54 protein-coding genes and 1 other annotated feature (1 of these 55 running past the window's edge) are annotated in these 57,671 nt (G+C 41.3%); of the genes, 3 read left to right on the top strand and 51 right to left on the bottom strand.

The window, feature by feature from the left end; all coding sequences use genetic code 11:
- Nucleotides 1-271: 271 nt before the first annotated feature.
- From uvsE to T546_RS0112075, 11 genes are all read right to left on the bottom strand, one after another.
- Nucleotides 272-1,525 carry a UV DNA damage repair endonuclease UvsE gene (gene uvsE, locus T546_RS0112025; RefSeq protein ID WP_026891828.1) on the bottom strand — a complete coding sequence of 418 codons (1,254 nt, stop codon included), beginning with the start codon at nucleotides 1,523-1,525 and terminating at the stop codon, nucleotides 272-274.
- A 252-nt stretch (nucleotides 1,526-1,777) separates the two neighbouring features.
- The gene (locus T546_RS0112030) at nucleotides 1,778-4,069 is read right to left on the bottom strand and encodes a hydratase (RefSeq protein WP_026891829.1); all 2,292 of its coding nucleotides are present in this window, start codon (nucleotides 4,067-4,069) and stop codon (nucleotides 1,778-1,780) included.
- Between the two features lie 71 nt (nucleotides 4,070-4,140).
- Nucleotides 4,141-5,508 carry a CitMHS family transporter gene (locus T546_RS0112035; RefSeq protein WP_026891830.1) on the bottom strand — a complete coding sequence of 456 codons (1,368 nt, stop codon included), beginning with the start codon at nucleotides 5,506-5,508 and terminating at the stop codon, nucleotides 4,141-4,143.
- A 30-nt stretch (nucleotides 5,509-5,538) separates the two neighbouring features.
- On the bottom strand, nucleotides 5,539-6,675 hold the full coding sequence (locus T546_RS0112040; RefSeq protein ID WP_207641319.1) for a 2-methylaconitate cis-trans isomerase PrpF family protein: 1,137 nt from the start codon (nucleotides 6,673-6,675) through the stop codon (nucleotides 5,539-5,541).
- An 815-nt stretch (nucleotides 6,676-7,490) separates the two neighbouring features.
- Complete coding sequence (locus T546_RS0112045; RefSeq protein WP_026891832.1) at nucleotides 7,491-8,165, bottom strand: GntR family transcriptional regulator; 675 nt, start codon at nucleotides 8,163-8,165, stop codon at nucleotides 7,491-7,493.
- Between the two features lie 297 nt (nucleotides 8,166-8,462).
- Nucleotides 8,463-9,452, bottom strand: coding sequence for a DUF4340 domain-containing protein (locus T546_RS0112050; protein ID WP_026891833.1), 990 nt, complete (start codon nucleotides 9,450-9,452; stop codon nucleotides 8,463-8,465).
- 13 nt (nucleotides 9,453-9,465) lie between these two features.
- Nucleotides 9,466-10,836 carry a GldG family protein gene (locus T546_RS0112055; protein ID WP_026891834.1) on the bottom strand — a complete coding sequence of 457 codons (1,371 nt, stop codon included), beginning with the start codon at nucleotides 10,834-10,836 and terminating at the stop codon, nucleotides 9,466-9,468.
- Between the two features lie 10 nt (nucleotides 10,837-10,846).
- Entirely contained in the window at nucleotides 10,847-11,713 is an 867-nt protein-coding gene (locus T546_RS0112060; protein ID WP_026891835.1) for an ABC transporter permease, read from the bottom strand.
- The gene (locus tag T546_RS0112065; protein ID WP_026891836.1) at nucleotides 11,710-12,804 is read right to left on the bottom strand and encodes an ABC transporter ATP-binding protein; all 1,095 of its coding nucleotides are present in this window, start codon (nucleotides 12,802-12,804) and stop codon (nucleotides 11,710-11,712) included. Before T546_RS0112065 ends, T546_RS0112060 begins: the two co-directional genes overlap by 4 nt.
- A gap of 202 nt (nucleotides 12,805-13,006) precedes the next feature.
- Nucleotides 13,007-13,447 carry a GyrI-like domain-containing protein gene (locus tag T546_RS0112070; protein ID WP_026891837.1) on the bottom strand — a complete coding sequence of 147 codons (441 nt, stop codon included), beginning with the start codon at nucleotides 13,445-13,447 and terminating at the stop codon, nucleotides 13,007-13,009.
- Between the two features lie 66 nt (nucleotides 13,448-13,513).
- Nucleotides 13,514-14,404, bottom strand: coding sequence for a helix-turn-helix transcriptional regulator (locus T546_RS0112075; protein WP_026891838.1), 891 nt, complete (start codon nucleotides 14,402-14,404; stop codon nucleotides 13,514-13,516).
- 190 nt (nucleotides 14,405-14,594) lie between these two features.
- Here T546_RS0112075 and T546_RS0112080 point away from each other — a divergent pair, with 190 nt between their 5' ends.
- On the top strand, nucleotides 14,595-15,290 hold the full coding sequence (locus tag T546_RS0112080; RefSeq protein WP_026891839.1) for an MBL fold metallo-hydrolase: 696 nt from the start codon (nucleotides 14,595-14,597) through the stop codon (nucleotides 15,288-15,290).
- A 67-nt stretch (nucleotides 15,291-15,357) separates the two neighbouring features.
- The gene (locus T546_RS0112085; protein WP_026891840.1) at nucleotides 15,358-16,005 is read left to right on the top strand and encodes a Vat family streptogramin A O-acetyltransferase; all 648 of its coding nucleotides are present in this window, start codon (nucleotides 15,358-15,360) and stop codon (nucleotides 16,003-16,005) included.
- 262 nt (nucleotides 16,006-16,267) lie between these two features.
- On the opposite strand, the gene T546_RS0112090 is transcribed toward T546_RS0112085, so the two are convergent.
- The 6 genes from T546_RS0112090 to T546_RS0112115 are packed head-to-tail and all read right to left on the bottom strand — an operon-like array spanning nucleotide 16,268 to nucleotide 21,976.
- Nucleotides 16,268-17,152, bottom strand: coding sequence for a DNA glycosylase (locus T546_RS0112090; protein ID WP_026891841.1), 885 nt, complete (start codon nucleotides 17,150-17,152; stop codon nucleotides 16,268-16,270).
- Between the two features lie 16 nt (nucleotides 17,153-17,168).
- Nucleotides 17,169-17,798 carry an HAD family hydrolase gene (locus tag T546_RS0112095; protein WP_026891842.1) on the bottom strand — a complete coding sequence of 210 codons (630 nt, stop codon included), beginning with the start codon at nucleotides 17,796-17,798 and terminating at the stop codon, nucleotides 17,169-17,171.
- Nucleotides 17,791-19,140: an MATE family efflux transporter gene (locus T546_RS0112100; protein ID WP_026891843.1), complete on the bottom strand. Its 1,350-nt coding sequence runs from the start codon at nucleotides 19,138-19,140 to the stop codon at nucleotides 17,791-17,793. The genes T546_RS0112095 and T546_RS0112100 overlap by 8 nt, the downstream gene beginning before the upstream one ends.
- 19 nt (nucleotides 19,141-19,159) lie before the next feature.
- Entirely contained in the window at nucleotides 19,160-19,663 is a 504-nt protein-coding gene (locus tag T546_RS0112105; RefSeq protein WP_026891844.1) for a GreA/GreB family elongation factor, read from the bottom strand.
- A gap of 24 nt (nucleotides 19,664-19,687) precedes the next feature.
- The gene (locus T546_RS0112110) at nucleotides 19,688-20,983 is read right to left on the bottom strand and encodes a 4Fe-4S dicluster domain-containing protein (protein WP_026891845.1); all 1,296 of its coding nucleotides are present in this window, start codon (nucleotides 20,981-20,983) and stop codon (nucleotides 19,688-19,690) included.
- A gap of 15 nt (nucleotides 20,984-20,998) precedes the next feature.
- Nucleotides 20,999-21,976 carry a hypothetical protein gene (locus T546_RS0112115; RefSeq protein ID WP_156951332.1) on the bottom strand — a complete coding sequence of 326 codons (978 nt, stop codon included), beginning with the start codon at nucleotides 21,974-21,976 and terminating at the stop codon, nucleotides 20,999-21,001.
- 185 nt (nucleotides 21,977-22,161) lie between these two features.
- Here T546_RS0112115 and T546_RS0112120 point away from each other — a divergent pair, with 185 nt between their 5' ends.
- On the top strand, nucleotides 22,162-24,078 hold the full coding sequence (locus T546_RS0112120; protein ID WP_026891847.1) for an AraC family transcriptional regulator: 1,917 nt from the start codon (nucleotides 22,162-22,164) through the stop codon (nucleotides 24,076-24,078).
- Between the two features lie 113 nt (nucleotides 24,079-24,191).
- Here T546_RS0112120 and T546_RS0112125 read toward each other — a convergent pair whose 3' ends face one another.
- The 34 genes from T546_RS0112125 to T546_RS0112295 all read right to left on the bottom strand — a co-directional run.
- Entirely contained in the window at nucleotides 24,192-25,430 is a 1,239-nt protein-coding gene (locus tag T546_RS0112125; protein ID WP_026891848.1) for a [Fe-Fe] hydrogenase large subunit C-terminal domain-containing protein, read from the bottom strand.
- A gap of 147 nt (nucleotides 25,431-25,577) precedes the next feature.
- On the bottom strand, nucleotides 25,578-26,534 hold the full coding sequence (locus tag T546_RS0112130; protein ID WP_026891849.1) for a DUF4825 domain-containing protein: 957 nt from the start codon (nucleotides 26,532-26,534) through the stop codon (nucleotides 25,578-25,580).
- Nucleotides 26,524-27,012 carry an RNA polymerase sigma factor gene (locus tag T546_RS0112135; RefSeq protein WP_026891850.1) on the bottom strand — a complete coding sequence of 163 codons (489 nt, stop codon included), beginning with the start codon at nucleotides 27,010-27,012 and terminating at the stop codon, nucleotides 26,524-26,526. Before T546_RS0112135 ends, T546_RS0112130 begins: the two co-directional genes overlap by 11 nt.
- A gap of 173 nt (nucleotides 27,013-27,185) precedes the next feature.
- The gene (locus tag T546_RS0112140; RefSeq protein WP_026891851.1) at nucleotides 27,186-27,806 is read right to left on the bottom strand and encodes a peptidase C39; all 621 of its coding nucleotides are present in this window, start codon (nucleotides 27,804-27,806) and stop codon (nucleotides 27,186-27,188) included.
- A gap of 69 nt (nucleotides 27,807-27,875) precedes the next feature.
- Nucleotides 27,876-28,460, bottom strand: a complete 585-nt coding sequence (locus T546_RS23475) for a GNAT family N-acetyltransferase (RefSeq protein ID WP_051629795.1) — start codon at nucleotides 28,458-28,460, stop codon at nucleotides 27,876-27,878.
- 252 nt (nucleotides 28,461-28,712) lie between these two features.
- On the bottom strand, nucleotides 28,713-30,191 hold the full coding sequence (locus tag T546_RS24650) for an RICIN domain-containing protein (protein ID WP_051629797.1): 1,479 nt from the start codon (nucleotides 30,189-30,191) through the stop codon (nucleotides 28,713-28,715).
- Nucleotides 30,192-30,843: 652 nt separating this feature from the next.
- A complete protein-coding gene (locus T546_RS0112155; RefSeq protein ID WP_242842232.1) occupies nucleotides 30,844-31,575 on the bottom strand; it encodes a serine/threonine-protein kinase in 732 nt (243 codons plus the stop codon).
- A 229-nt stretch (nucleotides 31,576-31,804) separates the two neighbouring features.
- A complete protein-coding gene (locus T546_RS0112160; RefSeq protein ID WP_026891853.1) occupies nucleotides 31,805-32,605 on the bottom strand; it encodes an ABC-2 family transporter protein in 801 nt (266 codons plus the stop codon).
- Complete coding sequence (locus T546_RS0112165; protein WP_034599182.1) at nucleotides 32,602-33,393, bottom strand: ABC transporter permease; 792 nt, start codon at nucleotides 33,391-33,393, stop codon at nucleotides 32,602-32,604. The genes T546_RS0112160 and T546_RS0112165 overlap by 4 nt, the downstream gene beginning before the upstream one ends.
- Complete coding sequence (locus T546_RS0112170; protein WP_026891855.1) at nucleotides 33,380-34,375, bottom strand: ABC transporter ATP-binding protein; 996 nt, start codon at nucleotides 34,373-34,375, stop codon at nucleotides 33,380-33,382. The genes T546_RS0112165 and T546_RS0112170 overlap by 14 nt, the downstream gene beginning before the upstream one ends.
- A gap of 431 nt (nucleotides 34,376-34,806) precedes the next feature.
- A complete protein-coding gene (locus T546_RS0112175) occupies nucleotides 34,807-35,748 on the bottom strand; it encodes a class I SAM-dependent methyltransferase (RefSeq protein ID WP_026891856.1) in 942 nt (313 codons plus the stop codon).
- A gap of 18 nt (nucleotides 35,749-35,766) precedes the next feature.
- The gene (locus tag T546_RS0112180) at nucleotides 35,767-36,642 is read right to left on the bottom strand and encodes a GNAT family N-acetyltransferase (RefSeq protein ID WP_026891857.1); all 876 of its coding nucleotides are present in this window, start codon (nucleotides 36,640-36,642) and stop codon (nucleotides 35,767-35,769) included.
- Nucleotides 36,643-36,932: 290 nt separating this feature from the next.
- On the bottom strand, nucleotides 36,933-38,057 hold the full coding sequence (locus T546_RS0112185; RefSeq protein ID WP_026891858.1) for a helix-turn-helix domain-containing protein: 1,125 nt from the start codon (nucleotides 38,055-38,057) through the stop codon (nucleotides 36,933-36,935).
- Nucleotides 38,058-38,180: 123 nt separating this feature from the next.
- Nucleotides 38,181-39,053: an aminoglycoside 6-adenylyltransferase gene (locus T546_RS0112190; RefSeq protein WP_026891859.1), complete on the bottom strand. Its 873-nt coding sequence runs from the start codon at nucleotides 39,051-39,053 to the stop codon at nucleotides 38,181-38,183.
- Nucleotides 39,054-39,090: 37 nt separating this feature from the next.
- On the bottom strand, nucleotides 39,091-39,552 hold the full coding sequence (locus tag T546_RS0112195; protein ID WP_026891860.1) for an NUDIX hydrolase: 462 nt from the start codon (nucleotides 39,550-39,552) through the stop codon (nucleotides 39,091-39,093).
- A gap of 133 nt (nucleotides 39,553-39,685) precedes the next feature.
- Nucleotides 39,686-40,648, bottom strand: a complete 963-nt coding sequence (locus tag T546_RS0112205) for a MerR family transcriptional regulator (protein WP_242842234.1) — start codon at nucleotides 40,646-40,648, stop codon at nucleotides 39,686-39,688.
- A 173-nt stretch (nucleotides 40,649-40,821) separates the two neighbouring features.
- Nucleotides 40,822-42,033: a tyrosine--tRNA ligase gene (gene tyrS, locus T546_RS0112210; RefSeq protein ID WP_026891862.1), complete on the bottom strand. Its 1,212-nt coding sequence runs from the start codon at nucleotides 42,031-42,033 to the stop codon at nucleotides 40,822-40,824.
- Nucleotides 42,034-42,144: 111 nt separating this feature from the next.
- Nucleotides 42,145-42,397 (bottom strand) — a binding site (T-box leader).
- A 145-nt stretch (nucleotides 42,398-42,542) separates the two neighbouring features.
- Nucleotides 42,543-43,103 (bottom strand): nitroreductase family protein, encoded by a 561-nt coding sequence (locus T546_RS0112215; protein ID WP_026891863.1) that lies wholly within the window; start codon nucleotides 43,101-43,103, stop codon nucleotides 42,543-42,545.
- Nucleotides 43,104-43,264: 161 nt separating this feature from the next.
- On the bottom strand, nucleotides 43,265-43,990 hold the full coding sequence (locus T546_RS0112220; RefSeq protein ID WP_026891864.1) for an energy-coupling factor ABC transporter ATP-binding protein: 726 nt from the start codon (nucleotides 43,988-43,990) through the stop codon (nucleotides 43,265-43,267).
- Nucleotide 43,991: 1 nt separating this feature from the next.
- Nucleotides 43,992-44,786, bottom strand: a complete 795-nt coding sequence (locus T546_RS0112225; RefSeq protein WP_026891865.1) for an energy-coupling factor transporter transmembrane component T — start codon at nucleotides 44,784-44,786, stop codon at nucleotides 43,992-43,994.
- A gap of 22 nt (nucleotides 44,787-44,808) precedes the next feature.
- Nucleotides 44,809-45,810, bottom strand: coding sequence for a cobalt transporter CbiM (cbiM, locus tag T546_RS0112230; RefSeq protein WP_026891866.1), 1,002 nt, complete (start codon nucleotides 45,808-45,810; stop codon nucleotides 44,809-44,811).
- Between the two features lie 304 nt (nucleotides 45,811-46,114).
- Nucleotides 46,115-46,702, bottom strand: coding sequence for a sugar O-acetyltransferase (locus T546_RS0112235; protein ID WP_026891867.1), 588 nt, complete (start codon nucleotides 46,700-46,702; stop codon nucleotides 46,115-46,117).
- A 279-nt stretch (nucleotides 46,703-46,981) separates the two neighbouring features.
- Nucleotides 46,982-48,010: a transglutaminase domain-containing protein gene (locus T546_RS0112240; protein ID WP_026891868.1), complete on the bottom strand. Its 1,029-nt coding sequence runs from the start codon at nucleotides 48,008-48,010 to the stop codon at nucleotides 46,982-46,984.
- A gap of 163 nt (nucleotides 48,011-48,173) precedes the next feature.
- Nucleotides 48,174-48,662, bottom strand: coding sequence for a hypothetical protein (locus T546_RS0112245; protein ID WP_026891869.1), 489 nt, complete (start codon nucleotides 48,660-48,662; stop codon nucleotides 48,174-48,176).
- Between the two features lie 240 nt (nucleotides 48,663-48,902).
- On the bottom strand, nucleotides 48,903-49,295 hold the full coding sequence (rpsI, locus tag T546_RS0112250; RefSeq protein ID WP_024834905.1) for a 30S ribosomal protein S9: 393 nt from the start codon (nucleotides 49,293-49,295) through the stop codon (nucleotides 48,903-48,905).
- A 28-nt stretch (nucleotides 49,296-49,323) separates the two neighbouring features.
- Complete coding sequence (rplM, locus tag T546_RS0112255) at nucleotides 49,324-49,758, bottom strand: 50S ribosomal protein L13 (protein ID WP_024834904.1); 435 nt, start codon at nucleotides 49,756-49,758, stop codon at nucleotides 49,324-49,326.
- A 257-nt stretch (nucleotides 49,759-50,015) separates the two neighbouring features.
- Nucleotides 50,016-51,041 (bottom strand): tRNA pseudouridine(38-40) synthase TruA, encoded by a 1,026-nt coding sequence (gene truA, locus T546_RS0112260; protein WP_026891870.1) that lies wholly within the window; start codon nucleotides 51,039-51,041, stop codon nucleotides 50,016-50,018.
- Between the two features lie 24 nt (nucleotides 51,042-51,065).
- On the bottom strand, nucleotides 51,066-51,866 hold the full coding sequence (locus T546_RS0112265) for an energy-coupling factor transporter transmembrane component T family protein (RefSeq protein ID WP_024834902.1): 801 nt from the start codon (nucleotides 51,864-51,866) through the stop codon (nucleotides 51,066-51,068).
- Nucleotides 51,867-51,879: 13 nt separating this feature from the next.
- Entirely contained in the window at nucleotides 51,880-52,728 is an 849-nt protein-coding gene (locus T546_RS0112270; RefSeq protein WP_026891871.1) for an energy-coupling factor transporter ATPase, read from the bottom strand.
- The gene (locus T546_RS0112275) at nucleotides 52,718-53,623 is read right to left on the bottom strand and encodes an energy-coupling factor transporter ATPase (RefSeq protein WP_026891872.1); all 906 of its coding nucleotides are present in this window, start codon (nucleotides 53,621-53,623) and stop codon (nucleotides 52,718-52,720) included. The genes T546_RS0112270 and T546_RS0112275 overlap by 11 nt, the downstream gene beginning before the upstream one ends.
- Nucleotides 53,624-53,817: 194 nt before the next feature.
- Nucleotides 53,818-54,840 (bottom strand): cell wall-binding protein, encoded by a 1,023-nt coding sequence (locus T546_RS0112280; protein WP_026891873.1) that lies wholly within the window; start codon nucleotides 54,838-54,840, stop codon nucleotides 53,818-53,820.
- A 21-nt stretch (nucleotides 54,841-54,861) separates the two neighbouring features.
- Nucleotides 54,862-56,106 carry an N-acetylmuramoyl-L-alanine amidase family protein gene (locus tag T546_RS0112285; RefSeq protein WP_026891874.1) on the bottom strand — a complete coding sequence of 415 codons (1,245 nt, stop codon included), beginning with the start codon at nucleotides 56,104-56,106 and terminating at the stop codon, nucleotides 54,862-54,864.
- 194 nt (nucleotides 56,107-56,300) lie between these two features.
- Nucleotides 56,301-56,837, bottom strand: coding sequence for a bL17 family ribosomal protein (locus T546_RS0112290; RefSeq protein WP_026891875.1), 537 nt, complete (start codon nucleotides 56,835-56,837; stop codon nucleotides 56,301-56,303).
- 124 nt (nucleotides 56,838-56,961) lie between these two features.
- Nucleotides 56,962-57,671, bottom strand: the 3' portion of a protein-coding gene (locus tag T546_RS0112295; protein WP_024834896.1) for a DNA-directed RNA polymerase subunit alpha. Its footprint extends 259 nt past the window's final position; the window shows 710 of its 969 coding nt (coding positions 260-969); the start codon falls outside the window, past its right edge; the stop codon is at nucleotides 56,962-56,964.

Here is a 57,671-nt window from a genome sequence, read left to right on the forward strand (position 1 = left end):
GATTTCAATCCACGGAGCCACACAGGCTTCGACAGCAAATACAAACAACCATAAAGCCATAAATCTTCGTATTTTCATGAATATCATACCATAATTACTTCAATTAAACAAATATAAAGTAAAATCATCTATCTTAAAATTGAAAAACCAGCTATAAAAAAGTGCGAATCTCGTAGGGAATTTATGTTCACTTACGGTTCGCACTAAGACTGTTATACTATATTAACTTATTACAACTAATTTATATAATTGAATAATTCGATTTATCATATCAAATATAAAAATAATAGGAATTCATTAAATACTCCAAATTCCTTTTCACTGCACAGGTAAACAGATGTCTTTTAATAGAAGAAATGGAACTATTTTTCTCTTTGTATCCTGTGATGAGTTTTTGATACCGGTTCTTTTCCGCATTTGTAGATTCCTTGCTGATATACCCCCACACATGTTCCGCCGCATTGACCTCCGCTCCCATGTCCTCTGGCAGAAGCATGGCTTTCTCCACCATGGTATAGAACTCTCTTGCGACCGGCTCCTTTTTATCCTTTAACAGCTGCCTGACTTCCGTATAGATTCTTGCAGAACGGCTAAGGACATAATATTTATACCTTGCCCATTCCTTCTCTAACTCCACCGCCTTTGCATTGATGCAAACGGTGTTAATGCATTTATTAGCAGATAGATTCTTATCCTTTACCTCCAGCATAATATCTGTTTCCGGTGGAACAAGGGGATAGAAGTCTTCAAACGGCTTTAGAAATACGGTTTCAGAATGTCCTCCTACCGGAGAATTTTTCCCTTGCTGGGAATAATGAATCTTTTGTTTTCCATCCACTTCTTTCCAGGTCTTTTTACACTCCAGCATCCACTCCTGTTCCGTGCAATTCGTTTCAGATGGTTTAATGGCATTATGAAGATTATCAAAGACCACTGGAGAACCCGTTTGATAAGCTATATTTAAAACGTCTTCCACTGTATAGCTCTTATCGTCATTTTCCAGAATCAAGCGGCTCCTTATAGAGTCGGAAAGCAACGGAAAATTCTCTACAAACCGCCTGGAAGCTTCCTTTTTGTCTCCATAGACTCCACCGATATGAAGCACCATCTTACTGGTCTGATCCATTCCCAGGGCATTTAAAAAGCGGTCGTGATACTCTAAATCCAAAATAGCATTGGCAATGGTAGACGGATCCGGGGAATTTAACACAGTATACTGTCCGGGGTGCATGGACACTCTGATGTTATTATTTTTAATTTTTTCTCCCAGAGCCATAAACATTTCCTCAAATTCCTCCCACCAGATCAGCTGATTGGCTGGATGGGAACCAAAGGGAATGATATCTGAACTGAGGCGAAAAAAATGAATGTTGTTATCTATATTATAATGAAGCATGGCATCCAAAGCGTTTAAATTATGATAGATTAAACTTCTTAAATTATCTTCACTGGCATTCTTTAAAATGCATCTTGATGTTTCCGTTCCCGGAACTCCTATTACCTGACATGCGTATCCAATCGACAATCCATTTTCCTCCTATGAGCCTGGAATCCCAATCACTTCCTTATAAATAGCCCAGGAGTCTGAATGAGGCAAAGAAAATCAAATCATGGGATACACCAGCTAGTAGATAGTTAGCAATAAAAAATACTAATACAGAAAGTATCTCCAAAAAACATGCCACTATGATACCATAAAACAATCTTTGAAACAATTAAAAATAGCCGTCATCTATGGTTTCGGATAAACCATATCGGGCTATTTTTAATGATTTACTTATGCATACACAAATTTATTGCGGTTGTAATTGATTAAAGAACCAGAGAGTACAATTTCCTTCTCATTATCGGTTAATGCTTCCCAATATAAATGAATCTCTCTGACGGTATCACCAAGAATATATCCGGTGATTTCCTGCTTGCCTTCTGCGATGGCAGCTTTCATACCAGGGATAAAGATATAATCATCCACCTCAAAATCAGGCTCTTCCTTTGTCTGGAATGGAATCATACCCCAGTTAATAACATTAGAACGGTAACGCTTGGTTGCATACTCTTTACAGATGTTTGCAAGTCCGCCTAACACTCTTTGGCAGCTGGCTGCCTGTTCGCGTGCGGAGCCGTCTCCTGGCTTTGTACAGTAGATAACACTTCCTATTTCAATGGAGGTTAAATCCTTTCCTGCTGCCGGATACACTTCGGTAATTTTATCATAAACATGGCTGATTTCAGAAGGAACTGAATTGCCTTCTACTCTGGATTTTTCCAGTACAGCCACATCTTTTGCTTTTCCTACATATTCAGGATCTCTTCTTGACAGAGTAAACTCTGCTAATCCCAATGGATTAGATCGATAAGAAGCAGTTTCTCCTGATGGGATCAGTTCGTCCGTTGTGGTAACTTCATCAAGAATCTTGGAACATACCTTTAATAAGACGTGTTCTCCTAAGGAACTCATCTCTGGCCAGTCCTTGATGTTTGGACCGTATACAAGCTCTTCCTCGTCCTTTGCTTCATCAAAGCCCTGGTAAACTCTGTTACGGTAAGCGGAGTCATCAAAATGATAATCGTATACTGGATACTCATCGACTACGTCAGTCGCTGGAGTCAGTATTCCGTTGTTGATTGTAGTTGCTGCAATGGAACGCGCGTCCATAAGTGCTACGGAGGTCATCTGACCATTGCCTGGCTTGGAACCGTCTCTGTTGATGAAGTTTCTTGTGGTATGACGAATGCTAAAGCCGTTGTTGGCAGGAGTATCTCCAGCACCAAAGCAAGGACCGCAGAACGCTGTCTTTACAATTGCACCAGCAGCCATTAAGTTAGAAACAACACCCTTTTTCGCCAATTCCATATAAACAGGAACAGAAGACGGGTAAACGGATAAGCTGTAATCCTTATCAATGGAACTTGCTTTTGAAATGATTTCAGAAGCTTCATATACGTTGTTAAAGTTACCACCGGAACAACCGGCGATGATTCCCTGCTGAACCTTTAACTGATTGTTATGAATCTTATCGGTGAGCTTGAAATCGATATTTGGATTGTTGATTAATTTTTTAGCATCTACTTCTACTTTGTGAAGAATATCACTTAAATTACTATTTAACTCTTTGATGGAATAAACATTGCTTGGGTGGAAAGGCAACGCAATCATGGATTCAATCTTGCTTAAATCCACGTAAACGGCTCCATCGTAGTAGGCCACTGATTCCGGCTGTAATTCCTTGTAATCTTCCACTCTTCCATGGATATTTAAAAATTCCTTTGTATCTTCATCTGTCTGCCAGATGGAGGTCAAGCACGCGGTCTCTGTTGTCATTACATCGATTCCGTTACGGAAATCAGTGGAAAGATTTGCAATACCAGGGCCTACGAACTCCATTACTTTATTTTTAACATAACCGGATTTGAATACCTGTCCGATAATTGCAAGTGCAATATCCTGGGGGCCAATACCGGGCTGTGGTTTTCCATCTAAATAAATCGCTATTACTTCAGGGTATTCAATATCATAAGTGTCACCGATGATCTGCTTCACCAGCTCACCGCCGCCTTCGCCGATAGCCATGGTTCCAAGGGCACCGTATCTTGTATGACTGTCAGAACCGATAATCATCTTTCCGCAGCCAGCTAACATTTCCCGCATAAACTGATGAATGACAGCTACGTGGGGTGGTACAAAGATTCCGCCGTATTTTTTTGCAGCAGAAAGTCCAAATACATGATCGTCTTCATTGATGGTTCCGCCAACTGCACAAAGGGAGTTGTGGCAATTTGTTAACACATAAGGAATTGGGAATTTCGTCATTCCAGATGCTTTTGCTGTTTGAATGATTCCGATGTAGGTTAAATCGTGAGATGTCATGGAATCAAATTTAATTTTCAGGCTCTGCATGGAGTCGGACTGGTTGTGCGCCTTTAAGATACCATAAGTAATGGTTCCTTTTTTCGCCTGTTCCTTATCCAATGGTTCCCTGCTGCGTGCTTCTAATTCAGTTATATTTTCTTCGGAAATAAGTTCATTGTTGCCGACAAGAAAAGCGCCTTTATTAAATATTTCTAACATGTTTGTCCTCCTCATGTTTCAATCAAGTGGGGGTGCTGCCAAACGAAACAACACCCCTATTCTGTTACGTATTAGTATAAAAATGGAACGGGAAGTACACCAATTAAAATTGCAATGATAAGCTGGATAAAGTAGCTTGGGATACCCCATTTTAAGTATTCCTTCTGATAATCAACAAAGCTTACTTCTGTACGGTCTACCAGTACATATAAGAAAGCAACTAATGGGCTGGCGAAACGAACAGCCTGACCTAGTAAGGATGCAACACCCATATCCACCGGAGACGCACCAAAGCTATAAGCAATCGGTGCAACAACTGGAAGAATACCGAAGTAGAACGCATCATTAGGAAGGAAGAATAATCCTGGTAAAGAGATTAATGCAAATAATAACGGAATGTATCCGCCCATGCTGGCTGGTAAAAGAGAAACAATCTGCTCTGCCATTGCTGTACTGATTCCGCTTCCGTTTAAGATACCCATGATAACACCGGCGCCAAATACTAAGCTGACAGGTCCTAATGCTTCTGCACCGTTGGCAGTCAGTCTTTTTGCCTGGAGATTAGGATCTTTAAAGTTAACAATTAAAGCAACTGCTGTACCGATTAAGAATAAAAGTCCGCCGTTAACAAGGTCAAGAATCAGTAATACCATGATAAATACAGTTAATGCAAAGTTGAAAAGTAATAATTTAGGTTTCTTTAATCCTTCCGGATCTTCACTGAGTGATTTAATGATATTTGCTAAATCTGAATCATTGATAATGCTGGAACCTGCAGTATAGCCTAAACGTGCACGCTCTTTCTTGCCGTAGGAATAAGCCATATATATTGTTAAGATAATAGCACCAATCATTCCAGGAATCATAGGCACGAAAAATTCTTTTGGTCCTATGTTTAATACCGGCATAGCTCGTGCCATCGGTCCGCTCCATGGTACAAAATTCATGATGGAGTTTGGAATTGCAATTAAAACAGCCAGATATAACTGGTTCATCTTCATCTTCTTAAACAGGGATAATACAGCTGCAGTTACGATTAAAACGGTTGTGGTTCCATCACCATCTAAGGATACTGCCATGGAAATGGCTGCAGTTGCAAAACAAAGTCTAAGGGGATCGCCTTTTGCCCATTTAATCAATACCTTGCTGAGAGGATCGAAAAGACCAACATCAAGCATGATAGAGAAGTATAAAATAGCAAACAGTAACAGTGTAATTGTAGGTGCAACACCTGCTTTTACTTTTGTACCATTAAACTGGTAATAGAGTCCCTGATAAATCCAGTCAAATACGTCCAAAAATGAAACATGCAGATAAGCTGCTACGATAAATCCAAACGCCAATGGAACCAAGATCAGACCTGCAAACGGAGAAATCATCTTTTTCAGAAGCAGGAACATAAATACGATAATCATTAAATATCCCAATAATGCTAACATACGTTTTTACTCTCCTCAAATAAGAATTTGTTAGTTAAAAAATACGGTGCCAGTTAAAATCTTACGAGCTGTACGGTAGGAAGTTACAGAATGTACCTCTACAGTACCGTCCTCTGATTTCTCATAATCAATACATCCGCTGATGGTTCCGCTGCTATGACCTAATGTATAGGTATTATTTTCAGCTGCATGCTTTTTCACCAGACGGTTTGGAATTGTTCCCGGAATCACACTGGCTGCAAGAGTACATAATGCACCTGTTAATGCAATGCTCTTATGTGCCTTTTGCATGCTCATCATTCGAATGGACAAATCATAGTCTAATTCACTGATCAGGTTTCCAGACGCATCTTCATAAACCTTTGATGGAGCCACTAATGTTAATTTCGGCACTCCAGGTGAAATTGTTGAACTGTCTTCCAGATTTTTTATGAGCCCCATTTTTAAGGCAGCCGTTCCCCTTATTCGTTCCAGCTTCTCAAGTAATGCCTGGTCGCCGTCAATTTCGCTTACCTTCTCATAGCCTGTTAAGCCAATCTCTCTGGCATCCACATATACCAATGGATTACTTGCATCGACGATGGACATCTCCACGTCGCCTACTCCCTCTACAGAAAAGACATCAGAGCTATTTCCTGTAGGAAGCAGTTTTCCGGTTAATGATCCTGCCGGATTCACAAACGTCAAATCAATTTTAAGACCTTTTCCCGGTACTCCAGCGATCTTAAAATCTTCTGAGTATATCAGTTCTCCATTAGGAGTAGGTACACTTTCCTCAATTACCTTTTTAGTGTTGGTATTATATACCTTCACGATTGTAACTGGGTCCTGGATATCCACCATCTTATTTTCAATGGCAAAGATTCCAACTGCTGAGGAAATGTTTCCGCAGTTTCCTGCATAGGACACCACCGGTTTGTCTACAGATACCTGAGCAAAGGTATAATTTACATCCCAGGGCTCGTTAAGCTCCTTAGAAATAATTGCTACCTTGCTGGTTGTAGATACCGCACCGCCGAGTCCATCAATCTGTCTGATATCTGGGCTTCCCATGACCTTAAGTAAGACCTGGTCCAGATCATCCGATAGATTTTTTAAGTCCTCCTCTAACAGGAAGACCCCTTTACTAGTTCCACCTCGGTAAATACTACACTTTAATTCTCTCAACACTCATCACTCCTTAATTACTTACTTTGTACACCCTCTTATCAATGTACAATATTTTTTGCGTAAAAAAATAAGAGAGCTCTATTTTTCTACCCACACTTCCATAGCCTTTTGTCATGTTAACAAACCGAAATTACGTTCTTTTGTATAGGCATAATCTGCTTTCCCCATAACTATCATCTTTCCCCATGTTGACTCATGATACGCCAAACCACTTAATAGTGGTAGTAATAAGAAGAGTTATCGTATGGTTTCGTACGCATTGTATACTTGTATACAATTTAAGAAATAAAAAAACAATATTATTAGATAAGACCAAATGTTTCCCCCCTCAGTCCTAACCAGAGATATGAAAAAAATCGGCGATTGTATACTTGTATACAATCTGTAATAAAAAAAATGTTTTCGCTTCTGATGTACCGTTTCATATCCTGTTTCTTAAGACTTCTCATCTGGCTTTTTCATTCATAATAATATAGTTTTATTGTATACCTGTATACAATCTGCGATGCAAATTCTACCTCTTGGAAGCTCCTGCTCTCTATGTCTGTATTATATTATGGTTCTTAAAAAAATGCAATCCTTTTTACAAATTTTTTTTACAATTTTCGACATTATTGTGCACATTGTCCATAACCTACCAGTTGACCTCGGGCAACCCCCACAAGTAAGTGTCGGATTTTCCATGTTTTGTGTAATATTTTCCTTTTTTGTTCACCTCCTACTTTTCACTAAGGCTTACCAGCCATAGTCTTTATCACATAGGAGGCATTTTGCACAATACTTATGGGATCCTTGAGAGACCAGATGTTTGTTTAAAACAAATGAATCTCTTTTGTCAGAAACTTCTTCGCATTTATGGTATGTTCTCTGCCAATCTGTTCCGCTAATATTTCATCTCTCTTTTCAAAGGCCTCAATCAATGCCTTATGCTCTTTCATCGCCACTTCTCTTCTCTTGTTCATGACCAGTGTGAAATTTCTCAGTTTTGATAAATACTCATAAATCTGTTTCATTTGATCGATCAGTCTTTTATTGTTGCTTTGATGCACGATACTATCGTGGAATTCGTCATGTGTTTTCCAGTATTCTTTGATATCCTCATTTTTAATACACTGCTCCATCATAAGAAGCTTGTTCTTTAATTCTGATATCTTAATATCAGTCATATTTGCGCACGCTAAACGGAATGCCAAGCCCTCCAGAACTTCCCTGATCTCGTAAATCTCATAAATATCTGCTTTGGAAATTCCTTTTACAATGGTTCCCCTTCTTGGAAGGTTCTCAGCCAGTCCTTCAATTTCTAATTGTCGGAACGCTTCTCTTACCGGAGTCCTGCTTACTCCCATCCCCTCGGCAATGGATGTTTCCACCAATCGGTCTCCAGGTTGAAGTGTGCCTGCCATAATAGCCTTTCTAAGCCTTTCCAGTACGATTTGTCTAATAGGCCTTAGATCCGTGCTTTCTATCTTTTCATATAATTGCTCCATAAATTCACTTCCTTGCATTTTGCATGTATTTTTATGTGTACCAGTTTGCCATAACCTTTATGGGGTTTAATGGATCTCCTATACTGGCAGGATTCCTAAAACACTCCATTAGATATTATAATCTGCCCAAGATTTTATGTCTATACTTATCTATGGAATGAACCTGGGACATTTACCTAAAAATTTACATTTTAAGAGCTTTTTTGCCAAAATATCCCACAATCCCATCAAACATAGAAACAAGCAGTGCCATTTTAAAGCGGCACTGCTTGTTATTCCTACACAAAGGAAGAATTCTTATACCTGTTTATCCACATTTAAGCACTTATCCACGGAAGCTTTATCGATTTCATTGACAAAGGATGACTTCTCCGTTCGGGTATAATAAGTGGTAGAATCCTGATTCCTGGAACCTATGGATAAATGGAAGGTCTCTTCTTTACCATTCTTCTCATAGGTATATGTGATCTCTGCCACAGGCTTATCAAGTCCGTAGCTGCCAAGGCTGCTTTCTTCTGCTTTATAATCAGCACAGCTCTTTACCTTCAGGCCGGTCAATGAATCGGCAAGAACGTTAAGAGGAGAATTATCCTTTAATTTGTTGCTTTCTGAATCAGCAGAATCTTTATACCACGCGATTTCTTCCTTCTGATCCTCTTTTCCCTCCAGCTCCTTTTTTACATAATGGCTGGTGGTACCGTTTTGAGAAATGGTGATGGTCTTAATATCCGTTCCCTGAATGGCAGGAAACTCTTCCAAGGCCATTACATCAGTAAGCCCTCCTTCTGTTTCACTAAACAGAGAGGAGCTAATGAGATAAGGGGTATTCTCTCCCTGTATCACAGCATAATAATTCCCATCCTCGGTTCCGTTTCCAAGAAGAATGACTGACTTTTTCCCGTCTCCAGCCGTTACTTCTACCTTTCGGATTGGCTTATCCAGGCCGTAGGCGCTTAGTGTATCTGCTCCCTCCAGCTTTCTCAGTGCTTCTAACTTTGATACGGTTGATGCCATGGAATCCAATTTTGTCTGCATGACCGGGAAACGGTCATCGCCATCGTATTTCCACACTCCGTCCTTTTTTGTAAAGGAAAGCTCCTGGCCATTGTTGTCATAGGACAATGCCTGGACATCAGAGAGGTCGGTCATGTAGGCTTTATCCGCCTCTTTCTTTTCATTTTCCTTCTTTTCTGAACCGTCCAGATAGAAATTTACCCCGATATAAAGGGCACAGAGAAGGATCAGGGCGCCGGCACCGTAAAAAATACCTTTTTTCTTCTTCTTCATTACAGCCCTCCTCTTACAGCCGTCTGCGTTTCAGCCAGATAACAAGGCCTGTTAACAGAGTCGCTACCGGAATTACAAAAACAAAGAGAACTCCCCATAAGCCGCCCTTTGTAACGGTGTTGTAGCTAACATCAAGGCTTTTGGCCGGAATGGATACATTGGCCACATCCGGATAATTTGCCGTTACCGCATTCATAAAGAGATTCATGTTATTTAAATTGGTAAAGCTGGTGTTTAAGCCCTCATCAATCAGGGATGGTGTGGTCAAAACCGTGAGACGCGCCGCACCGGAGTCCAATGTTTTTTTCGCCACGGCTCCAAGAAGATAGGTTCCTTTTGTCTGCTTATCAGCCGTTACCAGCATACCATTCTCACTGGTCTCCATAAATGGGGTCACTTCCACTCCTTGAGGAAGGTCTTTTAACTGAGTCATAGCACCGGACTGGAGTACTAAAGAAACGCTTTTTTCATCGGTTCCCTGTGTCAGCTCATTGCCGGCTGGAATGGTTGGGAAAATGTAATAGGGGTTATTCTGGTAAAAGTTCTTGGTGTCTGCGGCCAGACCATTTTCTATATTTAAGCCGTATTCATTGAGCAGTCCATTAAGGTTTGGACGGTCTTTCTCCGAGTATCCTGCCAGAATCATTACATTTCCGCCGCCGTTTAAGTAATCGGAAACCATCTTCTTTTCATCGGCAGCCAGGTCAGATTCAGGTGCATTCATTAGAAGAAGCTCGCAGTCCTCTGGAATACTGCCTCCTGTCAGCAGGTTTATCGGGGTTACGGTTAAATTGGATTTCTTTAACATGTCTGTAACCACAGTGCCAAACTGAGCTTCCTTATGCCCTTCTGTTACATAGACCTTCTTTTCCACGTCATTGGTCACATGGGAAATGGCGCTGGTCAGCTGTCCTTCTCCGTCAAATTCTGATTCCTTTGACTGTCCGTAATTGTAATAGGCTGACTCATCCATTTTTATGATGCTGGCAAATGGAACAGACTCTGTCTTATTGGTGGCTTCACAGCTTATGAACAGGGAATCATCCGTTGCCTTTAGCTTATTTACCTGATCCGGGTGAAGAACGGAATCCAAGGTCTCCACCTTTATATGTTTGGATAAATCCTCATATCGCTTTACGAAGCTTGTAATTCTTTTGTCCACATTGGAAGGATCCCCCACCACATATATGGTGACATCTTTATCAAGCCCTTTTACCAGATCTTTTGTGGTTGTTCCAAGGGTATAGATCTGACTGCTGCTCATATCCCACTGCCGTACCTTTTCCGGAAGGCGTCCTACGATCATATTTAATACTACGACAGCTGCAATCACGATAAGGGAAAGAATCGCTGTATAGCCGCCTTTTTTCAATTTTCTGGTCATTTCCATCCTCCTAACTCCATCTGCGTTTCTCTATGGACTGCACGGTCAAAAATATCAGCAGAAAGATTACGCTGATATAGGAAATCAGACCGCCCAGGTCAAAGATGTAATGACTGGTAAAATTCTGGAGTACCTGAGTGATGGATATTTTCTCCAGAAGGTTTACGAGTGCACGGTCAAGAAGGCTTCTTTTCAGGAAAAAGATTCCCACAATGACAAGAACGCCTACCACCTCTAAAACAATAGCAAGAAGATTATGGCTGGTCATTCGGTGAACGACGAACACGACAAAGGTCCAGAGAATGAGAAAGCCAATGGCAGACCCGGAGGCACTTGCCGGCAGAAATCCCACCAGATTCGGCCATAGCAAAAGCAAAAGAATGACACCAAAGGTTCCTACCGCTGCAATAATCTGACTTTCCGTTAAGGATGAGATAAACATTCCAATGGCAATGTAAACACACCCAAGAAGGAAGAAAGCAAGCATGGAGGCATAATCTACCTTTAAATATGCCGTACCGTTCATCTTTATAATGAGGGGACATACACTGGTCAAAAGTACAGGTACTAAAAAGACAGTGACCATGGAAAAATATTTTCCAAGGACCATCTTTGTCACCGTTACGGGAGCAGTTAGCAAAAGCTGGTCCGTCTTTGTCTTCCTGTCATCTGCAAAGCTCCTCATGGTGAGCACCGGAATTCCGATCATGATTATGGTGACCATACCGGAAAGGGTATAGGAAAAATACGGGTAACCGCTCATCATGTTATACGCCATAAAATAGATCCCAATGAACAGCACCATAAAGGCGATGAAAACATACCCTGTCATGGACTGGAAATGGGACTTTAATTCTCTTCGATAGATCGCATTCATTCTGACTGTTCCTCCTCTCCCTCTTCCATTCTCTGATTGGAAATATCTTCAATTTCCTTATCAGCTGTGTTACTCTCTCCTGTGTTACTCTCCGCTTCGTCATTCGACTTAAATTCCAAAGAATCATTTATATCATCTGATTCCGCCTCTTTAATAAGCTCTAAGAATACTTCTTCCAAAGAAGCTTTCTGGGACTGCATGGATAAAATGGGCAGTCTCTGATCCGCAAAGGCAAAGAATATGGTCTCCCGCACATCTTCTTCCGGGTCAAGCTCTCCACTTCGGAAGTTAAGAGATACGTGCTTAATTCCTTCTTCCCCGCTTTCGGACACAACAATATCTGCTGCCAGAGATAGGTCTTCTAAGGTGGTCATAATCTCTTCTTCGGAAGCCTTTATAGAAAGCTCCATGCCGGAGGCCCCTTCCATCTGGCGCTCCAGATTTTCCGGCGTATCACTGGCAATGAGTTTGCCCCGGTCTATGATCATGATGTGGTCGCATACCGCACTGACTTCGGATAAGATATGGGAGCTTAAGATAACCGTATGATTCTTTCCCAGTTCCTTAATGGTGTCCCGAATCTCTATGATCTGCTTGGGATCAAGACCTACGGTTGGCTCATCCAATACAATTACAGGGGGAAATCCAATGACAGCCTGGGCAAGCCCCACCCGCTGTCTGTAGCCTTTTGACAGGTTTCGGATCAAACGTCCCTTGACCTCCATAAGTTTGGCTAACTCCAAGACCTCCTGTACCGCCTGCTCTCTTTCCTTTTTGGGGATTTTCTTTAATTCTGCGGCAAAGTTAAGCTGTTCCATGACGGTCATATCCACATACAGAGGCGGAAGCTCCGGCAAGTAACCAATGCATTTTTTTGCTTCCTCCGGTTCCTCCAGTATGTTGTGCCCATTGATCAGCACATCTCCTTCTGTCGCACCTATGTAGCCGGTCATTATGTTCATTGTGGTGGACTTTCCAGCACCATTTGGCCCTAAGAAGCCATAGATCTGTCCATCTGAAATCGTGAAGCTTAAATGGTCCACTGCCAGATGTCCGCCGTAGTCCTTTACCAGGTTTCTGACTTCGATCAACTCTCTCTCCTCCTGTTCTTTTTCGCATGCTTGCGTTCCTATCTAGATTAATTTGGATATGTGAAAAATGTGTGATATAATTTTGTTGATTGTGTGATAAAAGTATGAAAAGTTTCGACAAAATATGCAAAAGAAAGCTCTACCGTAATTTTGTCGGCAGAGCTTTCTTTTTATGGCAGCGGTATTCATGAGATATCGTTCTTTATTTCAAAGCTATATAAATATCAATATCGCAGTTTTCAACGTCACCTGTCAGATATTCCTCAAAATCTCCGGTAAAACTCCGGTCCAAGTCCATTTTCCAGATTTCGCCCCATGCCTCATTCACCGCATGTACCATATGTCCATGGATAGAGAATTTGGCATACGTTCCGGCAGGAATCGTTTTTACTGTCAACTCCGGGTTCTCTGCTCTGGATACCTGGCTTCCCGCGGTGACACAGTAGGTATCAGCAGCATAATCAGAGTAGAGGCCAATGGCGTATTTATTTACCTTATTTTTGATTGAGTCATTTATTCCCTCATAATACAGCTTTTCCCACAAGCCGCCAATAATCTTCCCCATATTGGGATCGTTGTTTTCAGTGATTGCACTAACGCCAACCACAATTTTTTCTGCTAAAGTCACTGTCTCATAGTTCATAGAATGAACCTCCTTATTTTTGATACATTCATCATACCGAAGACCATATGACAACAGCATGTCATATTATAAATACAGCTCCAATGTTCTCTGAAGCTTTTCTTTAATTTGTATACGAACATCTTCTGGGGCCAAGATCTCGCAGTGCTCACCAAAGGAGGCAAGATAGTGATATACCCAATTACCTTTTGGCATGGTAAGCTGAGCAATAAAGCTACCGTCCAGCTGATGCTCATATTCGGAAAACTCGTCATACACTCGATAAGCCATTTCTTTTGATAGCTTTAATGTGATTGTAACCAGATTATCTTGTAATATCTGACTATCTCCCAACAGTCTGGCTGGAGCCGTTCGTTGAAAAGCCTCCTCCAGCACTGTCAGCTCCTGGATACGCCGCAGCTTAAAAAACCGGTAGTCACAGCGCACGGTACAGTAAGCATACAGATACCAGCCCTGCCCCTTAAAGCAGAGTTTTAAAGGCTCAACGGTACGTTTTATACTGCTTTTTCCGCTGTGGTAAAGAAATACTGCCTTTTTCTTTCGGAGAATGGCACCTTTTAAGGCGTCAAAGACAGCAGCTTCTTCCCTGGCGCTTGTCCAGCCGGAGAAATCCACCTCCAGCCAATCGCTGCCGTTGCCAAACATAGATGACAGCTTATCAATGGCAGTATTGGTCTGCTCTAAGCTTACCGCATCCACAGCATGCAGTGCTGAAAGAATATCAGTTTTTTCCCTGTCAGTGAGTACGGTTTTGTTCAGTACAAAATCAGGAAGCAGAGCAATGCCTCCGCCCTTTCCTTTCGTCATATAAATGGGAATACCTGCCGACGAAAGCAGCTCTACATCACGATAAATAGTACGCTGTGACACCTCAAAATGCTCAGCAAAAGCCTTTGCAGTCATACTTTCCTTGTTAAGCAAAAGATAAATCATCTCAAACAGTCTGTTAATTTGCATGTTTCCACCTCAAAACCATTATATCGTTTTAATATGACATCAGCAAGGCATATTATAAAGCAACTGGTAACCCGACCGTATTTATGGTATTCTCTATGATAGGTAATTTATTAAATCTGTTACTCATAAAATATGAGTTTATTTAGAATTCTTCATAAATTCAAAGCAGATCGGCTGCCGGAGGCGAAATATGATTGTATTTTACGAGAATGGTTACACCGTCTATCGGACAATGACACAAAGATGTGCCTGCTATATTATAAAAACGAATCAATACAGCGTGTTGATCGACACAAGTATGCGCTTTGAGCATAAAGCTGTGATACGAAGTATTGAAGCTGCAGGAATATCAAAAATAGACGCAATATTTTTAACTCACAGTCATACAGATCACGTAGCGAATGCACGGTATTTTTCAAATGAATTTCATTGCAGTGTCTATGTTTCACCTAAGGGAATGAAACATATGATAAAAGGATGCTGTACCATGCCAAAAGGGACAAATTCATTTAGCAGACTCCTTTCCAGAGTAGAACCCCAAATACCTTTTTATCAATTTACCCGTTTTGAGGCTTGCCCCCAGGTGAAACCGATAAGCAGTGAAGTGGTTAAGTGGTATCTGGGCGAATGTTCGGAGCTGCTTGAAACTCCTGGTCATACGTCTGACAGTGTATCTATTATTCTGGACAGGCATATTGCTTTCGTTGGTGATGCAATGGTCCATGTACTGGGAAATATATATCCTCCTTTTGCCGATGATGAAAAGGCTGTGATCACATCATGGAACGCATTACTGAGCACGCAATGTCAAACATTCTGTCCTGCACACGGCAAACCAGTCAGCCGGGAAAAGCTTATTCGGGCATACCAAAGATCTGCCAAATGAGGACCTTTTATTATAAAACACTTAAACTTCGCAACAACGATTATAATCATAAGCAGGAGGATTTTTTATGCAATACGGACCAAACCCCAATGTTATATATCCTAATGAAGCAATTAAAAGCGTATGTTATATCAAAAATGTCATATCACGCCCCAATATTATTGTTGGTGATTATACCTATTATGACGACATCAATGGTGCGGAAAGGTTTGAAGAACACGTCACGCACCACTATGAATTTATTGGAGACAAGCTTATTATAGGGAAATTCTGTGCCATTGCAAAGGGCATTGAATTTGTAATGAACGGCGCCAATCATAGAATGAACAGTGTTACCACCTACCCCTTTAATATTATGGGAGGCGGTTGGGAGAAGGCAACACCCGTGCTAGAAGACTTACCCTTAAAAGGTGATACTGTCATTGGCAATGATGTTTGGATCGGTCAGAACGTTACCATCATGCCCGGCGTTCATATTGGTGACGGCGCCATTATTGCCGCAAATTCTGTTGTGGCAAAGGACATTCCAGCTTATCATATTGCTGGCGGAAATCCATGTAGAATACTGAAGAAAAGATTTGATGATGACCTGATTGAACATCTTCTAACAATTAAATGGTGGGATTGGCCTGCAAAAGAAATATTTGACCATTTAGAAATTCTGTGCAGCGGAGATTTGAAAAAAATCTTAGAGATAGAGCCACTCCACGAATAAGTACCATTCCTAGATGAAACGAGATGGCAGAGACAAGTTATACTGTTATCATTACTTGCTTCTAAGTACGCAGCACCGCCTGTTACGGCAATGCTGGACTTATGGTAGCTATCAAGATACTTTGAGCTTGAATAACTCGTCAAAAAAATAATTATCTTCTTGGCAAATAGAAATGACAAAGGAGCTGCGCACTGATGATTTTTAAATCACCTGATGCATCAGCTCCTTTGTCATTGATAAATACCAGATAGTGTCCAGCTGCTTATAAAGATGGAACAGACTCTCCGGTCTTCACGTGGTTTAATTTATAATAGAACATATACTGCTGCAAAATCCCTGCATACCCCTGATACCGTTCCAGAGGAAAGCCCTGAGGATAATGGCTTTCTAAAATCTGCTTTACATGAGTATCAATAGGAAAGGCACCTACATGATGCAGGCCAAAAAGGCAGACACAGTCCGCTACTTTTTTCCCGATGCCATACTGCTTCAACAGCATTTCATGGGCCTTCTTGTAATCTGCTTCCAAAAGCTCCATAAGCCATGCTTTTCCCTCCGGCTCACTGGCAAACTCCGATGCGGAAAGAATATATTTGTCCCGGTAGCCAAGGGATAAAGGAGCAAGTCCGTTTAATCCAGCTGCTTTGATTGCCTCAGGAGTTGGAAATGCATGATAGAGACGCTCTTCTTCCCCATAGCTTCCATCAGTAAGAAGGACCAGGCCCTTCCCCTTTTTTTCTTCTCCAAAATGGGTACAAAGCTTTGACACGCTGTTTCGAATCCGGGTGATGTTGTTGTTTTGGGAAATGATAAAGGTAATGAGAATTTCCCAAAGGTCCTGCTGCAATATCCTGACTCCCCAGCCCCATTTGACTGCTTCTTTTAAGTATGTATCATCCGAAGCCACATGGCTTTTATAACTACCATAATCCGCCTCCAGGTCAAAATATCCGGCCCAAAACTGGTGAAATTCCTCTTCGGTGCAGGAAAAAAGGAAGGTATCCTCTTCTTTTGCTGCCTCTACATAATGTTCTGCCGCAGCAATGGAAAAGATGTCTCCCGGCTCATTTTTCCTCTCAAAGCGGAAGCACTGGCCGGACCGTGCGATCTGGTCCAGGTCCATATGGTTTATCTGAATCCGGTACATGATATGTATCTCCTGTCTAAGATCTGGGTCCCTGGTTATTATTTAACTGGGACAGAAATTCTCTAAGCCGTTCCACATTTCCATCTGAAAAGCAGTATCCGTCCATTCCGCAAGCCCTGGCACCCTCAATGTTCATTGGAAGGTCATCAATAAAAAAGCATTCCTCCGGCTTTAGGTTAAAACGGTCAAAGAGATGCTGGTACATTTCCTTTTGAGGCTTTAAGCATTTTACTTCTGCAGAAAAAAGGATTCCGTCAAAAAGTTTGATTCCAGGAATCATCTCATAGCAGGTAAGAAGCCTTACGGAAGCGTTGGAGCAAAGATAGATTCCATAGCCCTGATTCTTTAACTCAGCCACTACCTTTCCCATTTCCTCCTTGGGCTGCATATTGTATTCATGCCAGTGGTGAAAACAAAGGGCCGCCATTTCTTTGGCATGATCCGTGTCCAGGCGGGACTGCATTCTCTTTAAGGCTTCCTCTTCCGACAAAAGGCCCATATCAAGGAGCAGCCATTCCTGTGAATCAAATACGGAAGCAGCTACTGCTCTTCGCTCCCTCTCATCCTCAATAAAAATCTTGCAGACTTTATCCCCTTCGTAATCAACGAGAACTCTTCCCATGTCAAATACAATGTTTTTAATCATCTATTTTCTCCTGTAGTAATGTGTTCCTTTTTTTATACCAGAAATAATAAGGAACCTCAGCAAGTAACATACAGCTCCAGCCCACAAGACAGGCATATGCAACGCCTTTCAGTCCCATGGACGGAACAAAAAGCGCCACACCTACTACTCTGACAGAAATCTGAATCAGAGTGGAAATAAGAGTAATGGCCATGTCGCCCATTCCCCTGAAAAATCCCTGCAGTCCGTTGGTAAATGCAGGCATGAGATAAAAGAATGCCATTAACCCTAAGTATTCCGTTCCCAAAGGCACCATACCGGTGTCTCCCTCTGATACAAAGAGCTTCATCACAGGTTCTTTTAATAGAAGAATTACAACACAGATAATCACCCAGTAACCAAACTCGATGAGAAGTCCATACCGAAACCCCTTTTTTACCCGCTCCTTATTTCCGGCTCCCCGGTTTTGGGCAATAAAGGTCATCATGCCGCTGGCAATGCTCTGCTCCGGAGTAAATGCAAAGTCATCCACCCGGTTCACCGCATTAAAGGCTGCAATGGTGCTGACTCCCAGAGGATTGATCATGCCTTGAATGAGCAGCTTTCCAATGGGCTGGCAGGATTGCTGCAACGCAGTAATAGAGCCATGGCGAAGAGTCAGCCATAATAAGTCCCGGTCCATGTGAAAATCCTGTCTCCGAAGCCTTAAAAGGGGAACCTTGCGATACACGTGCCAGATACAAAGACCAGCAGACGCTGCCTCTGCAATCACAGTAGAAAGAGCGGCACCGAACACACTCATACCAAAAACTCCTACAAGAAGCAAATCAAGCACCCCATTTAAAACGGAAGCAAATGCCAGAAAACGGACGGGGGTCTTTGAATCTCCCACGCTCCTTAATGCCGAGGCCACAGCATTATAAAAAAAGGTGAAGGGCATTCCAAGAAATATAACTCTTAAATAAGTGACCGCATCTCCCAGTATTTCCTCCGGCACCTGCAAAAGTCGAAGAATCCCTCCAGAAAAGACAAATCCAAGCACCGCAATAGCCAGGGAAAAATAGGTGCCAAACAAGAGGATGGTGGAAACCTCCTTCTTTAATCTGTCATGTTTCCCGGCTCCGTAAAACTCGCTCATTAAGACAGAGGCTCCGATGCAGATTCCTGTAATCCCCAGTATCACGATGTTCATGACAGGATTTCCAGTTCCCACGGCTGCCAGAGCCTTCTCGCCTGCAAACTTTCCCACCACAATGGAGTCTACGGCATTGTAAGTGAGCTGAAACAAATTTCCAAGAACAAGAGGTATGGAAAATCCGATGAGCTGAGAAGGGATATTTCCTTTTGTCATATCTTTCATCATGTTGGTATCCCCTTGGCAGCTAGTAGCTTCTTAACTGGTCGCTGCCATCGTCTTTCGTATTTTCCAGTCGTTTGACCACCACATAATAGCCGGCCTTGTCGCTGATTTTCACATAGATACGGTCGCCTACCTTATGGCCCATCACTGCCCTTCCTAAGGGGGACTCCGAGCTGATCAGTCCTTTGATGGAATTTCCCCGAACTGTAGTGACTAATTTATAGGTTTCCACCTCGTCATCGTCTTCAAAATATAAGTCCACCGTATTGTATAGTCCGATTTCATCTTCCTTGGAATCATCGGTTATCACCTGAGCCGTCTTTATCATCCGCTCTAAATACCGGATTCTGCTTTCATTCTGGTTCTTGTCCTTTTTGGCAGCATGATATTCAAAGTTCTCGCTAAGGTCTCCATGGGCTCTTGCCTCTTTTACCGCCTCCAGAGCTTCCTTTCGGACCACCAGCTTCCGATGCTCGATTTCTTCCTTCATTTTGTTGATATCATTTTCCGTTAATTTATCAAACACGTTATCGCTTCCTTTTTCTTCTGATCAATCTTTGGCTGACGGATATTTGCTGTAATGGGAAATCAACCGGTCCAGATAAATGGATTTAAACTGCTTGCTCGCCAGCGCCTGCTTCATGGGAGGAAGCTTTAAAATGGCTGCAAATAAGGCTGCCATTGCCCTATGGTTTGCAAATGCCTGGTTGTCAAAAACAAGATTTTGCAGGGTGCCCTTTTCAATGGCCTGAAGCACAAAACGGTGGGTGCTGTTTACGGGAGTAATGATGTGCTTTGGCCTTTGCTTCATCTCAATGCTTTTAAAATTACAGTTTCTGGCACAGACTCCGCAGCCTAAACAAATCTCCTCGTCCAGTACGGCACGTTTTTTCCCATCTTCCTTCGCTTCCATGGATATGGCAAGCACAGGACAGACTTTGGCACATTTTCCGCAGCCTACACAGCTCTCACTTTCTATGTGAGGAATGTAGTTGGTAGTTGCAACCGGCTGCATAGGGCTGAATCTTCTGGCCGCCTGGAGTGCTTCACAGCAGCAGCCGCAGCAATTGCATATAAAGGCCGGATGCTCCCTTACATTCTCCCCGATCTGAACCAGGTTGCTTTCATAGGACCTCTGAAGGGCGTCGAGAGCCTCTTCCTTTGATATCAGCCTTGCATATTCTCCATGCTCTGATAAGGACCTTGCCACATTGTCAAAGGTCAGGCAGACGTCCCAGGGAGCGTTTATTTCACAGGGGTGTCCGGCATGGGACATCTTGTGACGGCAGTAACAGAGGCCAAGGCCGATGTGTTCTGCTTCTTCAATGATATGTGTGGCTCTTTCATAGTCCAGGATGTGGTTCGTCTTATCATTGGTCAGCACCGGCTCCTGAACATAGACCCGTCCCAGCTTTGTTTCTGTAGCAAAGAACAGGTCTTTGATAAAGTCTTCTTCTACATGCATGTATTGATAGTAAAGCTCGCTTAAGTATTTCTGGTCAATGTCCCCTCTTGTTCTCATGAGTGCGAATTCGATGAATCCGGCCATTGGCGGCGGCATTACAAACTTGCGGACTCCTTCGTGCCAGGAATCTACCAGCAATGCCTTTTCACATAAATGCTCCAAAAGCTTTTCTGCACGAAACTCTGTGGTTCCCCAGATTTTAGCGGCCTTTTTTGCCGTAAATGGACGTACTGGAAGAAGTGAGACCCATTTAGCCTCTTTTTCCGTGTACAAAACCTGAAGAATTTTATAAAGCGTCTCTGACTTAGGCGCTCCTTGTGTAAACCAGTTAATGCGGTCACTTAGATTTAAATAAGCATCCCTGGCTGTCAGATGACCCATATTTCATTCCTTCTTTCAGACTGTTTTTTTGGCAATGACTTCAATACGACCCCAGGCGGTTCCCACCCGGCGGTAGGATTTAATGGAAAGCCCGCAGGACTGGGCCAGAATCTCCATTCCCTCTTCTGTAAAACAAACCTCGGAAGCCTCTCTCTTCCAGATAGGGGTTCCCTTTTTTTCAAGACTGCTAAGGGTCTTATCAAGATCCGGGCCATCAAACCATAAAACCCCGTCCTCTGCAAGACTTTCTGCAGCCTTTATTAAAACGGACCTGATATCCCTTGTCTTTGGGATATGATCCAGAATTACCACTGAATATGTACCATTCTCTTTTTGATCCTGGTATTCTTCCAGGGAAACTGCCTGTAAGGCATATCCTGTCTTTTCTGCCTCTTTGTATAATTGACTCTTTTTGTCTCCAATAAACAGCAATGTGCCATCGGGAGAAAAGGTGTTTATATCCTTAAAAAGCCTTTCACAGCCAACCTTTGTACGGCTGTGCTCCCTATATTCCTTTACAAGACTGCTTTCGTCCTTTGAAAGATAATAATTTCCGCACTCCTGACATTTCATAAAGATGCGTACCGGCTTTGAGACAGTCTCTTCCTCGCCATCTCCTTCCATATAAAGCAGGGCGCTGTAATGGGGCTCGCCTTTTCCTGAACAAATAGGGCAGATTTCCAGTTCCTCTGCCATTAGATTTCGTATCTCTTTTAAAGTGGAGAAATACCACCGATAAAGTCTGTCCTTGAATTCACGGTCATAAGCAAACAACCAGTTCTTTATAATTTCTGCCATCCATCTGGTCTCATGGATGACTGATCCGTCCGCTTTCAACTTCTTTAAATTACCCACCAGCGTCATAAGACTTAAGACAGTATCCTCCTTCAGCCGTTCATTCCCCTGATTGGTCATTAGGTGTTCGATTCCTTCCACTACACTGCTGCATAAGTTCACCATTGTTACCAGCTGATTCATTCTGCCTGTTGTCATACCCATTCCCTTTCCTTAAATATCGGATCTCGTCCATGTATACCTTATTATATTACATTTTTACAAGGGGAAATGCAAGATAGAATAAGTGGAAGTATTCCATCTTAACGTGTTGTACATATTTCTATTCTTTGATATAATTGTTAGTGTTGACTAACTATTATATCTCATGAGGAATTGACGTAATGATGGACAGGGACAAAATACCTTTTACTAAGAATAATTTGGAACAGGCGATCCGGACATGGAGTCGTGGGTCTGTTTCCCTCCTTGAGGTTCGTCATGATCTCATCCCGCCCCATAAATCTATGAGTGACTATCGTCTGCCTGCCAATGGATTTCTTTTTGCCAGCGGCCCTAAGGCAGAGATTCTTCTCAATGAAACTGCCTATACCATAGAACGTTTTGGACTTTTTCATTGGGTAAAAGGAGCTTCACTCTCTGTTTATTCAGCCGATGACTGGCTGGAATATTACATACTGCTATATCAGGCTGAGGAGTCCTTAGAATGGAATACCAATCCGTTGCTGCACCAATATGGCTTTGCACCGCCAAACCCGCTTTTCTTTATGGAACATCTGCGCAACATGTATGAGCGTTTTAACAATCCCTCCCCTCTTAATGCAATGTATGGAAAAACTGCATTTTACCAGTTCGTATTGGAGGTCTGCCAGCTGCTCAGCGAGGATGGTGTGTTTCTATTGGAAACGGATATCATTACAACGGCAAAAAGATATTTAGACAGGCATTACAAGGAGCCGGTTTCCATTCAGGATATGTGCATCATGCTTGGAACAAGCTATAGCAGCTTTTATCGGAATTTCAAGAAAAAAACAGGAAGAACTCCACAGGAATACATAATTGCTGCCCGTTTAACGGCTGCAAAGGAGTGGCTTACAACCAGTACTGCCTCCATTCGTGAAATCAGCGAACACTGTGGATTTTCCGATGAACATAACTTTTACCGGATATTTTTGAAGAACACCAGAGTATCCCCCAAGGCTTACCGCCAGATTACGCACTCTCATTTGAAAGATAACACAATTGGATATTCCTTTCCTATCCTTTATAATGAGCAAAGTCTAGTTAGTCTGGACAAACTCAAAACAGAAGGAGTACGTTTCATGTATAAACAAATGACCGGCAAAGCGATTGCCGCGGGGGTGGTGTCTCTTATGCTTCTGCTTACTGCTTGCAGTCCCGCCCCAGCCAATATAGGAGGCGGGGAATCAAAATCCACCTCTGCCGCAGTTGAAAAACTGTCAGAATCAGAAGAAGCAAATACCAATACCAGAATCATGCATACGGTATTAGGCGATGTAGAGATTCCAGCAAATCCAAAGAAGATTGTAGGCATTCAGTGCAGTCAAATTTTAGAGAATTTATCGGCTGATGCCATTGATATGAAGGACCGTTATGAACTTACTTATTTTTCTGATCATTACAATTGGGAAGCTTTGATGGCTTTGGAACCCGACCTGATTATTGCCTCCAACTATCCCGGTGCAGAAAAAGACATTGAGCGCTGCAGAAAAATCGCCCCAACCGTAACCTTTGAAGACAACGCAACCATGACAGAAAAGCAATTGTTTGTGGGGGAAGCTTCTAACCGCCTGGAAAAAGCCAAAGAACAAATAGGTGAATATAACAATGTCCTGGAAGAAAGCATAAATGAGTTAAAGGATGCAGGAATCTATGGAAAAAAAGTCTCTGTCATTCAATACACTGCCTCTGGTGATATGTATTCTTATGGAGATAAACTTGGCAGGGGCGGAGATGTTCTTTTCAGACTGTTAGGATTCAAGGCAACCGATATCATACAGACAAAGATTATTGATGGTGACGAATACTATCTGCAATTCTCTTTAGAAACACTTCCAGATTATGTTGATGCTGACTATATCGTAATCATGCATCCAGATAATTCAACTCAGGAATTATATAACAATGGTGTATGGAAAAGTCTGAACGCCGTGAAAGAGGGACATGTTTTTGAAATAACGTCTGAAGAATACAAACGTCTCTTTGACATGCCTGGCATCATTCAGATTGAGGATCAGATCAATTTATATACGGAACGGTTTTTAGATATCTCCAAATAGACGAGAGGTTTATTTGTCATAATGTCAGGGCCGAAATCCCCTAAAAAAACAAGGTGCCGCCAAGCAGCTGTCCATCAGCGATTGGCGGCACCTTAATATCTATATTTTTATCATCAGGTAATGTTTCGGCTGAATAAATCGGTCTCTTCTAAAAGACTTTCAATGGTATCCAGGTTCAAACGGTGTAACAGTTCAATGACGTAAGGATTTTCCGCCGGGTGCTGATAGGTGGCATTCTTTCCATATTCATTGACCAGCTTAGTACCGTGTTCCACATCAAGAATGGACCTGGGTCCACCTACACAGCCTCCCACACAGCCCATTCCTTCATAGAAGTTGGCTTCAATATTGCCCTCCATGATATCCTGAATCATTTTCTTACAAGCTGGAACTCCATCCGCTCTTTTTGTGATGATCTTCGTCTTTTTCTCCGGGTCAATGGCTTTTACTGTAAGCTCTACCGCCTCGCTGACACCACCTTTTCTGGCATAGATTCTACCGGCTCTTGAGGAGTGGTCTTTCTCACTTTCTTCCATGTCAGCCGGATCAATTCCCAGGGCATCAAATATATTTTTCACTTCCTGGAAGGTAAGTACATAATCGACAGCGCCCACCAGATCCTTTTCCCTCGCCTCTGCCTTCTTGGCTAGACAAGGGCCGATAAATACGGTCATGGCATCTGGGTGAAGTGCTTTTACCACATTGGCACAAGCTACCATAGGGGATACAGAGCCTGGAACATGGGGAAGAAGCTGGTGATAGACCTTGCGGATCATTCCGATCCACATGGGGCAGCAGCAGCTGGTCAGCTGAAAGTCTCCGTCATTTACAATGTTCTTATCAAATTCAAGGGCTTCTTTTAAGGTGAGAATGTCTGCAAACAAAGCAACTTCCAGCATTCCATCAAAGCCAACTTCCTTGAGTGCATTTCTAAGCTTTCCCGGCGTTACATCGTTTGTAAACTGGCCTAAGAATGCCGGTGCAATCATGGCATAAACAAGTCCCTTGGAACCTCTGATTGCCTTTAGGGCAGGAATAATATCCGTGCTGGCCGTAAGCTTTTCTCTGGCACAGCCTTCAATACAGTTATCACACCCCAGACAAAGCTCAGGGTCTACTTCCACGCCGTCTTTTCCCATACTAAGAGCCCCAAATGGACACCGCTCCAGACAATCGCATTTTTCGTCCTTGGAACAATTACATTTACCGGTCCGGATTACAATGGGGTGCTTTTCCGGATTTAACAGACAATCCAAATGATAAGGATCATAATTGCCTGCCTCCGGTGATACCGAACCATCATCTAAAACTGATCTGACCGTACTTTCATACAACTCTTTAAATGTCTGCATAAAATACCTCCCGCATGTATGCTATTATATCTCTCCAATGTTGTACCTCGTGTGAACTCAGACATTGTTAGTACAACATCATTATAATACCTTTTTTCCATCCATGCTATACCATTCATCCACACTCTTTGATGAAAAAACAGTGTTTTATTTGATATTAAGAAGGTCTAAAAGCTCCTGAACCCGCTCCGGGCTGGCAGAGAATGATTTGACATCCTGTCCAAGCCTTTTATCCGCATCCTGCAGTGTATAGGTCTTTGTTACCATCTGACCGCCGCTTCCATAGGTCCATGTAATTTCGCCACAGTTTTCAATGAGGGAAAGTAAGGCCGCCGCATAAGATTCCATCATAGAATCAAATTTCAGCTGATTGGCAGGCAGTATCTCCTGCTCAAAATGAAGCGTCCACCCATAAGGCTCAGTGGTTGTCTGAAGCTCATTGGTAAAGCTCCCCAGATTCTGATAAATCTCCAGGATACCTGCAAGGGCTGAATTCTTTGGCATCCCACCAATGTATGGGTTTTTGTGTTTAAAAAGTTCCATGGCTTTCTTTGATATTATGGTTCCATCTGACTTAACCAGCTCTCCGTTCACAAAAATATCTCCCAGCTTTAAGTCATAATCCATGGTAAATTGCCTGTTTAAATTTAAGAAGGAAGCACGAGTTCCATAAATGATCAACGTTCCATTTTTAATCTCATACCCTTTAAACGCCTGGTTCTCATCGTTTATTTCTCCAGATATCTTAAGCCTTCCTCCTGCTGCCTCTGCTACTGTCTGGTAATTCTCTACAGGAAAACCTAAGATAAAAAATTTAAATAACACAACGGATGCCCCAAGAAACATAGTCGTAACGGCAGCTAATACGATTTTATTTCGGTTTTTCCGCCTGATTTTTTTCAAGTAATCTATCTCTTTTCTAGGTACCTCCTCTTTGATGTCTTTCGTTCCCATCTGTCCCGTCATATTTTCATATTTAATCCGGCAGCTTTCGCAACCTTCCAAATGTTCTTTTATGGTTTCATTGGTTTTTTCCTGCGTCAATTCATCTGCATACAATGGAAGCAGATCTTCTATGACTTCACACGGTATGTCATTTCTCATTTTTTCTTACCTCCTCAATGATTTTTTCTTTCCCTCTGTAAAAATTTACTCTTGCCCAGTTCTCACTTTTCTCCATGATCTCTCCGATATCCTGAAAGGAAAGATTTCCTATGAGCCTTAGATACATCACTTCTCTCATGGGGTCTTTTAAGGAATGAAGGTGCTTTAATATCTCCTTGCTGTCCCATTCCAGAAAAACAGTTTTCTCAAGCGGCTCATCCTTTAAGGCTTCCGCCGCTGTATCAAGCTCCACCGTATATTTTTGCTTTCGGCACCACATCTGATAGACATGGACTGAAATGCCGCACAGCCAGGTGGACACACTGCTTCTTCCTTCAAAGGTATGAAAGCTTTTCAGAGCCTGATAAAAGGTCTCCTGGGTCAATTCCTCCGCAAGGTCAGGATCATTTACTTTTGACAGCAGATAATAATAAATCATCTTGGAATGCTTGCGGTATATTTCATCCATTGAATCCATGTCACTCATCCTTTCCGTTAATAAGTGCCAAAATCCTTCGGTTCGTTACAAATTATTTTTAAAAATATTATTATCTTTATTATACCTTGAATTCGCCATTGTAGCAGCAATAAAAAAAGAGTCCTGCATTCCATGTGATTGGACCTGCAGAACTCTCATTATTCGTCCTTTATTTAAATAAAATACTCGATGGTATCCGCCGCCTTTTTCTGTGTCTCCCGGTTAAAGATTATGGTTGCCTCTCTTATTTCCAATGGACCAAGGGCGTAAGGATTTTTTCCTGTGCTGTTTACCATGTCCCAGGTAACACTGCGGTTTCTGCTGCATGGCATATCTGTGATCAGCTTTATATCCGGCTGATGAAATGGCTTTTTCCTAAAATAAGGGTCAAACAAATACACCTGCTTTTCATCGGCTCCTGTAATCAGAACATAATGCCAGCACCCATACATGACCCGCGCCACCACAGCCCCGCCCTGCTGCAGCGCATACATGATTTTGCTGTTCTCTCCCATATATACCTCTTTGCCGGTTAAATATTCACTGTGTATGGGAAACTTCTTCACCTTACCAAACTGGTTGAACCATTCACTTAAAAACATCATAGCCATTCGGGAGGTACCATTTTTCCCAAATTCCCCTTTTACGTTATAAGCATCAAGGCAATAAAGCATGATATGTTTCATGATATCAGGGGGCACTTCCTCTCGCTTGAACAAAAAGCTCATAGCATTAAACAATGTGGTGGGGCCGCAGTCGTACTCCGTCACCTGATAATTCAGCGGGTTCTTCATGGATCATTCCCTCTCTTCTCTGTTTGCATATCTATTTAAATTTATCTGAATTCATTTTAAATATAGATTTTAATAGTTTTTATTGACTGAGGCCATACCACTGGCATCGTACATACGTCTTGTCAGTCCCAGTATGGAAAGATCGCAGATACCAATGTTATTAAAGCCTGCCTCAATGAGCGTGCCTTCGTACCGTAAGCCTGCCTTTTTCATGACCTTACCGGAATTGGGATTCTTTGTATCGTGTCTGGCCTCGATACGGTTCACGCCCACCTCTTCAAAGAGAAAGCGGACGATTTCTCTTAAGGCTTCCGCAGTAATACCTTGAAACCAATAATCTTCTCCGATACAGTACCCGATCTCAACGGACTTTGTGTTTTCATTCCGATTCACTACTCCAATACTTCCAACGGCCTGATGATTTCCCTTATACTCGATGCACCATTCATAATATCTTACATCTTTGTAGTTCTCGATCCAGTCTGCAATGATTTTTTCGGAATCTTTGGGGGAATCATGAAGCGGCCAGCCAAGGAATTTCGTCACATTGGGATTGCTCGCCCAGTTCCGGTGCATATCTTCTGCGTCAGTCAAACAGAATGGTCGTAAGATTAGCCGATTCGTTTCTAATACAACAGTTCCTAAATCATACATAGTTATGCTCCCTTCCAAATCCATGATTCACCAAAAGATGCTGCCTTCAGGTAATTGTACACTATTATATTTCTATGCTCTTTGTTTGTCAAACAAAAATGGTTTATAAATAAAACTATAAACCTTCATTTTAAAAAGTGAAACACTGACATATAAGACTATTCCCTTACTGATTGTAAAAAAGATGAAGGCGAGATTATCACCTTCATCTTAAGGATATAAAATTATCCGGTTAACTATTCATATTTACAATCAAGGTGTCACAATCGACCACTGCTGATTATTACTTGTACTGCCTGCCCACTGGCACAAACTGGAGCCATTGGCAGCAGCCCCTAACCCATCTAAATACAATCCGGTTGCAGCATTTTTAAACTTGTAATAATTGCCTGACGCTTCCCGGATCCATTTCTGATTATTACTGCCGCTGCTGCTCCATTGACCGCAGACAGCTCCATTGGCCGTACGACCCATTCCATCTAAGTACAGTCCTGTCGCAGCGTTTCTGATGAAATAATAATTGCCGGATTGCTCAAGCACCCACTTCTGATTATCACTGTTATTGCTGGCGTACTGATTGCAGTCAGAGCCATTTGTGGTATACCCATATCCATCTACACACAACCCGGTTGCGCGGTTAGAAAGTTTGACATAAGTATCCGTAGTTGTAGGAAGGGACATATCGCCGTAAGTAACACTATTTAATCCACTCCCATTCCAGCCTGCTCCGATTACAAACAAGCGTCCGTTTTTCATTGGCACAATACATCTGGAATAACATGCTCCAACAATAGAATTAATTTGCGTCCAGGCACCAACGCCGTTGTTACTATTTGTATATAGTTTGTTATTGCCGCCGCTGCTCAAAATAATGGTTCCATTTAAGTTAACACAATAAGGACCGCTGCCAGACGGGTCAAAACAGGTTCCTGCATCAGTTGGATTCCAGCTTTCCGGGTTAGATGAAATTTTATAATATGCACCGCCAGGTTTTCCCACAATTTCATATGTCATGATGTAATTACCGTCAGGCATTTTGGCTACCACTGACATTCCTGGCCTTTGGCTGCTGTCTGATAATGCAACGTCATTTACCACACTGCTCCAATTGATACCGTCTGTTGTTGTCTGATGTACTAGCTTCTGACTGTGAGCATTATCCCGTTCGTCGGAGTAATAACAGATAAGCTTATTATTGGCAACCATTAAAAATGGCTCCCAAACCGGATCATTTCCAGGATATGCTGCCTTTCCTTCTGCAATGGTACTTACATACGTCCAGGTTCTCCCTGCATCATTGCTCTTATATAAATCTATTTCGCAGAAAGACCGGTCATAAGGAAGTACAAGTCCGGCACAAAGCAGAGTACCTGCCGGCATGGTTCCAATTGCCTGAGGCAGCTCATATAGCTGAGGCTCCCACCTTATTCCTACTCCCTTATGGGTGTCCTTTACGTCTCCAACCTTTGTCCAGGTTTGCCCGTTGTTTGTGCTTTCAAAAATTGGGAAGGAAGATACCCCTGTGGTGTATTGTTCAAAGGTCGCATACATGTTTCCATTGCTGGTTTGTGCCGCCCTCGCATACAATGCTCCCGGTGCCGGTGCCCCTGCAGGAGATGTATACATAATCGATGGTCCGTATGCCTCCACCTTCTCAGGAACAACAAAGGCAATCATTATCAGCAGCAATAACAATACCCCTTTTAAAACTCTTTTCGCAATCTCTTTCATCTCTTTACCCCTTTCTTCGTTTCGTTTTCAGTAACATATTTCTTACTGAGGCTTGATGGAAAAATGCCTCAATATAACTACCTATACGTTTTGTTAGAAAATGGAATATGTGGTAATGGTAAAATAATACTGGAGTGAAATTTTTAGGGCAGATAGGAGGATCGTACTGGAAGCAGGAGGATGCCCAATGTTCATGATCAGACTCAGGAATGAGAGCCTATCTCAGAAATAAATGATATTTACAAGTTAGATGGACTGCGCTGCACGAAAGCTTGTACCATCTTTTCAGCAAATTATAAGATTATGTAAACTGAGAGCCGCAACCAAAGAAATTGTTCTTAACCAGGTTATAAGACTCCGATGAAGATATGATAATATATGTAAAGCCATATACGATAATTAAAAAATAGTAAATATAAAAGCATGGGCAAAATTGTTTTTTTAATCATACATGCCCATACTTTCATTATAAATCTGTTCTTCTTATTGTCAAGAAAAACTACTTGCTAAAAACAATATACTTTGCATTCAACAACCGCTTAAGTTTTAATCTCCCCTGTTCTTATGCACTTCTCCCATTCTACAAAACGCCTGTTATGACAGTAAAATGAGCATTAAGCTACATTCCATATACTCTCTCTAATCTACCTACTTAAATTTCATCCGCTACAGCCTTTTTCCATTCCTCATAAAATTCACTTATAGAACCATAACGCTGCTCCGGCTCTGTTGATACTGCCTTAAGTGCCACAGAATAAGCGATAGAATTTAATTCCCATGTTTCACGGGCACAAGGCAGAAAGGTTTTATTTTCATACCGTAGCTTTATCTCCTCTTGGGTAAACGTTCCAAAGGTTTGAAAAATCAAAGCTCCCAAGGTAAATACATTGGTTCTTTCATCTATTACTGCATTTAGTACATACTCTTCTGGCGCTTTTAACCTTTTACTTCCCCAGTAATCCTCTCCTACATCATTCACCGAAGGCTTCTCCCTAAAAAAATCAATATCACAAATGGTAGTGGTGTCTGTATTAAAATCATACATAATGCTACCATCATAAAAATCAACAGCCACATAATTATGTTCCGCTGTACTTATTAAAAAAGAAAATAATACATTTACAGAATCCAGCCTTTTCTCAACAGACAATTCCTTATACCTAACCATCGGAGATTTTATATATGGATTTTCTGCATAATAATCGAAATTCCAATGATCAAAAAGGCATTCTCCCTCTGCCCATTCAAATACTGCTGCAAACATGTCTCCAACTGGAAAATACTCTAATAACCGAATCAAATTTGGATGACGTAATCGCTCATACAGTTTAACCGCCCCCTCTAAAATCCGAACTGATTCCAAAGGATCTATTTCTGCTTCCATCGTATCTGCTCCTGCTACCTTTATAAAATACCGTTTCTCACCATTATTTACTCCCATGCTAATGCAGCCGGAACCAGTCTGATCAAACACGCAAAACACTTTTCCATATGTATGAATCCACTGAAAATCATGATACTCTTTTAAACAAAACTCAATGTTATCTAACGTAATCTTTACCATATTGTCCCCTTTATCCCACATCAACCCGATATATCCCCTACTCTCTCCACTACGAACTGGCACTATTATAACACCGTACGCCCCGTTTCCATACCCCTCTTGTAATAATAGTAAAAATAATGGTAAGCAGTATCCCATACACTGCTCCCAAAACACTTAATTCCCCAATCAATGACTGAACCGGTAGGGTTGCCATAATTCCATAGGGCAGGATGCAGCAAAACAGTAATCTATATCCCCCATAAAATACGATTCCCGGAATCTTCATACACAACTCCAGACCAATCTCCTCAATCCTTGTCACATTTGCATTGGATAAGACAAAAAAGCAAATAGACCGAATGATTACTTCCATCTCATAAAACAAAATAGTCATCAATATGATCCAGAACAGATACCCGGCTATTGCAACACCTGAAATCGGCTTACCAAGCTGATGTATTCCATAAGCAATAATGAGAACACTCATACCCACGAGAGGAAGAGAACCAGGATTGATTTTTTCAAAAGTCATTCTAACCAAAGGACTCCCTGGCTTCGTAAGATACAAATCCAAATCCCCGTTTTTAATTTTCTGAGGCAACCCATTGATTCCAAAGAAATAGACAACCATATTAATAGCATTAATCATGGAAAAAGTGCCGATAAAGACTATCATTTCCCCTCTCCCCCAGGTTCCGATCCGGTCCACATTGGAATAGATCGCCTGAAATACCATTAGCTGAATGAGAAACAAACTGCCGTCTACAAAAAATGGGCCAAAGAACCCCAGCCGAAACATCATCAGATTCTGAAATCTTATCTCAATCAATGCCTTTATCACTCTAATATTTCTTTTAAACTCCATCATATTCCCACCCCGTCATACTTTCTTCGGTAACTCCCCCAGGTCACATGGATTAGAACTTGAAGCATCACACACCATATAAAAATAATGACCAATCCAGGCACAGCCTCACTTTCTAATTGTCCGATAAACAGCATAGAAGGCAAATAGGTGACGTAGTAGAATGGAAAAAGCTTCATTACAGAGACAATCCCCTCCGGCAGCAGCATGAGCGGAACTATACTCCCTGTGATAAATGCCACAAGGTTATTCTTAATCATCAGAAAAGTACCAATTTCCTGATATTTTAAAGCCAGCAATCCAAGATAATAATTCAACTGCACCATAAACAAAAGACCAAGCACCACCAACAAAAATGCGCATAGTATGATAATCGGATTATGAGAAACTACAAATTGAATACGAAAAATAATAACCCATACAAACGCAGCCATAAATTGAAAGATCCCATAATAAGCCACAACACCAACTTCCATGGCAATAAAATATTTCTGGATATCAATAGGAATCACTATATATTTGGAAAATGTTCCGCTTCGGATTCTTTGACTGATTTCACTACTGATCCCATCAGACATCTCAATCTGAGATAAAAATGAACTGATAACATAATAGGATAGCATGCTCTGAAATGAAAAGCCCGCCACCTCAGTCCGGTCATTAAATATAATCCCCCATAACAGATAGGCAAATAGTATTTTGGTAACCGTAAATAGGACCTGAAACACCACATCTGCCCGCCAAACCAACTGGGATTTGATATATATTTTAGATATTTCAAGATATTTCATCTGGTGAGCTCCCCTCCTCCCCATAGATACGTTCCACAATTGTACCGATATCTTCCTCTTCTACGGAGATATCGCTGGGATTGAACTTCATTAGAAAGCTTAACAACTCACTTGCCTTTTCTCTTGAAACCTTCATAACTTTTTTATATGGCGTCTCGGAAATCATAGAAACGCCAAAGCCAATCTCTGGTAATTCCATGGGGGCATCAAAGGTGAGGCTGATTTTTTTGTGCTTCTGATACCGTTCAAATAATTGCTCTGTATTTCCATCATAGATTTTGCTTCCATGATTAATGACCACAGAACGACTGCACAATGCTTTGATATCCTCCATATAATGAGAGGTCAAAATAATAGTAGTTCCTTTTACCTCGTTGATTTCCCGTAAAAATCCCCGGATCTGCTTTGAGGCAACACTATCCAGGCCAATGGTTGGTTCATCCAGAAATAAAACCCTTGGGTTATGTAATAGAGCAACAATCAATTCCATTTTCATACGCTCTCCCAGAGACATGGTTCTGACCTGAACATTCATCAATTCTTCTACATGAAATAACTTTATAAAGAAGTTCTTTGCGGACTGATACTTTGCTTCCGGTATTCCATAAATCTCCTTAAATAACCGCAGAGTATCCTCAACCGTTAAATCAAAAAATAACTGGCTCTTCTGTCCCATCACCACTGCATACTGCTGCTTAAAATCATTTTTCAGATCATTTGGATAATAGCCCATAACACTTACTTTTCCAGAAGTCGGCGCAATAATTCCTGTGAGCATTTTGACCAGAGTTGTCTTACCTGCACCATTTGGCCCTATAAGTCCTACAAACTCACCTTCTTTGATATTTAAATCCAGCTCACTGACAGAAGTAATTTCTTCATAATCCCGTTTTATAAGCCCCTTAACGCTTCCGGCAATTCCTGCTTGTTTTTTGTATCTGCGAAACCGTTTCGTCAGCATTTCCGTTTCAATGATATTCATCTTTTTCCCTCCATACAAATAAAAATAACCATGATACCCGCCTTACATGCATGCTTTCCATGGTCATAAATAGTTCTGGATTTGGACAAAGATTCCCTAAAGGGAATAAAAAAGAGCATAACAATACCGTTATGCTCAAAATAGTCTATCCAATACAGAGATCTATTAAGGTATGATCACCTGATATACAGGGGTCAAGCATTCAGTAAGGCTTTCATATCGGCAACATCAGCCGATAAAAGGGCAGACTTATGACGTAGTCACTTATGTCCTTCCTTTTCAACTATTTGATTAGTTGTTTTCCTTTCCAACAATGCTTAACAAACACATACCTCTCTTTTTTATATTTTAATATCATACTACGCTACTATTTTATTCCTGTCAATCCATTGTTATTACTGTTTTATTATAAACTGGTCATGTTTCGTGTCCTAAATATCCCCTTTCACCAACAGATTATCCTTCCCCATTCCACATACATAAGGATTAGAATCAAAGACATAACAAAAATTCAAAAACTCCTCCTTTTGCTTCGGATCATTCATAATCTTTACAAGCAACTCATTAGGAATTGTTCTGGCATAAGCTCCCGGTCCTGCGAGAGCGATATTCTTAACTCCACACGCCTGAAGAATTGATTTCAGCTCATCTGGAAGAAATGTATATGTGATACACCATGGACTTTCTCCACGTTCATATTCTGCAATCTCCCAATCTCCACCAGAAAGACCATTTTCATATAATCTTTTAACCTGTTCCCCATCAAAGATAAAATCTTTTATGGATTGCTCCCTGTTAGAAATACACCACTTTACCCATGCATCCTCACATTCCGGATTTAAGATAAACTGATTTTTCTGAATTGGATTTGCCAGATAGGGCAGATATCCAAGACGGCTGGAAACACTGAGCATGATACGTTTTCCTGCCATACGGACTAAATGCTTAATTACCTCATTTTGATGAGGGTAAGTGTAGGAAACAGGAGCATCAAATGACATGACTAGATCGAATGAATGATCTGGGAATCTGTCTATATCCTCAAGTGCACCTTTTACAAATTCCATGCGGTCCAGAACACCTTCGGCTTTTGCATTTTCCTTTGCTTTGTCAATCATGCTTTGAGAAATATCATAATGAGTCACCCTGCACCCATACTTAGCCAGAAGAATTGAAAATCTGCCGCTGCCTCCTCCGCCATCAAACACGGTCTTAATGCCATCCAGAGAACACAACAGCTCTCTTTCAATATGGCGTTTTTGTACAATATCATCTATAAAGGTTTCTTCTCTTTGACTCTCCAAATCTCCTTTATCTTTCTGACTCCAAAAGCGTTCAGAAATTTTCCTGCTATAATCCTCTTTACACCCCATTTTTACTACATCCTTCTATTATGTGTGTGATAAGGTAGGAATTCTCTGTTTCCACTGTACCATATCCACGAGGGAACTTCCCTTCCCGTAAAGCACCGTATCCTCATCCCTGCTTTCTTCCCATTGAAATCCGGCCTCTTCTAATGGTGTAAACCCAAGTGTCACTTTTTTGACCTCTTTTCCAAAGGAAGCAATGATTCTTTCCAGATTTACCTTTTCCGGTGAAAAAACCTGATGGAGAAATAATTCTCCCTGGTCAAGTTCTGCGATGGCATAAGCATTTTGATCTTTCATTTCAAAGACGTTTTGATTCATGAAGTTAGTGGCGTAAAACATGACCAGTTCCATGTTTTCCATCATCCAAAAGCTGCTTTGCATACAACTGTTGTTAACTGCTGCCTCCAAAAGCTTAAAATCCTCCCGTGTCTTCATAGGAACTCTTCTGGCTGTCATTTCACAATCAATATCTGTGTGTTGATAGAAACTGTGCTCCTTTACTCTCTCATATCCGAATTTAGGATAGAAATCCAGAACTGTTTCATTTGCAAAGAGAAAAAATCCATCTACTTTATTACTATAATCAGAATCCACCTCATGGATCAGACGCCGGATCAGCCCTTGATTTCGATACGCTTCATCTGTCATCACAGTTCCCAACTGAACATAGCTTCTTTCGATTCCATTGTGCACGAATTTCATCGGGCTTACAGATACATTAGCAATGACCTTATCCTTGTGAAGGAAGGAATAAGGAATATATTTTTCCGTCCAGTAACCATTTTGATACCAGTCTTCAAAATTTATATCAAACACAGTCTGAGCCAATTCATTAAAGGATTTTCTATAGGCGTTGTCAGACCGATATGCCTTTATAAAAGTATAATTGTCTTTCATTTTATCTCTCCTTATATTTCAAATAACCTTATTATTATAGATAAGTATACGCGTAAATAAACTGATATCCACCTCAATCTTATTTATAATTAAACTTAAGCCTGCTTTAGGACTGATTCCAAAAGGCGAATACCTTTCCAGTTATCCCCTATGATAACAATATGATAGAAAGATGGGATAAAAAAATACGGAGCAGGGTATCTTTTACACTGTTCCGCATGAAGAGTTACGATTCATCTTAGCTCTATTTTACTACTAAATTTATTTTATCGTTAGGGCAATAGAACGACCTAAACCTTTCTCCCAGAGGTAATCATATTTCCTAACACATGAGTATAGCAAGCCATTCCCTCATTCTTTTTAAGATAATCTGCAATTCTCTGCTTTTTACGAATAAAACCTTCTGCTTCTTTTATACTCATACCATGATTGACCATATATTCTACTGTTTTTTCCAGTTGTTTTTCCGGATAAGAGTAGTTGTAACCGTTAGACTCCTGAAAATCTTCCACTGTCTGTTCATACTCATCCATCTCAGGCTGTACAAAAGAGACCTTGTCATTCATTCTGACTTCAATCTCCTTCAAACCAGCCTTTCTCATATAATGAGCAGTTTTCATGGCAATGGAATAATCACGGCCTTCCCTTAAAAGCTCCGTCTTCCAACCTTTCTCCAGACCGGAGTGCTCGCATAAATAGCTATATTCCATACCATCTATATATAAACCATCACACTCAAATTCCCTGTTGGTGTCAATACATACAATAAGGGCATTGTTCTTTCCATGACCAATCATTTTAGTTAAGAACTGTTCCGGTTGTCTGATATGCCTTAATACAGACTGACATATTACTACATCAAATGTATGAATCAGAGGATACTCAATAAAATCACAGGTAACAAATTTCCCCTGCACTCCTGCACGAAGAAACATTTCATTTCCCTGGTCTATCAGCTCTTCTGTAAAATCAACACCTGTATATGTACTTCCTTCCGGCAAAAGGGGAATCATCATAAGACCAAGCGCACCGTATCCACAGCCACAATCCAGCACGTTCACAGGAGAATGGAGTTTCCAGACCTGATCTATAAGAAATCTCATATAATCCCTGTTCCAGTGACTCTTTCTCGTTCGTAGCAGGTAGTCAAGTTTATTCTCCCAATACTCCTTCTTGTCCGTCTTTGCAGGTATATACTCTTCCCACGCCAGCGGCTTCATTCCCAGTAACTCATCAACCGTAACATGAAAATACTCCGAAAGCACTGGGAGCATTCCAATATCAGGCATGGTGACTCCATTTTCCCATTTGCTCACAGTCTGATAGGAAGCGCCAATTGCATCTCCAAGCTCCTGCTGCGTCATTCCCTTGTTTTTTCTCAGCGCAGCAATCTTTAAATGAATCTGCTTTTTCATCTCATCTCCCCCTTTTTACCTATCATACCTTATAGTTATTCCGCTGTATTCCCCTTATTTTGAGATATTTCTCGCTTATTAGGGGAATCAGACGGTTCGGTCGCAGATGAGACTAATGTCAAATTAGTAGATCCCTTTCGCATCCTTTGGAAGCTTCCTGACATGTTCTAAAAAGCTGAGACTATTTCTCCCCTCAATCTCCTGATACTCATACCCAAGCTTATCTCCCACATACCTGGCTGTTTTCTCAAAAAGGTGACACATTCTAATCACTGCGTCCCACCCTTCCTCAATATCAGCGGAAAAATAAGTGGATAAATACTCCCGCCACTCCACCTCTGACAGCCACCGATTCATATATTTTCCAGACTTACCAATGCTAACAGAAAAGTCTGTCATGATTCCAACCTTCCAGGACAACATCTTCAATAATTCTTTCCGAATGATGTGATTGACCATATCCTGTACATAAGTCATTTCCTCCCGCCAAAGCCCCTTTGCCACATTATTTAGACACCACCAGAATTCATTGGAAGAACATAAGAACTGTTCTTTCGTAGGACATTTTATCCAGTAATCCTGATCCGTTGACGGTGCCATGGGTGGGAGCACCCCTGCTTTATCCATAAGTATTTCACAAAGACTGTCCTTTGTTATATTTTCCAATGCATGCGCTACCGTTTCCACATGCAGATCCAGCCGGTTTCCATCCGTGAACTGAATCAACCAGCCGTAAAACTCTATGTTCTTTTTAGTTTTGCCTGGAAACTCATCCGGATACTGCATGTATAACCGTTCACCAAAGCGGTCGATCCATGAACGGTCACTAATAAATGGCTCCAACGCTTCCACTACATAAACGATATCATAATCCTGAAATATATCCTTAGTCGCATTTTTATTGGTTCTGGAACCATTCATATAAACAGCCAGAATTCTGCTGTCCTCCCTTGCCGTATTTAAGATAAGATCAAACATCTCCGATTCATTTCTCATTATCCTACCCCCACACATCTATTTACTAAGTTGCCCCTTAATGCAGATACCCTAACTCTCTAACCTTCTTCATAAGCTTAGGCTGAATATCAGGATACGTCCAGTTCTTTGGCAAATGCTCCGTGATCAGCACACTCTCAATCTCACTATGAAGCTCCTTCTCAAATGTCTGAATCTCTGCATAGCAAAGCATTCCAAAGCTTTCCTCTCCAAGCTTCTCACCGGCAGCCTTCTTTCTGGATACAGAATACACGCACACCGGCCTCAATTCAAAATCAATAGCTCCTGTCTCTTCCTGCAGTTCCCGCATAGCCGTTACAAGAATAGCTTCTCCCGGTTCTCTGTGCCCGCCCGGTACCTCATACGTATCCCGTTCCCTGTGCTTGCATAAGACCCATTTTCGGTTAAACCGGCTTATAATGACTGCAAAATCCAGCTTATGGTCTTCCACTTCTTTATAAAACTTAACTTCAGTAAGTCCTTTTGGCTCTGGTCTCATGGATTCACCTTATTGTAAAGCTCACCTTTCTTATTGCCTCCAGAATCTGCCCTTCTCTCCTGGAGGCGCTCATCAATCAGTAACAAATGACTCAAATATCCTGATGTCTCTGCAATGGTGTCTTTGATTCCTTTTAAGACTTCTTCTTTACCGGTATCAGAAGGTCCAGCTGTATAAAATCAGATTCGTTACCGGTATAAAAGGAAAATGCATTCAGATGCTCCTCCAGTGCCCCTCCCATGCCAAATGGTTCACGCCACTGGATTTCATATTCCTCATGGTTTTTCATTTGCTCAAAAAATGTTCCCCACTCATGAAAATCTCCCATCTTAATGCAATGAGCGGCATACAGCCCCCCTGCAAACTGCCTTTTCTCTAAAGGTTCCGTTACCTCCATATCTTCTGGTATAGTAACCCAGAATTCATAGCCATAGTATTCTTCCCCCTCCTGGGGCGAAGGATTGTTGAATCCATACAGCCTAAAATCTGGTTTTACCACCGGCAAATCTCTTTCTTTGATAAATGCTTTCATTCGGTCACCAGATACATCTTCCGGATTTTCTCCCGTAAACTGACTGGATGCAACGGTTGCCGGTGGCAGGTATACAAACCGGATATCCATGTTACGTTCCATTCTTTCACTTGCCTGATTTAACTCCTCCATAGAGCAGTCCTCCTTTAAATGATTTTTAGGAGAAATAAGGGCATCAGCAATCTCAATCAATTCACTGTCTTCCAAAAGGTCTACCCGGACCTTGGCTCTAATCCCATCGTCCAAGCGATGGACAAAGGCATCTAATATGAAGCGTATGGTGTTCAGAGCATGGATCTCCTCATCTAGCCCTGTCATATTTTCCCGAAGGACTTCCAGAGCCTGGGCCTGCCCTATATCATTTAAAATAACTCCGATCTGCTTTAATGAGATTCTCAGCTTCCGAAGAATCATGATCTGTCTCAGCCTTCTGACTGCTGCTTCGTCATAGATCCGGTAAGCGTACTCCTTTCTCCGGTGGCTTTCAATCAAACCTATTTTCTCATAGTACCGGATCATTCTTGCAGATACTGCATACGTTTTAGAAACCTCTCCGATTGTCATTGCTTTCACTGACTTATCCCCCTTTAGAATCAGTATAAAGTACGACACAGTGTCTCAGTCAAATCTTTCTTTCCCTTTCGTTCCTGAAAATTTCCACTGTATTCTCAGCTATAAATCCATGATACCATCCTTAAATAAGACAATTCAATAAAAATGTGGATAATTTTTCCTTATTACTTGTTCACCCTGACAAATAGTTTCTTCCCGATTTTTAAAACGTCATCATTAAATAACACTGTATTCAAATCATCTTCCACAATTTTTTCTTCATTTAGCCGGATTCCTCCCTGCTTTAAGAGCCGTATAAATTCGCTTCTGCTCTTTACAAATCCCATGGCGACGAATTGAGGAATGGTATCATTCACCGTCTCTCTTCCTATAGCCAGAATCATGGTTGGAATGTCATCGGGAGTTGACTTTTTGCGGAAAGCGGCCTCAAAGTATGAAACAGCCTTCAACACTTCTTCCTGTGAATGATACAAAGCGGTAATGATTTCTGCCAGCTTAAATTTGATATCTCTGGGATTCTTCCCCTCCGACAGCTGCTGCCTGATTTTATCTATCTCATCCGGATGTTCATCTGTCGCCAGCTCAAAGTATCTGATGATTAAATGATCCGGTATTTCCATCACCTTTTTAAACATCACTTCAGCAGGTTCATAAATGCCTATATAATTTCCAAGGCTCTTGCTCATCTTTTCCACCCCATCCGTTCCTTCCAGAATCGGCATGAGAAGAGCTACCTGTGCCTCCTGACCCATTGATTTTTGAAGCGTCCTGCCCATGAGAATATTAAAAGTCTGGTCTGTCCCTCCCAGTTCAATATCTGCATGCAATTCCACAGAGTCGTATGCCTGCATCAGAGGATAGAAAAATTCATGGATTCCAATGGAAACTCCATTTTTAAATCTCTTTTCAAATTCATCCCTCTCAAGCATTCTTGCGACCGTGGTGGTGGCTGCCAGCTTCATCACATCTTCAAAACAAAGCTTGGAAAGCCAATGGCTGTTAAATGTAACAACGGTCCGCTCCTTATCCAGAATCTTAAATATCTGCTCGCAGTAGGTGCTTGCATTCTCCTTTACCTGCTCATCGGTCAATAAATTCCGTCCCTTAGACTTCCCCGTAGGGTCCCCGATTTTACCTGTAAAATCCCCGATGACAATGACTGCCTTGTGCTCCAGCTCCTGCATTTGCCTGATTTTACGAAGAACCACTCCATGGCCTAAATGAATGTCCGGAGCGGAAGGATCAAGTCCCAGCTTAATGGTAAGCGGTTCCTTTTGGTTAAATGACCGCTCCAGTTTTGCAAGTAATTCTTCCTCATTGATACACTGATGAACGCCTTTACAGATGATACACATTTGCTCCTTTGGTGTTAGCATGATAAAACATCTCCTTGTCATATTTTTATAAATATTTGCTGATTTATAAGAAATTCAGAAAACAAAGAGTTAAAGTTTTTTAACAATAAAAAAACTCCCGCCCCTTTGTTTCAAAAGGACGAGAGCAAATCTCGTGTTACCACCTTAAGTTCATAGACAGCTCACACTGTCTACCTCATCGGGTACGGCCTTGGCGATACCCTTGCACTTGATTACGGTGTGCTTTCCGTCGCAGCCTACTCCTGTTAAAGTTTTGGTGCGCAGCTCCAAGAGGTATTCACACTTTCTATCCACGAGCCTCTCATCAACCGGCATCTTTCTGTTTGGAATCGAAAATGCTACTCTTTCTTTTCATAGCCTTTTCTTATACTCCAGATTGCATGGCAATCCTTTGTAGTGCAAATATTTAATTATCTGGTATGTTATCACATTCTGTTTGCAGCGTCAATACAAGATTTTGATATTCTACAATTTTTCTACAAACAAAACGGGATGACTTTGTCCATATCTTATTTGTAAATAGAAACCGTACCTTCTTTTCTTGGAGCTGCCTTTGGTGCTTCCTTGCTGCTAAAGCCTAAGGCTGCTGTACCTGAAATCTCATAATTTTCCGGAATACCAAACTCAGTAAGGATACTTCTCACCTTAGGATCATTTCCAGCAAATGCTAAAACATGAATCCAGCAGGAACCGATCTCCATAGAGTGAGCCGCCAGGAATATGTTTTCCAGTGCCACTGCACAATCTGATACCCCAGTAGCAGCATCTTTTTCATAGGCGGTAATGATAATTGTAGGTGCAGCATAAAAGGGATTAAATTCCGGGTTATTTCCAATCTTTCTAAAATGTTCAATAGAAGAATTCTTCATAACCTCTTTCGTAGCCGTAATCAGTTCCTGGATTTTCTCCTTATTCTGCACCGCCGCAAAATGCCACGCTTGCTTTCCCATTCCGCTGGGTGCAAACTTTGCAGCTTCCAAAATGTCATGGAGTGCTTCATCTGGGATTTGTTTTTCCTCAAAAGCTCTTACGCTTCTTCTTGTTATAATAGACTGGATTATTTCATTCATATAGTTTCTCCTTTTTAAGTTGCTCAATTGGTTAATGTCTGTCAAAAGTCAGGCACCTATTTCCTAAATGCTCCCCATTATTTTATCATAATGTACGAATATGTCATATATTATTCTTCACAAAAATAATATGGAAGTCTTAGAAATTTTCAAGGATTTTATCATATCAAGTTTACCTTTTTTAATAATTCCACGTTTTCCAAAAGTCTCTCAGTGGGAAGATCTGCTGCAATCGTATGTTCTTCATGAAAAAGAACAGCTCTGTTTGATATCCCATGTACAAGTTCAAGATTATGTGTTGAAGTAATTAAGGTCTTGCCTGCCTTGTTCAGATGATTCAAAAATTCCACCAGCCATCTTTGCGTTTTTGGATCAAGCCCGTTCATAGGCTCATCAAGTACCAAAACCTCCGGATTCAGTGACATCACACATGCAATGGCGACCTTACGCTTTTCTCCACCGCTTAAATGATATGGAATTCTATTCTTTAGACTCTGTATGCTTAATAAGCAAAGGCAGTCATTTACCCTTATATCAACTTCTGATTCGCTCATTCCCATCTGTCTTGGCCCAAAGGCCACCTCATCATAGACGCTGGAAGAAAACAACTGCGTATCAGAATTTTGAAATACAAAACCGATTTTTTGATGAAAGAGCTTAGAAAACTTTGCGTCCTGCAGCTTTTTCTCCGTTATCTCCACTCCATTAAATGAATAAGAGCCTTGGTCTGGTGAAATAAGCCCGTTAATGAGTTTTAGCAATGTGGATTTACCACATCCATTAGCCCCCATCAGTGCAACGGCTTCACCTGGTCTTATTACAAGATTTATATCATCTAATGCGATAGAATCCCCATAGGAATAAAATAGATTCTTAATCTCAATCATGTTACGCCCTTTCAAAGTGGAAAAACAGGAGTATAGCCCCCACATTTATAGCGATAAATATATAATCCACCCATTTGAATTTAGATTTGTTACAAATATGATATTCACCAGTGAATCCCCTGCATTCCATGGCATGGTACATGTCTGTTACCATCTCTTTTGATTGAAGAAATGTGGTCCCTGCAATACCAGCCATGGATGTATATTTGTTACTGTTTTTACCGACTGACCGAAGTTTCAATGCATAAAGCATATTCATCGAGTAGTCACCCAACATAAAAATATATTTTATAGTGATATCCAGAATCAATATAAAAATATCAGGAACATGAAATAGCTTCAATGCTTCCGTGATCGAATTCCATTTTGATGAATAGGAAAGCAATCCCATAGATGTTGTGGTGGCAAATACCTTTGTAGTTATCATAATACTGCTATAGCTGTTCCCCATAAAGAATGCCGGTAACATAATAACGGCAGTAAATAAGGTGACGCTAATACTGAATTTCAATATTTTAACCAGCCTGTCTGCCTCCGTAAAGCTTAAAATAGAGAGCAGATATACAATGACTATAACTACGAATATAAAACTTTTTGTAATAGACAATAAAACTATAAGTAAAAAGGTAAAGAATATGTTAAGGGATACATTTATTTTAAACCTTGAGTTATCCAAAGAATCCTGCATTCTTATTCTGGAAATAACGTGGAAAACAGACAGGATACTTTTATTTATAAAAGTATCCTTATCAGTGAGCGGAATATAATTTTCATTGCTATAAATCCATTCCGGCATTTCTATTTTATGATCCTTCAAATTATCCAAGTTTGCCACCAGCCTTGTCTTTCTTAAAGCTGCTGATCACCTTAAAAAAGATAATAAATATTGCGACTCCAGCAATGGCAGACAATAAATATCCAGCAATTTCGGGAAGTCCATTTACTGCATAATCTGGTAGCAGTGCCTTAAAATTAACGCCTGCCTTCATCCCTTGAGGCACAAATCCTAATGCTTTCCCGCCAGAAACCACACTTCCGATTTCCTCGGTTCCCCATTCGCCCCATGCAGTTCCTGTCGCCAGCAGACCGAGTGGGGTCAGGCAGATAAGAAATGCCAGCAAACCATAAATTGCATTTTTCTTTTCATCTGATTCTTCATACATGGTACCTGGAGATACTTTCTTTATGTAAATGACAATAAACAATGTAAAGACCGCTTCAACAATGCCTGCAACCAAAAGATGGGGAATTACCATGGCCGGTATTGAGATTGACAAAGGATACGGACAATATAACGCCTGTCCAGCTGCATCTTTAAATAACAGAGGTTGAATACCAAACTCTATTGCCGCACATAAGGCAGCTGCATTAATACCTACGTATGAGCCTAAGATAATTCCCAGATATTCTCCTTTTTCAGATTTCATATTATCTTTAACAGCTTTATAAATGAAGTAGCCTAAAAACGGCAGTACAAACGCCATATTAAAACAGTTTGCACCAAAAGATAAAATCCCGCCATCACCAAAAAGAAGAGCTTGTATCAGCAGGGCCACTGTAACACTAATACATGCAGCATAAGGTCCCATCAATATTGCAATCAAGGTCCCGCCTACTGCATGACCTGTGGTACCCCCAGGAAGCGGAACATTAAACATCATGAGCAAGAAGGAAAATGCCGCCCCAACACCAAGTGATGGTATTTTAACCTTTGGTATCTCTTCTTTCACTTTTTTAACTGCTCTTGTCCAAACAGGGACCATAGCCGCACTCATGAGGGCGCAAGTTGACGGGCTCAAATAATTATCCGGAATATGCATATTCTTACCTACCTTTCAAAAAAGGAATTCACATCAATTTCAATTATATAACTTTATTTTCCGTAAACAAGCCCGTATGGGGGATATGAATTTAAAATTTAATATGTACGAAAAACAAGCTTTCACGGCCGAGTTCAAGCTCTCAGTTCCCCGCAATTTTTCATAGGAAGAATATCCATAATAAAATGCCCCTTACTGTTTCAAGTCCAAAAGATTGAATGAAAAGCTTTTACCGTTTGTGGTAAAATAAAAGAAGCCCAGCAGATATAATTATTTGCTGAGCTTTCTAAACAATCTATTTTCATTACCTGTCAAAACAGGTCTCTTTATCCTTATCCGTGATAGGCCGGACAACTTTGCAGGGATTACCAACTGCAACACAATTATCAGGAATATCCTTTACCACGACACTACCACCGCCAATTACTACATTACTTCCTATGTTGACTCCTGGCATTACATGAACTCCTGCGCCAATCCAAACATTATCCCCTACCGAAATGGAATATGCATATTCAAGACCCTGATTTCTCCGATCCGAATCAATAGGATGTCCTGCTGTATAAAATCCGCAGTTAGGTGCAATAAACACATTATCACCAAATGTGACCTTTGCTCCATCTAAAATCACCAGATTGTGATTGGCATAGAAATTCTCACCAAGCTCTATATTATATCCATAATCGCACCAGAATGGTGCAGTAATACAAAATGATTCCCTCGTCTTTCCAAACAGCTTCCTAAGTACCACCGCCTGTTTCTCTGTCTCTGATGGGCGAGCTTGATTAAATTCATAACAAAGGTCTTTTGCCATTTCACGTTCTTTTAATAAACCCTTGTCGTAGTTAGCATCATAAAGCATTTGATTTAACATTTTTTCTTTCTCTGTCACTGAAATATCCTCCTTCAATCAAATACTGGTCATTACATAAATATCTTATATTGCTTATAACATCATACGAATTTTCACTATTATACAAATAGGTGATTTCCAAAGCCGATCTTTGTAATGAAATTATCACAGATAATGAAATTAGATATAGTATAACTTTATACTCAGAATAAATTAATTTCAATATATATTTAAGATAAGAAATCGACTTAGTGGAATATATTACATATATAGTTTCATGAAGCTTAATTATGGATGCGGCTATTTTTATTCCAGAGACTATTGAGCCGATGCCGCATCATTCTCCTCCTCATACGCATCTTCCATTTTCACAGAATCTTCGATCTGCTCCTCCAAAAACTTGACACGGATAACTGCCTGCTGCCAATTAATGGAAACTTGACTGTGCCTGTTCTTCTCCTTACCTGCTCCAGCTATGATTTGAAGTAATTCTTCCAAGACAGCTTTTGTCAGATAACCGCCTCTCCAATGAAAGGTAAGAACTTTCCCTTTTTTAATAGCCTGCTGACAACGCTTTGCTACATCTTCCTGCTTTGTAAAAGATAGCTTTTTCTCTTTATAGTAAAAGTGATTATCGTCATTGCACGCAGGCGCTTTGTAAATCAATGGCTCGTGATCCTTAAAAATACTCTTATCGTCCAAATTGAAATAATCGTATCGTACTTCTTTTTTCCCTAATGTATTATCAAACGTAGCATCCAGATGATACCATACTCCATTGATCTGGATTACATTCCACGCATGACGATACTTGATGTTTTTATCTGGATTATTCTCGGAAATAACTACAATACAAGGAATTGATAGTTGATCACAAAGAATCTTTACAGCTTTCGCAATTCCTTCGCAGACGCCAACGCCCTGCCCCAATGGACCTATAATCTCATGTGAATATTGCTTCTTCAGTTTATCGTAAGTCACATTCTCACAGATAAAATCATGAATGTACTGCTCTTTTTCCCAGTCACTCTTATCCTTCACCACCCGGGCAAGTTTCTCCACTCTGGCTTTCATGGCCAACTGGTGCTCTTTAATTTTATTCTTATCAAACAAATATTCCGGCTTTATTTTTAGCAACGTAGAATCTTCATAGAAAGAATAGCGAAAGGTGGATGCATAAAAGATTTCGGGACAATCTAACCTTAACTTATTAAAAATATCACTAAGGTCTTTTCCATCAATTCTCTGAACATCAAAACTTTGAGAAAGTGACTCAAGACCGCTCTTCATGACTTGATAGATTCTTTGGTGCTGCTTATTCATATGACTATAATAATATGGTTCCATTTTACCTCATCTACCATTTCTTCTTTATTCGAAATAAAAATCCCCAAGCAATTGGCATAAATTTGAATCCACTTGGGAGGTTCTAACAATAAATACCAGAATAAACTACCCATACCTGGACGGCATGCGACTCCGAACATATAACCGTTATAATTTAATTATTTCAAAAGATATATACCGTCCCAGATTCTGAAAACACAAGAGTATCTGAATCAATGAAATTAACAATATCTGTCCACCTATTTATTTCATATTCAGAGCTACCTGTGTTTACATTTTCTTCAGGATAATCGCTAATTTCAAGATATTCTTTTATGACTTTCCCATCTTTAATCTCAATAAATTCCCCATAAATATCTGCATCATTATAACCAGCTACAATTAGTTCTTCATTATGAGCAAAATCCAACCATGCACTTGCTGGTATAGAAAAATATGAGCCTGAAATATCTTCAAATATTGTCCAGCCATTATTCTCGTATGTATACAGAACACTGCCCTTCCACATTCCCTGATCATTTACTGACACTTGTACTATTTTATCTGCTGATGTTTCAATCTTATCTGAATAGAGTTTTCCTTCCATGTATTTACATAACCGTTCTATTGCATCTTCTCTTGAAAGTTTAATTCTGAAATAGCTGGGATTCATATCTCTATACCTCCGGATCAAAATTAATTGTATAATATTTTCTCATAACTAACATTAAATAAGACTTTTAATGTTTTCAAATCATTCGCCTTTATATTTCTCCTCTCAGCCTCAATATTTGCCAGGGTACTTCTTTTGTCGCTCTGGCACTCAGAGCCATACGGAAGGAGAGTTTTCTTATTCTGATTAAAAAAACCCTTGTAAATATAGTATTTACAAGGGTTTGAATATATCTGTTTATTATCGTTTGGAGAACTGTGGTGCACGACGTGCAGCCTTTAAGCCGTATTTCTTTCTTTCTTTCATTCTTGGATCTCTTGTTAAGTATCCAGCTTTCTTAAGAATTGGACGATAGTCCGCATCTGCCTGAAGCAGGGCTCTTGAGATACCGTGTCTGATGGCACCAGCCTGTCCTGTAAAACCACCACCGTGAACGTTAACTAAAACGTCGAACTTGTCAACTGTCTCTGTAGCAACTAATGGCTGACGAACAACAACCTTTAATGTTTCAAGACCTAAATACTGGTCAATATCTCTCTTGTTGATAGTGATCTTGCCTGTACCTGGTACTAAATATACTCTAGCGATAGATTTTTTTCTTCTACCTGTTCCGTAAAATTTTGCATTAGCCATGATAACTTCCTCCTTTCAGCGCCTCTAATTAAAATTTGATTTCTAAAACTTCTGGCTTCTGAGCTGCATGAGCATGCTCTGCACCTGCGTACGCGTGAAGTTTTGTAATCATGCTTCTTCCTAAAGGTCCCTTTGGAAGCATACCCTTAACAGCTAATTCAATAACTCTTTCAGGCTTTTTAGCCATCATCTCTCTTAATGTTGTTTCTTTCATACCGCCAACATAGTCAGAGTGATTGTAGTAGATCTTCTGATCTAACTTCTTACCTGTAACGGAAATCTTATCTGCATTCACTACGATCACATAATCACCGCAATCCATATGTGGTGTGTAGGTCGGTTTATTCTTACCTCTTAATACTTTAGCTACTTCTGAAGCCAAACGTCCTAATGTATATCCTGTAGCGTCAACTACGTACCATTTTCTCTCAATTGTTGCTGGACTAGCCATAAAAGTCTTCATTGGACAACCTCCTGTAAATTCTGGTGTTAGTAAGCATTACTATACTATGAAATCCAAGTTTCATAATCAGATGCATGGTGCCAATATCAGGGCACCTATTCACTAGAAATCATGAAATGATCTCTAATTAGTCTTATTTAAAAATGCTCACTCCGGGGCATGGCTGAACATTTTCGCCTGACGTCACAGTTATACATTATATTACATTCAGCCTCGTGTGTCAACCTTTTTTCCCCATAAAATCAAGGTTTTCCGGCTTATTTTTCTGTGACTATCCACTCTTCTTCCCCATCTTCCTGCCTGAAAATGTAAAATCCATAAGATTTGCCTAAAAGAATCCTTCCAGGCCCTTCTTCATCCTTTACATAGACCTTTTCCGCTCCGTTTCTCACCGCCTGATGAACCACCCGGATGAGCAGCCGGTCAAAGTCTTCCTGACGGCATCTGTGAATGGTAAGCCAGGCTTTTTTCTGGGATACGATCTCTTCCTGGGAAAGAGTGTAGCTCCATTCCTTATTCTCTCCCCGAATCTCTTTTTCCAGTTCCTTTTCATAATCAAGGCTGACCAGGGTAAGACCTTTGGCTGCTGCCTTCGGGCCTGCTGCATTCCGGTCCCTGGCATCTATGATATCTTCCACATGGGAAGGCGGATAGACACCCATTCCCACCTTCATCAGGGTTCCTGCGATGATCCGCACCATGTTATATAAAAATCCGCTTCCCTTAATACGTATTATAATCAAATCTCCGGTCTTTTCTATGTCCAGGCTATAAATGGTCCTTACGGTCTCTTCCGCCTGTCCACGGGCCGTACAGAAGCTTTTAAAATCATGTTCTCCCACCAGATAGGCACCTGCCTCCCGCATTTTGTCCACGTCGAGGGGATAATAGCAGAAATGAGTATAAAGTCTTAAGGTAGGTATCTCAATTTTCCGGTTCATGATTTTATATTCATATGTTTTGACGCAGTTTTGCTTTCTGGGGTGGTAATCCGGTGCTACCTCCTCTGACTGGAGGATGCGAATATCGTCCGGAAGTCTTTGGTTCAAAGCAAAACAGATTTTATCCGCGGGCATCCTGTTTTCGGTGTCAAAAACCGCCACATTCCCCTCCGCATGTACTCCGGAATCAGTTCTGCTGGCTCCGGTAACAGTGATCTTTTCTTTTAATAGCTCCGTCAGGGTCTTGTTAAGGACCTCTTCTATGGTCAGCCCGTTATTTTGTATCTGCCAGCCGCAGTAGTTGGTACCGTCGTAGGCTACGATCATTTTTACCCGTTTCATAACTTCTCCTTTTTACGGAATTTCTTATCTCATGATCCGAACGGCTGCAATTGCGGCCATGTACACCACAAAGACCAGGTAGGTAATTCCATCCCGTCTCCCATATCGGAGAGGCTTCATCTTCGTTCTTCCTTCCCCGCCCCGGTAGCATCTTGCTTCCATGGCCATGGCAAGGTCCGTGGCCCGTCGGAAGGCTGAGATAAAAAGGGGAACCAGAAGGGGAATCATGTTTTTTGCCTTTTGAATCAGATTGCCCGATTCAAAATCAGCACCACGGGCCATCTGGGCCTTCATAATCTTATCTGTTTCTTCTACAAGAATAGGAATAAACCGAAGGGCAATGGACATCATCATAGCCACCTCGTGAACTGGTACTCTGACCTTATTTAAAAAGTTCAGACTTTTTTCCAGGCCATCGGTAAGCTGATTCGGTGTGGTGGTCAGGGTCATAATGGAGGACCCAACCACCAGGTAAATGAGCCTTACGCCCATAAATGCAGCGATCTGAATTCCTTCTTTTGTAATTTTAATAAAACCAAGACGGAAAATAGCCTCTCCTGGTGTTAAAAACAGGTTGAAGCTGACACTGATCAGCAAAAGAAAAACAATTGCCTTTAGCCCCCGTACCATAAAGGACAAAGGCACCTGGCTCAGCCGTATGGCAACTGCCAGAAATAAGGTGGCGATCACATACGCCCAAATATCATTTACAACAAAAAGGGATATAATAAAAACCATGGTCCCAAACAGCTTTGTCCTGGGGTCCAGCTTGTGGAGAAAAGAGTCCACCGGATAATATTGTCCCAATGTAATGTCTTTTAACATAGTATCTCCTGATCTATTTTGAAAGAAGCCTTAATATTTCATCGCGGGCTTCCTCTATGGTAGTAATGTTGCTATCAATGGGTATGCCCCGTTCCTTTAGGGTATGGACCACGTAGGTAATCTGAGGCGCTGCAAGGCCGATGGCTTCCAATTCCTTATAATGCTTAAATACTTCCTTTGGCGTATCATCAAACACCTTTTCCCCTTGATTCATCACTAGAATCCGGTCCACGTACCGTGCAATGTCTTCCATGCTGTGGGAAACAAGGATGATGGTCATCTTCTGCTCCTTATGAAGCCGCTCAATCTGATCCAGAATCTCATCTCTCCCTTTGGGATCAAGTCCTGCGGTAGGCTCATCTAAAATAAGGACCTCCGGTCTCATGGCCAAAACTCCGGCGATTGCCACCCTGCGCTTCTGGCCTCCTGACAAGTCAAAGGGGGAACGCTTGTAATAGCTCTCATCAAGCCCTACCATAGTAAGAGCTTCTTTGGCCCTTGTTTCTATTTCTTCTTTTGAAAGCTTCTGATTCTTTGGACCAAAGCAGACATCGGAAAACACGTCCACCTCAAAAAGCTGGTGCTCTGGATACTGAAATACCAGTCCCACCTGGCTTCTTAAAGCCTGCATATTATAACCATCGCTGTAAATGTTCTTATCGTTGTAATAAATGGCTCCGCTTGTCCCCCGAATCAATCCATTTAAATGCTGGATCAGAGTGGATTTACCGGAACCGGTATGACCGATGAGCCCGATAAATTCTCCGTCTTTTATCTCCAGGTTCACATCCTTAAGGGCATGCTGTTCAAAGGCGGTACCATTTCCATAGATGTAATTTAAATGCTCTACTTTAATTCCCATGGTCTCCTCCATTTTCCGAAGCTTCCTTATTAGATATATGACCGGCAAACTTAGGGATCAGATTTTCCATGAGTTCCTCTAAGGTCAGGATTCCATCTGGCAGATCAACGCCTCCTTTTTGAAGCTCATAGGCAAGCTCTGTAACCTGAGGCACGTCAAGACGGTAGGATTTAAGCTCCTCCACCCTGGAAAATATCTCTTTGGGTGTTCCGTCCATAACCACTTTGCCTTCGTCCATAACGATTACCCGGTCTGCATCTGTAACCTCTTCCATGTAGTGGGTAATTAAAAGCACGGTAATGCCTTCCTTCTTATTTAATTCAAGTACCGTCTTAACCACTTCCTTACGGCCGTTGGGGTCTAACATGGCAGTGGGCTCATCTAAAACAATGCACTGAGGACGCATAGCCATAACTCCGGCAATGGCAACTCTCTGCTTCTGACCTCCTGACAGCTTATTGGGAGACTTTAAACGATAGGAAGCCATTCCAACTGCTTTCAGGCTTTCGTCCACCCGTCTCCATATTTCTTCGGTAGGAACTCCCATGTTCTCAGGGCCGAATCCCACATCCTCTTCTACTATATTTCCAATGATCTGGTTGTCCGGGTTTTGGAACACCATCCCCGTCTTTTTCCGTACCTCCCATAAATTCTCTTCCTTGGAAGTATCAAGTCCCTGGATCCATACAGTTCCCTCCGTAGGCAGCAAAATGGCATTGAGCTGTTTGGCAAAGGTAGACTTACCGGAACCGTTGTGCCCCAGTATAGCGATGAACTGTCCTGCTTCAATATCAAGTGAGACATCATCGATGGCACGTTTGATTTCTTCTATATTTTCTTCTTCATCTCTTCTGATATAATCAAATATCAGCTTTGACGCTTTTATTATTCCCATAGCAAGCCTTTCTGTCATGAATTTATATACTCGTATGCCACATAATTTTAGATGAATATTCCCAATCAGTCAAGCATCGACATAAATCTTTTATAAATAAAGAGTCTGGCAGGTTTATTTATTTGATAGACGTAATTTCCTATTACATAAAAAAATGGTACAGAATTTTTTCTGTACCATTTCTCATGATATAATTAGTGTACCCAAAGTCCGGAGCTGTCAACCTTATAAACTCCATCAATTAAGGTATCAGATGCCATACTGCCGTCTAAATTTAAATAATACCATTTTCCAGGGTTTGGCTGAATCCAACCGGAAGCCATATCTCCATTGGAATTTAAATAATACCACTTCTCATCTAACTTCTGCCAGCCCGTAAGCATGGCTCCGTCATTGCCTAAGTAATACCATTTATCGTGAATGAACTGCCAGCCGGTTACAGCGAATTCTTCTCCGTTGAAGTAATACCATTTACCGCTTATCATCTTCCAGGTGTTGGCGGCATAAGCGCCATCCTCGCTACGGTACTTCTTACCGTTCTTATATTCCGCCCAGGCACCGTTTGTTTCACCCAGCTCCTGAACCACGGAATCGTCAGAAATCACCGGCTCACCTTCCTGTAAATACTCTTCCTCAGAAGAATCCTTTAGAATGGCTTTCACCGTATAATAATACTTCTGGCCATTTTCCATATATTGCAGCAGATCTACGGTGTTGGTGGAAATGGTCATGCTCTTGACCCAGATGCCGCCTTCCTTATAAACAACGACCTGATACCGGGAAGCGAAGGGAACCTTTTTCCAGGTTGCCTTTGTTCTGGCCGCATCGCTAAAGCCTGCTTTTTCCGTGCCGGCAAGCTTTGCTACCGGAACGTAGGAAACCTTTACTACAGTCTCACCATCTTCTGCCTTTGCGGATATCAGCTTACCTCCGGTGACAGAGCAATCAGAATTAGAGTAGGTGCCAGGAACTCTTAAGGTAGCAATTACTTTTTTCCCTGGTTCCCATTTCTCAGGATCCTTATTCCATTCGGGACTTGTTTCTGACAAATTCACCGTGACTGACGGAATTTGAATTCCCTCTGTCCAGCTGCTCTTCCCGCCATGGTCCAGCCGGATCTTCAAGCTGCCGGAAGCTCCAGCTGTGATTGACATTCCCATCACCATAACCATGCACAAAAGCACCAGCCAGGCTGCCTTTCCCCGTATCCACTTCATTTGCATCAACATCCTTTCCTGTTACTTATGCCAAATACCAGTGGCATCTACTGTAAAACCGCTTATCGTAGTGCTTACTGCCTTTGATCCCTCGCCAGGATAGAAATAATACCAGTTACCGTCTATCTGCTTCCAGCCTTCCTGCATCGCACCGCTGTTGTCCGCATAATACCATTTGTTATTATAATTGATCCAGCCAACTGACATGGCGCCTTCCACTCCGTTGTTGGTGGAAGGATTTAAGAAATACCACTTATTCGCAGAAGACTTAACCCAGCCCTTTAACATAGCTCCATCATTATTAAAGTAGTACCACAGGGAATTCTTTTGCTGCCAGCCTGTGAGCATGTTACCATTGGTATCAAATAAATACCATATGTTGTTAATGTATGCCCAGTTATTCTTTAAATAAGAACCATCGGGATAACGGTATGACCAGTTATTGCCGTTCTTGATCCAGCCTACATCCTGGCTTGTTACCACTGAGCTGTTACCATTGTCTTGACCACGTCCGTCAGATACCTTCTCCTGTGGCACGTAGATCTCGCCAGACTCTGTCCAGTCACTGTTCTTTGCATACTTTGATTCACTGTCGGAAGCTGGAACAGTACGCACCTTAAAGGTGTAGGTTCCTGCTTTTGTCATATAAGGATAGAAATTATAAGAGGTTGCTTTCAGTCTCTCTACCTTTTTTACAAGGCTGCTTCCACGGTATAAATACACATCATAGGCATCAGAGCTGCCTTCCGGAGCACTCCATCTGGCACTGCCAAGGCTGGAACCAGAATCTCTCCAATCTGCATCTTCCGGTGATTCATAGGTTCCCTTAATTGGTTTAAAGGTAAATGTCACATACAAGGTATCTGAACCAGACCGGTTGGTGGACACATAGTTTCCACCTTTGATGCTGACATTGCTGGACTGGTAGCCGCCCTTAAATGCGTAGTTATCAGAATCTGTTGCTCTTAATGTGACCTTCATCTTTGGCTCAGAGCCAAGCTTCATCTTTTTGGTGTCTGAAGTAACCCACTGCAAGTCAGTCACTTCGTATTTATCGTTATTGGTATAAACGTAATTTCCTGTTTGCTCATTGGTCTTAAAGGCAGATTCAGATGGTACCGTATCTCCTGCACCAATCTCTTCCAACCCTACATTGATCGTCACGGACGATATGGTCTTTGCTGCTGCAAACGCCTCAAATGGTACACTGACCCCCAGCAGGGTAACCAGGGACGCCCAGGCCATCAGTCTCGTAATAAACTTCATAAAAATCCCTCCGTTCGTATATTTAACGAATCTGGCAATTAAGCCATAATATTCTATATTTAACATTATAGCCCGGAAAGCAATTGACCGTCAACTTACGATATTCTTTCTTTATTCTTGCTTTTCTTACAGGAATAAAAATAAAAAAATCCCGATAAAGGATTAACTCCAATATCGGGAATGTAAATTTTAAATTATACAAGCTCAAGAAGAACTTCCATTGCTGCATCACCTTTACGCTGGCCGATCTTAACGATACGTGTGTAACCACCGTTGCGGGAAACATACTTAGGAGCAACTTCTTCGAAAAGCTTCTTTGGAAGATCAACAGACTTTGTGTTTTTCTTTCTGCCTGCAGCTTCAGCCGGAACCTCAGTCACATCATAAAGAACTTTTAACATCTGTCTTCTTGCATGAAGTCTGGAAGGAAGATCTTTTTTGATCTCTTTCTCAACTTCGTCGTATACGGTAACTTTCTTGCCGTTTACAACTTCTTTTACTCTCTTGCCATCTTTATCTTTACGTGCAACCTTTGCAGTAACTTTAACAGTTTCGAAGTTATCCTTCTCTTTTACAGCTAAAGCGATCAGGCCTTCCGCAACTTTACGGATTTCTTTTGCTCTTGCTTCTGTTGTCACGATTTTGCCATTGTGTAATAATGCAGTTACCTGGCTTCTGATTAATGCTTTTCTCTGACTGGAAGTTTTTCCCAGCTTTCTATATCCTGCCATTATAATATTCCTCCATTTGTGGAACACGGATACATGCTTCTTCGGTCTTACTGTATCAGTGCTTAATTCTCCATGCATTGGGCAAGAAATCAGACCCATCTCAATCCAAGCGGATCAATTTCAATTATACATTGGAATCATCGCTTGGGTTAAGCTGTAAGCCTAACTCCTTTAACTTGGCTAACACTTCCTCTAAAGACTTGCGGCCAAGGTTACGAACCTTCATCATATCCTCAGATGTGCGGTTGCACAGTTCTTCAACGGTATTGATTCCAGCTCTCTTAAGACAATTGTATGAACGGACAGAAAGCTCCAGCTCATCAATGTTCATCTCAAGCACTTTCTCTTTTTCATTGTCTTCCTTCTCCACCATGACTTCAGCAGTCTTAGCGTTTTCAGAAAGGTCGATGAACAGATTTAAATGCTCGCTTAATACTTTAGCTGCAAGGCTGACAGCCTCATCTGGTGCCAAAGTACCGTTTGTAAATACATCTAATGCCAACTTATCATAGTCAGTGACCTGACCTACTCGGGTGTTCTGTACCGTCATATTAACGCGTTCTACTGGTGTATAAATAGAATCAACTGCAATTACGCCAATCGGTAAATCCTCACTCTTGTTCTTGTCTGCACTCACATAGCCACGGCCCTTTGTGATAGTAAGCTCCATATAGAACTTGCTGTCTGTTCCGCCGCTAAGTGTAGCGATAACCAAATCCGGGTTCATGATCTCAATATCAGGATCTGCCTGGATGTCAGCAGCAGTCACAACACCTTCGCCTTCAAACTCGATGTATGCAACCTTAGCTTCGTTGGTGTCGCTATTATTCTTAA

The sequence above is a fragment of the [Clostridium] aerotolerans DSM 5434 genome (assembly GCF_000687555.1).
Taxonomy (GTDB): Bacteria; Bacillota; Clostridia; order Lachnospirales; family Lachnospiraceae; genus Lacrimispora; species Lacrimispora aerotolerans.

Bases quoted from the DNA above. Each gene is read 5' to 3' on its own strand.
- T546_RS0112030 (WP_026891829.1), bottom strand. From the start codon at position 4,069: ATGTTAGAAATATTTAATAAAGGCGCTTTTCTTGTCGGCAACAATGAA.
- T546_RS0112035 (WP_026891830.1), bottom strand. From the start codon at position 5,508: ATGTTAGCATTATTGGGATATTTAATGATTATCGTATTTATGTTCCTG.
- T546_RS0112045 (WP_026891832.1), bottom strand. From the start codon at position 8,165: ATGGAGCAATTATATGAAAAGATAGAAAGCACGGATCTAAGGCCTATT.
- T546_RS0112050 (WP_026891833.1), bottom strand. From the start codon at position 9,452: ATGAAGAAGAAGAAAAAAGGTATTTTTTACGGTGCCGGCGCCCTGATC.
- T546_RS0112055 (WP_026891834.1), bottom strand. From the start codon at position 10,836: ATGACCAGAAAATTGAAAAAAGGCGGCTATACAGCGATTCTTTCCCTT.
- T546_RS0112060 (WP_026891835.1), bottom strand. From the start codon at position 11,713: ATGAATGCGATCTATCGAAGAGAATTAAAGTCCCATTTCCAGTCCATG.
- T546_RS0112070 (WP_026891837.1), bottom strand. From the start codon at position 13,447: ATGAACTATGAGACAGTGACTTTAGCAGAAAAAATTGTGGTTGGCGTT.
- T546_RS0112075 (WP_026891838.1), bottom strand. From the start codon at position 14,404: ATGCAAATTAACAGACTGTTTGAGATGATTTATCTTTTGCTTAACAAG.
- T546_RS0112080 (WP_026891839.1), top strand. From the start codon at position 14,595: ATGATTGTATTTTACGAGAATGGTTACACCGTCTATCGGACAATGACA.
- T546_RS0112085 (WP_026891840.1), top strand. From the start codon at position 15,358: ATGCAATACGGACCAAACCCCAATGTTATATATCCTAATGAAGCAATT.
- T546_RS0112090 (WP_026891841.1), bottom strand. From the start codon at position 17,152: ATGTACCGGATTCAGATAAACCATATGGACCTGGACCAGATCGCACGG.
- T546_RS0112095 (WP_026891842.1), bottom strand. From the start codon at position 17,798: ATGATTAAAAACATTGTATTTGACATGGGAAGAGTTCTCGTTGATTAC.
- T546_RS0112100 (WP_026891843.1), bottom strand. From the start codon at position 19,140: ATGATGAAAGATATGACAAAAGGAAATATCCCTTCTCAGCTCATCGGA.
- T546_RS0112110 (WP_026891845.1), bottom strand. From the start codon at position 20,983: ATGGGTCATCTGACAGCCAGGGATGCTTATTTAAATCTAAGTGACCGC.
- T546_RS0112115 (WP_156951332.1), bottom strand. From the start codon at position 21,976: ATGACAACAGGCAGAATGAATCAGCTGGTAACAATGGTGAACTTATGC.
- T546_RS0112120 (WP_026891847.1), top strand. From the start codon at position 22,162: ATGATGGACAGGGACAAAATACCTTTTACTAAGAATAATTTGGAACAG.
- T546_RS0112125 (WP_026891848.1), bottom strand. From the start codon at position 25,430: ATGCAGACATTTAAAGAGTTGTATGAAAGTACGGTCAGATCAGTTTTA.
- T546_RS0112130 (WP_026891849.1), bottom strand. From the start codon at position 26,534: ATGAGAAATGACATACCGTGTGAAGTCATAGAAGATCTGCTTCCATTG.
- T546_RS0112135 (WP_026891850.1), bottom strand. From the start codon at position 27,012: ATGGATTCAATGGATGAAATATACCGCAAGCATTCCAAGATGATTTAT.
- T546_RS0112140 (WP_026891851.1), bottom strand. From the start codon at position 27,806: ATGAAGAACCCGCTGAATTATCAGGTGACGGAGTACGACTGCGGCCCC.
- T546_RS23475 (WP_051629795.1), bottom strand. From the start codon at position 28,460: ATGTATGATTTAGGAACTGTTGTATTAGAAACGAATCGGCTAATCTTA.
- T546_RS24650 (WP_051629797.1), bottom strand. From the start codon at position 30,191: ATGAAAGAGATTGCGAAAAGAGTTTTAAAAGGGGTATTGTTATTGCTG.
- T546_RS0112155 (WP_242842232.1), bottom strand. From the start codon at position 31,575: ATGGAAGCAGAAATAGATCCTTTGGAATCAGTTCGGATTTTAGAGGGG.
- T546_RS0112160 (WP_026891853.1), bottom strand. From the start codon at position 32,605: ATGATGGAGTTTAAAAGAAATATTAGAGTGATAAAGGCATTGATTGAG.
- T546_RS0112165 (WP_034599182.1), bottom strand. From the start codon at position 33,393: ATGAAATATCTTGAAATATCTAAAATATATATCAAATCCCAGTTGGTT.
- T546_RS0112170 (WP_026891855.1), bottom strand. From the start codon at position 34,375: ATGAATATCATTGAAACGGAAATGCTGACGAAACGGTTTCGCAGATAC.
- T546_RS0112175 (WP_026891856.1), bottom strand. From the start codon at position 35,748: ATGGGGTGTAAAGAGGATTATAGCAGGAAAATTTCTGAACGCTTTTGG.
- T546_RS0112180 (WP_026891857.1), bottom strand. From the start codon at position 36,642: ATGAAAGACAATTATACTTTTATAAAGGCATATCGGTCTGACAACGCC.
- T546_RS0112185 (WP_026891858.1), bottom strand. From the start codon at position 38,057: ATGAAAAAGCAGATTCATTTAAAGATTGCTGCGCTGAGAAAAAACAAG.
- T546_RS0112190 (WP_026891859.1), bottom strand. From the start codon at position 39,053: ATGAGAAATGAATCGGAGATGTTTGATCTTATCTTAAATACGGCAAGG.
- T546_RS0112195 (WP_026891860.1), bottom strand. From the start codon at position 39,552: ATGAGACCAGAGCCAAAAGGACTTACTGAAGTTAAGTTTTATAAAGAA.
- T546_RS0112205 (WP_242842234.1), bottom strand. From the start codon at position 40,648: ATGACAATCGGAGAGGTTTCTAAAACGTATGCAGTATCTGCAAGAATG.
- tyrS (WP_026891862.1), bottom strand. From the start codon at position 42,033: ATGCTAACACCAAAGGAGCAAATGTGTATCATCTGTAAAGGCGTTCAT.
- T546_RS0112215 (WP_026891863.1), bottom strand. From the start codon at position 43,103: ATGAATGAAATAATCCAGTCTATTATAACAAGAAGAAGCGTAAGAGCT.
- T546_RS0112220 (WP_026891864.1), bottom strand. From the start codon at position 43,990: ATGATTGAGATTAAGAATCTATTTTATTCCTATGGGGATTCTATCGCA.
- T546_RS0112225 (WP_026891865.1), bottom strand. From the start codon at position 44,786: ATGCCGGAATGGATTTATAGCAATGAAAATTATATTCCGCTCACTGAT.
- cbiM (WP_026891866.1), bottom strand. From the start codon at position 45,810: ATGCATATTCCGGATAATTATTTGAGCCCGTCAACTTGCGCCCTCATG.
- T546_RS0112240 (WP_026891868.1), bottom strand. From the start codon at position 48,010: ATGGAACCATATTATTATAGTCATATGAATAAGCAGCACCAAAGAATC.
- T546_RS0112245 (WP_026891869.1), bottom strand. From the start codon at position 48,662: ATGAATCCCAGCTATTTCAGAATTAAACTTTCAAGAGAAGATGCAATA.
- rpsI (WP_024834905.1), bottom strand. From the start codon at position 49,295: ATGGCTAATGCAAAATTTTACGGAACAGGTAGAAGAAAAAAATCTATC.
- rplM (WP_024834904.1), bottom strand. From the start codon at position 49,758: ATGAAGACTTTTATGGCTAGTCCAGCAACAATTGAGAGAAAATGGTAC.
- truA (WP_026891870.1), bottom strand. From the start codon at position 51,041: ATGAAACGGGTAAAAATGATCGTAGCCTACGACGGTACCAACTACTGC.
- T546_RS0112265 (WP_024834902.1), bottom strand. From the start codon at position 51,866: ATGTTAAAAGACATTACATTGGGACAATATTATCCGGTGGACTCTTTT.
- T546_RS0112270 (WP_026891871.1), bottom strand. From the start codon at position 52,728: ATGGGAATTAAAGTAGAGCATTTAAATTACATCTATGGAAATGGTACC.
- T546_RS0112275 (WP_026891872.1), bottom strand. From the start codon at position 53,623: ATGGGAATAATAAAAGCGTCAAAGCTGATATTTGATTATATCAGAAGA.
- T546_RS0112280 (WP_026891873.1), bottom strand. From the start codon at position 54,840: ATGAAGTGGATACGGGGAAAGGCAGCCTGGCTGGTGCTTTTGTGCATG.
- T546_RS0112285 (WP_026891874.1), bottom strand. From the start codon at position 56,106: ATGAAGTTTATTACGAGACTGATGGCCTGGGCGTCCCTGGTTACCCTG.
- T546_RS0112290 (WP_026891875.1), bottom strand. From the start codon at position 56,837: ATGGCAGGATATAGAAAGCTGGGAAAAACTTCCAGTCAGAGAAAAGCA.